General features: G+C 55.8%; 46 protein-coding genes and 1 pseudogene. 21 read left to right on the top strand and 26 right to left on the bottom strand.

The genetic code is table 11. The annotated features are described in order from the left end of the window. Positions 1 to 510: 510 nt before the first annotated feature. From NE637_RS13810 to NE637_RS13795, 4 genes are all read right to left on the bottom strand, one after another. Positions 511 to 2,196, bottom strand: coding sequence for a DUF3987 domain-containing protein (locus tag NE637_RS13810; protein WP_256267764.1), 1,686 nt, complete (start codon positions 2,194 to 2,196; stop codon positions 511 to 513). Between the two features lie 1,152 nt (positions 2,197 to 3,348). Beyond that, entirely contained in the window at positions 3,349 to 4,371 is a 1,023-nt protein-coding gene (locus NE637_RS13805; protein ID WP_256267763.1) for a hypothetical protein, read from the bottom strand. 1 nt (position 4,372) lies between these two features. After that, positions 4,373 to 5,536 carry a tyrosine-type recombinase/integrase gene (locus NE637_RS13800; protein WP_192112129.1) on the bottom strand — a complete coding sequence of 388 codons (1,164 nt, stop codon included), beginning with the start codon at positions 5,534 to 5,536 and terminating at the stop codon, positions 4,373 to 4,375. A gap of 322 nt (positions 5,537 to 5,858) precedes the next feature. Then, complete coding sequence (locus NE637_RS13795) at positions 5,859 to 6,758, bottom strand: alpha/beta fold hydrolase (RefSeq protein ID WP_256267762.1); 900 nt, start codon at positions 6,756 to 6,758, stop codon at positions 5,859 to 5,861. A 179-nt stretch (positions 6,759 to 6,937) separates the two neighbouring features. On the opposite strand from NE637_RS13795, the gene NE637_RS13790 reads away from it, so the two are divergent. Both NE637_RS13790 and NE637_RS15910 read left to right on the top strand, forming a co-directional pair. Beyond that, complete coding sequence (locus tag NE637_RS13790) at positions 6,938 to 7,333, top strand: winged helix-turn-helix transcriptional regulator (RefSeq protein ID WP_192112130.1); 396 nt, start codon at positions 6,938 to 6,940, stop codon at positions 7,331 to 7,333. Between the two features lie 25 nt (positions 7,334 to 7,358). Further along, positions 7,359 to 7,638 (top strand): annotated as a pseudogene (locus NE637_RS15910) (transposase); the annotation flags it as partial. 304 nt (positions 7,639 to 7,942) lie between these two features. Here NE637_RS15910 and NE637_RS13785 read toward each other — a convergent pair. Continuing rightward, positions 7,943 to 9,796, bottom strand: a complete 1,854-nt coding sequence (locus NE637_RS13785; RefSeq protein ID WP_227119344.1) for a DEAD/DEAH box helicase — start codon at positions 9,794 to 9,796, stop codon at positions 7,943 to 7,945. Positions 9,797 to 10,074: 278 nt separating this feature from the next. Between NE637_RS13785 and NE637_RS13780 the strand changes: the two genes are divergently transcribed. Both NE637_RS13780 and NE637_RS13775 read left to right on the top strand, forming a co-directional pair. Beyond that, on the top strand, positions 10,075 to 10,698 hold the full coding sequence (locus tag NE637_RS13780) for an ABC transporter ATP-binding protein (protein WP_227119345.1): 624 nt from the start codon (positions 10,075 to 10,077) through the stop codon (positions 10,696 to 10,698). A gap of 2 nt (positions 10,699 to 10,700) precedes the next feature. Beyond that, on the top strand, positions 10,701 to 11,474 hold the full coding sequence (locus NE637_RS13775) for an ABC transporter permease (protein ID WP_192112134.1): 774 nt from the start codon (positions 10,701 to 10,703) through the stop codon (positions 11,472 to 11,474). A 57-nt stretch (positions 11,475 to 11,531) separates the two neighbouring features. Here NE637_RS13775 and NE637_RS13770 read toward each other — a convergent pair whose 3' ends face one another. Next, positions 11,532 to 12,467 carry a TIGR01777 family oxidoreductase gene (locus tag NE637_RS13770; RefSeq protein ID WP_227119346.1) on the bottom strand — a complete coding sequence of 312 codons (936 nt, stop codon included), beginning with the start codon at positions 12,465 to 12,467 and terminating at the stop codon, positions 11,532 to 11,534. A 72-nt stretch (positions 12,468 to 12,539) separates the two neighbouring features. After that, the gene (locus NE637_RS13765) at positions 12,540 to 13,442 is read right to left on the bottom strand and encodes a LysR family transcriptional regulator (RefSeq protein ID WP_227119347.1); all 903 of its coding nucleotides are present in this window, start codon (positions 13,440 to 13,442) and stop codon (positions 12,540 to 12,542) included. A gap of 137 nt (positions 13,443 to 13,579) precedes the next feature. On the opposite strand from NE637_RS13765, the gene NE637_RS13760 reads away from it, so the two are divergent. Continuing rightward, positions 13,580 to 14,572 (top strand): DMT family transporter, encoded by a 993-nt coding sequence (locus tag NE637_RS13760; RefSeq protein WP_192112137.1) that lies wholly within the window; start codon positions 13,580 to 13,582, stop codon positions 14,570 to 14,572. On the opposite strand, the gene NE637_RS13755 is transcribed toward NE637_RS13760, so the two are convergent. Beyond that, positions 14,500 to 14,961, bottom strand: a complete 462-nt coding sequence (locus tag NE637_RS13755; RefSeq protein WP_227119348.1) for a winged helix-turn-helix transcriptional regulator — start codon at positions 14,959 to 14,961, stop codon at positions 14,500 to 14,502. The genes NE637_RS13760 and NE637_RS13755 overlap by 73 nt on opposite strands. Before the next feature lie 119 nt (positions 14,962 to 15,080). Here NE637_RS13755 and NE637_RS13750 point away from each other — a divergent pair, with 119 nt between their 5' ends. Next, positions 15,081 to 15,746 (top strand): flavodoxin family protein, encoded by a 666-nt coding sequence (locus tag NE637_RS13750; protein ID WP_192112139.1) that lies wholly within the window; start codon positions 15,081 to 15,083, stop codon positions 15,744 to 15,746. Positions 15,747 to 15,830: 84 nt separating this feature from the next. On the opposite strand, the gene NE637_RS13745 is transcribed toward NE637_RS13750, so the two are convergent. The 6 genes from NE637_RS13745 to ggt all read right to left on the bottom strand — a co-directional run bounded on the left by NE637_RS13745 (position 15,831) and on the right by ggt (position 23,438). Continuing rightward, on the bottom strand, positions 15,831 to 16,553 hold the full coding sequence (locus tag NE637_RS13745) for an ABC transporter ATP-binding protein (protein WP_209819340.1): 723 nt from the start codon (positions 16,551 to 16,553) through the stop codon (positions 15,831 to 15,833). After that, the gene (locus tag NE637_RS13740) at positions 16,553 to 17,323 is read right to left on the bottom strand and encodes an ABC transporter ATP-binding protein (protein WP_192112140.1); all 771 of its coding nucleotides are present in this window, start codon (positions 17,321 to 17,323) and stop codon (positions 16,553 to 16,555) included. The genes NE637_RS13745 and NE637_RS13740 overlap by 1 nt, the downstream gene beginning before the upstream one ends. A 78-nt stretch (positions 17,324 to 17,401) precedes the next feature. Continuing rightward, a complete protein-coding gene (locus NE637_RS13735) occupies positions 17,402 to 18,565 on the bottom strand; it encodes a branched-chain amino acid ABC transporter permease (protein WP_192112141.1) in 1,164 nt (387 codons plus the stop codon). Between the two features lie 13 nt (positions 18,566 to 18,578). Continuing rightward, the gene (locus tag NE637_RS13730) at positions 18,579 to 19,493 is read right to left on the bottom strand and encodes a branched-chain amino acid ABC transporter permease (RefSeq protein ID WP_192112142.1); all 915 of its coding nucleotides are present in this window, start codon (positions 19,491 to 19,493) and stop codon (positions 18,579 to 18,581) included. 356 nt (positions 19,494 to 19,849) lie between these two features. Beyond that, entirely contained in the window at positions 19,850 to 21,019 is a 1,170-nt protein-coding gene (locus tag NE637_RS13725) for an ABC transporter substrate-binding protein (RefSeq protein ID WP_192112143.1), read from the bottom strand. 754 nt (positions 21,020 to 21,773) lie between these two features. Beyond that, on the bottom strand, positions 21,774 to 23,438 hold the full coding sequence (ggt, locus tag NE637_RS13720) for a gamma-glutamyltransferase (RefSeq protein WP_256267761.1): 1,665 nt from the start codon (positions 23,436 to 23,438) through the stop codon (positions 21,774 to 21,776). 319 nt (positions 23,439 to 23,757) lie between these two features. Here ggt and NE637_RS13715 point away from each other — a divergent pair, with 319 nt between their 5' ends. After that, a complete protein-coding gene (locus tag NE637_RS13715) occupies positions 23,758 to 24,258 on the top strand; it encodes an AbrB family transcriptional regulator (RefSeq protein ID WP_192112144.1) in 501 nt (166 codons plus the stop codon). 87 nt (positions 24,259 to 24,345) lie between these two features. Here NE637_RS13715 and NE637_RS13710 read toward each other — a convergent pair whose 3' ends face one another. Together NE637_RS13710 and NE637_RS13705 are read right to left on the bottom strand one after the other, a co-directional pair. Next, entirely contained in the window at positions 24,346 to 25,101 is a 756-nt protein-coding gene (locus NE637_RS13710) for a sulfite exporter TauE/SafE family protein (RefSeq protein ID WP_192112145.1), read from the bottom strand. A gap of 140 nt (positions 25,102 to 25,241) precedes the next feature. Then, complete coding sequence (locus NE637_RS13705) at positions 25,242 to 26,225, bottom strand: TDT family transporter (protein WP_227119351.1); 984 nt, start codon at positions 26,223 to 26,225, stop codon at positions 25,242 to 25,244. A 103-nt stretch (positions 26,226 to 26,328) separates the two neighbouring features. Here NE637_RS13705 and NE637_RS13700 point away from each other — a divergent pair, with 103 nt between their 5' ends. Next, the gene (locus NE637_RS13700; protein ID WP_215646765.1) at positions 26,329 to 27,207 is read left to right on the top strand and encodes a LysR substrate-binding domain-containing protein; all 879 of its coding nucleotides are present in this window, start codon (positions 26,329 to 26,331) and stop codon (positions 27,205 to 27,207) included. A gap of 27 nt (positions 27,208 to 27,234) precedes the next feature. On the opposite strand, the gene NE637_RS13695 is transcribed toward NE637_RS13700, so the two are convergent. The 4 genes from NE637_RS13695 to NE637_RS13680 all read right to left on the bottom strand — a co-directional run bounded on the left by NE637_RS13695 (position 27,235) and on the right by NE637_RS13680 (position 32,353). Continuing rightward, positions 27,235 to 28,881 (bottom strand): sel1 repeat family protein, encoded by a 1,647-nt coding sequence (locus tag NE637_RS13695; protein ID WP_227119352.1) that lies wholly within the window; start codon positions 28,879 to 28,881, stop codon positions 27,235 to 27,237. A gap of 11 nt (positions 28,882 to 28,892) precedes the next feature. After that, positions 28,893 to 30,122, bottom strand: a complete 1,230-nt coding sequence (locus NE637_RS13690) for a hypothetical protein (RefSeq protein ID WP_227119353.1) — start codon at positions 30,120 to 30,122, stop codon at positions 28,893 to 28,895. Positions 30,123 to 30,137: 15 nt separating this feature from the next. Continuing rightward, entirely contained in the window at positions 30,138 to 31,751 is a 1,614-nt protein-coding gene (locus NE637_RS13685; RefSeq protein WP_227119354.1) for an MBOAT family O-acyltransferase, read from the bottom strand. Between the two features lie 314 nt (positions 31,752 to 32,065). Next, positions 32,066 to 32,353, bottom strand: a complete 288-nt coding sequence (locus NE637_RS13680) for an integration host factor subunit alpha (RefSeq protein WP_022657574.1) — start codon at positions 32,351 to 32,353, stop codon at positions 32,066 to 32,068. 211 nt (positions 32,354 to 32,564) lie between these two features. Here NE637_RS13680 and NE637_RS13675 point away from each other — a divergent pair, with 211 nt between their 5' ends. Continuing rightward, on the top strand, positions 32,565 to 33,824 hold the full coding sequence (locus tag NE637_RS13675) for a radical SAM protein (protein WP_227119355.1): 1,260 nt from the start codon (positions 32,565 to 32,567) through the stop codon (positions 33,822 to 33,824). Positions 33,825 to 34,203: 379 nt separating this feature from the next. Here the strand turns inward: NE637_RS13675 and NE637_RS13670 are convergent, their stop codons facing one another. Next, positions 34,204 to 34,698 carry a Spy/CpxP family protein refolding chaperone gene (locus NE637_RS13670; RefSeq protein WP_192112151.1) on the bottom strand — a complete coding sequence of 165 codons (495 nt, stop codon included), beginning with the start codon at positions 34,696 to 34,698 and terminating at the stop codon, positions 34,204 to 34,206. A 306-nt stretch (positions 34,699 to 35,004) separates the two neighbouring features. After that, entirely contained in the window at positions 35,005 to 35,466 is a 462-nt protein-coding gene (locus NE637_RS13665) for a periplasmic heavy metal sensor (protein ID WP_022657578.1), read from the bottom strand. Between the two features lie 174 nt (positions 35,467 to 35,640). Between NE637_RS13665 and zraS the strand changes: the two genes are divergently transcribed. From zraS to NE637_RS13650, 3 genes are all read left to right on the top strand, one after another. Next, positions 35,641 to 37,164 carry a two-component system sensor histidine kinase ZraS gene (gene zraS, locus NE637_RS13660; protein WP_227119356.1) on the top strand — a complete coding sequence of 508 codons (1,524 nt, stop codon included), beginning with the start codon at positions 35,641 to 35,643 and terminating at the stop codon, positions 37,162 to 37,164. Between the two features lie 110 nt (positions 37,165 to 37,274). Next, the gene (locus NE637_RS13655) at positions 37,275 to 38,588 is read left to right on the top strand and encodes a sigma-54-dependent transcriptional regulator (RefSeq protein WP_371740863.1); all 1,314 of its coding nucleotides are present in this window, start codon (positions 37,275 to 37,277) and stop codon (positions 38,586 to 38,588) included. A gap of 332 nt (positions 38,589 to 38,920) precedes the next feature. Beyond that, positions 38,921 to 39,394, top strand: coding sequence for a rhodanese-like domain-containing protein (locus NE637_RS13650; protein WP_227119358.1), 474 nt, complete (start codon positions 38,921 to 38,923; stop codon positions 39,392 to 39,394). Positions 39,395 to 39,471: 77 nt separating this feature from the next. On the opposite strand, the gene NE637_RS13645 is transcribed toward NE637_RS13650, so the two are convergent. From NE637_RS13645 to NE637_RS13635, 3 genes are all read right to left on the bottom strand, one after another. After that, positions 39,472 to 40,902, bottom strand: a complete 1,431-nt coding sequence (locus NE637_RS13645) for a helix-turn-helix domain-containing protein (RefSeq protein WP_227119359.1) — start codon at positions 40,900 to 40,902, stop codon at positions 39,472 to 39,474. Positions 40,903 to 41,312: 410 nt separating this feature from the next. Further along, entirely contained in the window at positions 41,313 to 41,654 is a 342-nt protein-coding gene (locus NE637_RS13640) for a hypothetical protein (protein ID WP_192112155.1), read from the bottom strand. A 60-nt stretch (positions 41,655 to 41,714) separates the two neighbouring features. Beyond that, a complete protein-coding gene (locus NE637_RS13635) occupies positions 41,715 to 42,005 on the bottom strand; it encodes an HdeA/HdeB family chaperone (RefSeq protein WP_227118990.1) in 291 nt (96 codons plus the stop codon). Positions 42,006 to 42,531: 526 nt separating this feature from the next. On the opposite strand from NE637_RS13635, the gene NE637_RS13630 reads away from it, so the two are divergent. The 4 genes from NE637_RS13630 to NE637_RS13615 all read left to right on the top strand — a co-directional run bounded on the left by NE637_RS13630 (position 42,532) and on the right by NE637_RS13615 (position 46,932). Continuing rightward, complete coding sequence (locus tag NE637_RS13630; RefSeq protein ID WP_227118988.1) at positions 42,532 to 43,083, top strand: hypothetical protein; 552 nt, start codon at positions 42,532 to 42,534, stop codon at positions 43,081 to 43,083. A gap of 12 nt (positions 43,084 to 43,095) precedes the next feature. Then, positions 43,096 to 43,908: a tetratricopeptide repeat protein gene (locus tag NE637_RS13625; protein ID WP_227118987.1), complete on the top strand. Its 813-nt coding sequence runs from the start codon at positions 43,096 to 43,098 to the stop codon at positions 43,906 to 43,908. 64 nt (positions 43,909 to 43,972) lie between these two features. Next, entirely contained in the window at positions 43,973 to 46,120 is a 2,148-nt protein-coding gene (locus tag NE637_RS13620; protein WP_227118985.1) for a clostripain-related cysteine peptidase, read from the top strand. A gap of 179 nt (positions 46,121 to 46,299) precedes the next feature. Beyond that, complete coding sequence (locus tag NE637_RS13615) at positions 46,300 to 46,932, top strand: HD domain-containing protein (protein WP_227118983.1); 633 nt, start codon at positions 46,300 to 46,302, stop codon at positions 46,930 to 46,932. Positions 46,933 to 47,091: 159 nt separating this feature from the next. On the opposite strand, the gene argB is transcribed toward NE637_RS13615, so the two are convergent. Further along, entirely contained in the window at positions 47,092 to 47,874 is a 783-nt protein-coding gene (argB, locus tag NE637_RS13610; protein WP_192112159.1) for an acetylglutamate kinase, read from the bottom strand. A gap of 271 nt (positions 47,875 to 48,145) precedes the next feature. Here argB and NE637_RS13605 point away from each other — a divergent pair, with 271 nt between their 5' ends. From NE637_RS13605 to NE637_RS13585, 5 genes are all read left to right on the top strand, one after another. Continuing rightward, on the top strand, positions 48,146 to 50,167 hold the full coding sequence (locus NE637_RS13605) for a hybrid sensor histidine kinase/response regulator (RefSeq protein WP_256267760.1): 2,022 nt from the start codon (positions 48,146 to 48,148) through the stop codon (positions 50,165 to 50,167). A gap of 133 nt (positions 50,168 to 50,300) precedes the next feature. Beyond that, positions 50,301 to 51,692 (top strand): glutamate--tRNA ligase, encoded by a 1,392-nt coding sequence (gene gltX, locus NE637_RS13600; RefSeq protein ID WP_215646737.1) that lies wholly within the window; start codon positions 50,301 to 50,303, stop codon positions 51,690 to 51,692. Positions 51,693 to 52,066: 374 nt separating this feature from the next. Further along, positions 52,067 to 53,008 carry a glycosyltransferase family 2 protein gene (locus tag NE637_RS13595; RefSeq protein WP_215646735.1) on the top strand — a complete coding sequence of 314 codons (942 nt, stop codon included), beginning with the start codon at positions 52,067 to 52,069 and terminating at the stop codon, positions 53,006 to 53,008. Positions 53,009 to 53,091: 83 nt separating this feature from the next. Further along, positions 53,092 to 53,703, top strand: a complete 612-nt coding sequence (locus tag NE637_RS13590; protein ID WP_227118979.1) for a hypothetical protein — start codon at positions 53,092 to 53,094, stop codon at positions 53,701 to 53,703. A 137-nt stretch (positions 53,704 to 53,840) separates the two neighbouring features. Next, a partial coding sequence (locus NE637_RS13585; protein WP_256267759.1) for an O-fucosyltransferase family protein occupies positions 53,841 to 54,456 on the top strand: 616 nt, incomplete at its 3' end.

Here is a 54,456-nt window from a genome sequence, read left to right as displayed (position 1 = left end):
GTTGCCATCTTGACCATTGTTGATTGTGTAGCCCCTGTATTTTCTCCCAGTCGTGATGTCTTTTGCCATGACAATCTCCTTTAGCTTGCTTTAACTCTGTCGTTGTTATTACTTCTATGGCTAATGAACATACAAATGGCATTAACATTGTGTTTATAATTTCGTTTACAGGATGCATTTATCACTTGCAGCAAATAGTTCTTTTATGATTATTATTAAGACACTACTAAAACCGGGATAGACAAGTACGCACTACACGGAGTATAAATAAATTTACTTCTGAGACATGCTGACCATTTTCACATAGTATATTTGCGATAAAGTTTATGGTAGTACAAAACGGTTTGACCACTGCAATAAGGTCCCTAATTTTTAACAGGTAATGCTATTATGAAAGGATTCAAATGGAAAAAGATAGACTCAGATATTGAAGGGAAAAATCTCAGACAAAGCCAACACCCCCATCTATTCAAAGCTAATAGATGGGGGTGCAGTGAATTATAATCCCTATCAGGCACTGGTAATGAAATTTTTATGAACAACACACAGGCGCGGCTTGCTTGGGGTAATGAGTTGACGGATGATGTTAAGCTTCTCAAGAGCATCAAGCGCAGGAAAGATATTGTCGTTTTTCATTTTTTCTATCCCTTTTGCAACCTGCGTTGACGTAAAAAAGCTATGCCTATGACGCTTGATCCAGTCTAATATCTTTTGAGCATCGTAGTATGCACTCAACCCATTTGCAGAAAACGCGTATTCTGCATGAAGGCTGATGCTGTATACAATTTTTTTAGCTATAAGCACATCATTCTTGGATACAAAATGGTTATCAGGTTTAGCATGCCCCCAGATATGGAGGATTGTTGCAATCCTCGCGACCAAACCGCGAATCTTTCGGAGATAGGCTCGATAATGAGTTTGCCCTTTTGGTGTTCGGTTTTGTTCCTTTTCAGTTTCCTTTAAAATTATTAATAGCTCTTCTTTTGCTTCAGGAGAAAATTGTATTTCAATCAATTTTCTTGACGGTTCTTGTGTGAAGTTATCTTCAAGTAAATTTTCAATTTTTTCTGAATACGAATTATAATCTGATTTACTTGAATTATCTTCAACTATCTCATCCTGCTTTCCTCCGAAACAAACAGCAAATCTTGGAGAAAGGCCATGCAAGCCCAGCCTATCATTTGAGTACAGTTGTCGAGCAATATCTGGATTTACTACAATCCCTATGTTTAAGAATGGCTGTTGAAGAATTTTTGTTCCATCGCGTTTTGTTTCTGTAATAAACTTTTCATAACCATGAGCTTTCGTGAAAATATCTAATGGTGACCTGGAAGCAAGCACTAAATGTAAAAAAGTGTTACCTTCCGCGCTCGCAAAAGTACTACCCCCACCATTGTCCTGCATGGTCGCGTATAATTTCGGATAAGAAGTGTCCTCGGTAAATACCCTTGGCAGAGCAGAGGCTTCCTCAACTGGACAGCAATCATTTATCATGTTGCGATCATGGCGAACATTATTGGCCAACGTTTTGAGAGCCTCTTTGCAAATAACCAAGTCTTTACCATGATTTTTTTTGGACTGCTTCAGCGCAATTTCTCTTGCAATAACAATGTCTACATTGTTGGATTTTGATAATTTTTCTGCATGCTGAGCTTGTTTTCTATTTTCAAATGATTCATGAGGTCTCATGACTAACTTCAATAGATTGCTCTTCATATTTCCGGACTCTGCGCAAACGATTACATAAAGCGTGATTGCCTCAAGCCATTCATCATTAATTTTTGCAATATATCTTCCTCGTGTAGCAGCTGCTATTGAAAATAAAACAAATAGCAGCACAGAGAGGTAGCTCCATCCTGTGTTATCGGCTATGTACTTTACGCTTCCTCTCAAGCCATCAGGGATATCTTCCAGGTGAATATCTCCAAATGAGTTTGATATTTCAAGATTAGAATAAAAATTTGAATTCAGATCCTCTGACATCTTTTTTATTTCATCGCATAAATCCTTAGCGTCATCTATTCGTCGAACTTGTTCTTTCGCCGTTTCATAATTGATATATGCGCGCATGGATTCTGTTTCATCCCGTATACGTGCAACATATGGATTCTCTCGAAGGTTAATTCTTTTGTTTGCAGGGCTATTCGAAATTTTCTTATTAAAGTTGCCGTCTTCATTATTGTCTAATTTTCTCATGACATTGACCTCTATTTGCTATCAGTCTTCTCCTCACCGGCATGAGGAGAAGACTGATAGAGCGCTACAGATTCTTTAAGACCCCATGCCTATTGTCCGTCCTGCGATTATGGCCTGGCTGCAGATTCAATTCGACTATTAGCCATAAGCCTGCGACTTCACCCCAACTGTACCGAGCAGTTCTCCCAATTTTGCAATAGGGAATGCCTATGCTATGAAGTCGGTGTGCTGCATAAAAAATTTCCTGAAATTTTATTCAGTCAGACCAATTTAGATTGGCCTGCCTGCTGAATTTCCTAATGTTTTTTGCGTTAAGGTAATTTTGAAGCGCCAAGCTGTGACAGGTTAAACTCCAAGATTAATACGTTTGATCCTACCCGACCTAGAAGCCAAAAGCGTATTCAAAACGCGGAAATTAGCTCTGATAGGTCATCTTTTGCAATTGATGACAATTCAGCTCTCTGCATTTCGTTCATTCGCAAACGGCCTTCATTCATCCTTCCATGGTTGCGTTCTCCTCAGCAGCATTGGCTGCTGGGGAAGCACAATAATCATAATTATGTTCGTTTTGTAGCTTGCACCGGCACCACACAGTACAAGACGTTTAGTACTAACTCGCTTTTTTCAAAGCATCTCAGCTTAAAAGCCGTTAGATGTTCAAAGACGGATCAATGAGGTGCTTTGAAAGGAATGCTTCTAAGTCACAGACGCGATAGCGCACAGCGCGGCCTATTTTGATATAGGGAAACCCTATGCGCTTAAACCTGTGAGCACGAAGCGTAGAGAGGCTCAACCCGGTTCGGGCTGAAACTTCTTGCTCTGTCAAGCATTGGCAAGTTGATTCTATGGCAGACATGGCCGACCTCCTTGGTTAAACTGGGAGTTACGGCCATTTTTATACAGGAAGGAAAGGACATAGGGGGATCGCGTAGACACCGACAAGCGGTTAAATCTACTAACAGTAATTTATCCTAATTATAAACAACAATTTCCTTACAGACTGAATGAGGACTCTGGTATTCCGGGCGTAAAAAAGCCTCCCCTGTAATATCTTCGCGACGTAGTGGAGAGGCTTTTATGTGAATCACATAGAACCATATATATGACGGCAAGTTAATACTGTTTCAGATCTCAACCAAAATATTTATACCACTAGGTTGCAGTGTCGACAAATTCATATTCAAAAAAACCTATGGTTCGCCTCTGAAGTTTATTCGCATCTGATATCTTTTTTGTAAGATTCATCCATTCCTCTGCTGTTTGTGTCCCCCTAATTTTTTCAACAGCATATTTAAATTGCTTAGTCCACATGTTACGGCATTCACTATAATATTTACATTGAATACAGTCTGTTGTTGTGCTTTTTTTTAATGGATCGCACTTAATGCTCTTATCACTGCGTGAATGCCGCTCTAGCGCTGATTCAAGATTTTCATTATGCAGAACACAGAAATCATAAATTATAAGTCCAGTAGCCTTATAAAATATATTCTGCAATGTCTGCCTGTAAGACCCACTCTTGGAAAGCCTATGGACTTCTTTTATAACATCAGATCGCTCACAATTTTCATAGTCACTATTTGACTTAAAAAGAGTTGCTTGCCTTGTAAGTTCATTAATAGTTTCCTTTAGAGACATATGAGCATTGACTAGAAACATTATAGAGTTATTACAATCTTTGACAACACACTTTCGCTCTACAATATCTCTGCATTTAAAAACAGCAGGTAGTTCATTATTTGCTCTATAGTTCAACACGACATCTTCCATTTTGTACGGAAAGGGGAGAAAAGACGGCGACACACTAAATCTTGAAGCAATGTCTAAGAGAATGCCAATATTACTAATATTATTAATTACCTGTACTATTTGTTCTCTAAGATGTTTGAATGCAAGATTCATAGTTTCAAAAGACACACCACCAAATTGCATCATTAATATATTTATACCCATTGCTTCACAGCAATAAATAACATCAGAAAGAAAATCCATTTTCATGGGATATGGAACAACACTTTTTTCTTCATAATGCGCTTCTAAAACTTTTCCGACAATATTAATTGTATTTTCTATCTCACCATTATTATAGCAAGACATTTCAAACCTGCGCTTCGCATATTCACAAAAGAAAAAGGACTCTTCCAACGTCGTCTGGTCAAGGACTGAGTTTGGCATATCACTTCTTCTCCCTATCAATATTAAATATTTCATCCGCGACACTGGCTGCCCGCTGCATGGCCTCATCGGCCAAGTGGGCGTATCGCTGGGTCATTTGCGGGCTTGAATGAGTCAGTAACTTTTGCAGTGTGTATAGATCAACTTTCCCACTAGACGCTAGAAAGGACGCATATGCATGCCGCAATCCATGCAAGGGGCGGAAATCATCGGGAAGCCCTGCCTTCTTCTTGACCCGAAGTGCGACACGGCGGAAGTCCTGTCTTTGTCCGCCATCCTTTCCGGGAAAGACATAATTACTGCCGTGCGGTAAGGGCACTAGAATGGATCGAGCAGCCTGTGACATTGGGATGATTTCAGTCTTTCCTTTTTTAGCAGCATCCCCGCGCAGAGTGATGAATCCTCTCTCGAAGTCAATGTCGTCCCAGCGCAAAGACATGAGCGCACTTTTGCGCATGCCCGTGGTAAGGGCCAATCGAATAAAGCTCGCTGCAACTTGATCTGCCTCTTCATCAAGCGCCTGCTTGAGCTTCGTTACTTGATCCAGCGTTAAGGCTTCCGTCTTAACATTATCTACTTCAGGCATTTCAAAATAAAGAGTAGGCTGCTGGGCACATAGCCCCCGCTTGACTGCAAAGTTGATAAGTCTACGAATAAAAGCCAAAACATGCTTTATCGTCTGTGGGGATAGGGGCTTTGCTTCACCGCCTTTTTTGCGCGGCTTGGTGAGTACTGACAGCTGATTACGAAGATCATCAATGTCCTTGGTGGTCAGTTCCTCGGTTGTCTTTTCGTGCAGGTGAGGAAAATATTTGAATAGGCACGCGTCTGTTTTCAGGATGGCTTTACCAGCATTTATTGCAGCATAATGCTCCCAAAGTTTGGCAAGAGTTGCTCGGGATTGTAAAAGTTTTTTTTTCTCTTCTAGGCAACGCCGTTTCTCAGTATTGGACAATTCTTTACCACGCATCCTGTCTATGCGTACTTGATTGGCTTTGGCCTCAGTCATTCCAACAGAGGCCTTCCCCACAGGTTCTTCAATCTGCTTCGCCTCTCTGCCGCCAATTCGATAACGGATGTAATATGTTCTCTCTTTGCCGCTATCGTCATCGCGAAAGTAAACACCTGGATATTTTTTAGATTTTGTGCGTTTTTGTGTTGCCATATAGGATCACCTCAAGTACAGCAAAAAGCAGAGAGCCTCATTTCTTCCCCACACCATTCCCCACACAGATCATAAAAATAGTGAGCAATAGGTGTAAAGTCAAACAACCTTTAACATGTATATCTAGCTGTTTTTAAAAGAATATATCAAAAGATGAAAATCCATATACAATATGGCACTTAGTCTTTTAAGCAGAGAGTCGCAGGTTCGATCCCCGCACGACCCACCATATATTTCAAGGGCTTATGGCTAACCGCCATAAGCCCTTTTTCTTTGAGCCGCTATGCCCCCGTCTTTGAGGTAGAGGCTCCTCTCAGGCCACTCAGAGCGCATCTACCCAGGTGATGATCGCCGCATTCACATCGTCCTTCCGATCCTGCATGATCCAGTGCCCAGCGCCTTCCCACAGGTCGACCTTTGATTTCGGGTGAGAGAACCATGTATGCATTCGCTCGGCTTGCTCTTTATCTCTGCAAAGATGATAAAATGGGGTACGAATGGTTTTGCAAAATTCTTTGCTTTGCTTCCCAAGTCCGACTTGGTTTGGGCCAAAAAATAAGGGGGCAAAGGATTCACGCACAGGATAGATCGGTGTGCCCTGAAGGCGTCTGGTATGCCATCGTTTTAAAGCAGGATCTGTGGCTTTGTCGTAAAATCCGGCTAATAAGGCTGATATTACATCGCTTGGATTGCCGTGTTGCAGGTCATCAACCGTCTTTTGAAATATAGAAGCAAGTTTGTCGGAAAATCCGAGCGAACCATCAACCGAGACGACTCCCTCAATCAGATCCGGCCGTTTGTTCGCTAGGCGTGCGGCGATTTGCCCTCCCATCGAATGCCCCACCAGCACAAATTTTTCACTTGAAAACCTAGTCTCGATGAGCGTTTCGATATCTGCGACATAGTCATCCGGCATGTAATTGCCAGACGGCATTAGCTCGGATCTGCCGTGCCCGCGCAGATCTATGGCAACAACGCGATAACGGCTTTCCAACGCTGGGAGTTGCCAACTCCAATCATGCGAGTCACAACTCCAACCGTGGAGCAGCATCATGTTTTTACCTTTTCCAGTGTCGGTATAAAAAAGCTCGGCGGTTGGTTTACTTGCGGCAAAGGCCTGTATTGGAGTGGTCGCGTCTGTGGCTAACCCCGTAAGTACCATAAGGCCGCGCAGGGGGTTGGCCATAATTGTCGAGGCTGTGGTCAAGCCTAGCAGCTTCATGAGACCTCGCCGGGATAAGGGCGTGTTCTGTACTTTCAATGTAAGCATCCTTTGAGATATTCTCGCCGACATCAACATCGGCGACCATTAATAAAGTGGGCTGTGCTCATTAATATATGCTACGATTATAACGTCAATTACGCACCTTAAGGTGCGTAGATATACAGGAGTATACTGCTATGACACAAAAAGTGGATACTGTTTTTTTTGCGGACTGCGCGGCACGATCATTCTTCGACCAAGTTGCAAACAAGTGGTCTGTGATGATCCTAACTATTCTAGAAGAGAAGCCTACACGGTTTAACGAGCTCATGCGCAGGCTTGAGAGTATTACGCATAAGGCGTTGACGCAGGCTTTGAGACGATTGGAAAGAAATGGATTAATCATGCGCAAGATTATGGCGACATCTCCTGTAGCCGTCGAATATTCAATTACCGAACTTGGCCGAACGCTACAGGTACCTTTAAGGGCGGTCTACAATTGGGCGATAGAACACCTGCCTCAAATCGAAAAGGCACGTGAACACTATGATACTAAAGAGGAACGCCAGACTGCTTCTGGAGAAGTTGAATAAGAAGCTGCTGCGTAGTTTAGAGGTTCATATTCTCATGCTGCTTGCGATACCCCCGGAGATAAGCGTATCGAGTTTTATGGGGTACTTAAAAGGTAAAAATAGTTTGATACTCTATAAGCAATCGGCAATCTTAAATTAAAATATTACAGTCGTGAGTTTTTGTTTCGCGGGTTTTTATATAGATACCGCGGGCAAGGATAGTACAAAAATTCAGGATTGCATAAAAAAGTAACTTGATAGAGATAAGCTCAGCGATCAGTTGAGTCCTCCGTATCCAGGGTAACCCGTTAACGGGCCGTAAGTAACAGAAATGCAAATGTCAGATCGAACATGCACCTGCTAGGGAGCAGATGGTAAGAGAGCCTTATAGGGGCTTACGTCCCCACGGCGCTGGGGGATATGTATTCTTTGGGTTATGCAAAGGATATACTCAACAGCGCAGGGGGGCATCATTCGGGAAAAAGGGAGGGCCGTCCGTGAATTTCCCCGATGTTCTGCGTGTGCAAGTAGACGGCACCTTACCCCAGCCTGGCTGACGCGGCATGTAGATGAAATTAAAACGGCCCGTTGGCTCTATGAGCCAACGGGCCGTTATGCTAGCAACAAAGATTAATCCTTGTCTTCTTCTGCGCCGCGCGGTTTTCTGCCCCATTTATCGGGGTGCGTAAACCGCTTGCCGCCGCCACCGTTACCGCCGCCATCGCGCTGATTGCGGGCAGGGTATCCGGGCCGGGGGCCACGCGGTGCGCGGGGGCCAGGGCCAAAGCTCTTGCGCTGGAACGAGCCGCCGCCAGTATCCAGCTTGGCGGTTACGCGCGTACCGGCAATAAACACGCCCCGGTTAAGAACGGCCAGCACGTCATCGGCAAATTCGCTCTGCACTTCAACAAGGCTGAAATGCTTTTGAATGCTGATTGCGCCGATGCTGCGGCCAGCAATGCCGCATTCGCCAGTGATGGCGCCCACCATTTCGCCGGGCGAAACCTTGTGCGCGTGCCCCACGCTGATGTGCAGGCGGGTCATGGGCGCATCATTACGGCGCGGACGCGCGCCATCGCGGTCGCCCTGACGGAACCCGTCGCGACCGTCACGACCATCGCGGCCAAAACGACGGGGCGCTTCGGCCAGCGGGTCTTCTTCTGGCACGTTGGTGGCATCGCCAAAATCGCGCTGCATCAGCAGCTTGAGCAGGGCTGCGGCCACATCGCGGCTGGTGATCACGTCGTCTGCAAACTGTTCGGACAAAAAGTCTTCAACCATCTGCATGCAGCTTTCCAGCGCACCGGCGGTCAGCGTGGCGCGCACTTCGTCCAGCAACCGCGAGGTGCGGATGTTGGCAACGTCGCGCAGCGAAGGCAGGCGTTCCTGCTGGATGCGGGCCTTGGTATGCCGGATAATGTCGCGCAGCTTGTGCTGCTCGCGCAGGGTCACAAAGGTGAAGGCCTTGCCCACGCGGCCAGCGCGCCCGGTGCGGCCAATGCGGTGCACGTAGCGCTCTGCGTCATGGGGGATATCGTAGTTGACCACGGCATCCACATCGTCCACGTCAATGCCGCGCGCGGCAACGTCCGTGGCAATCAGAATGTCCAGCCCCTCACCGCGAAAACGCTGCATGACCCTGTCGCGCTGCGACTGGGCAAGGTCGCCGTGCAGGCCGTCGCTCTGATAGCCGCGCTGTTGCAGGTGGGCCGTCACTTCGTCCACGCTGCGCTTGGTGGAGCAGAACACCAGGGCCTTGCGGAATCCCTGGGCGTCCAGCACCCGGCACAGCGCGTCCATCTTCTGATGGGGGCGCACTTCGTAATAGACCTGCTCAATGGCGGGCACGGTCAGGGTTTTCTGGGCAATGGCCAGCATTTCCGGCTCACGCAGAAAGCGCTTGCTCAACTGCAAAATAGCCGGGGGCATGGTGGCCGAAAAAAGTACGCGCTGGCATTCAGCGGGCACCCGCTCCAGAATGGCTTCTATATCTTCGCGAAAGCCCATATCGAGCATTTCGTCGGCTTCATCAAGCACAATGGTGGTTGCGCCGCCCAGGCGGAGGGTGCCGCGCTGGAGGTGATCCATAACGCGGCCAGGGGTGCCTACCACCACCTGCACGCCGCGTTCAAGAGCGCGGAGCTGGCGTTCAATGGCCTGACCGCCGTATATGGGCAAAATGGCGACGCCGCGCATGCGGGCGGCCAGTTTGCTGAGTTCTTCGGCAACCTGAATGGCAAGCTCGCGCGTGGGGCAAAGCACCAGCGACTGCACCGCCCTTGTGGGGGTGAGCTTTTCCAGAATGGGCATGCCAAAGGCGGCTGTTTTGCCGGTGCCGGTCTGGGCCTGACCTACCGCGTCGCGGCCAGTCAGCAGAAAGGGTACGGCGAGCACCTGAATAGGAGAGGGTTCTTCAAAACCCATATCCTTGACGGCCTGCAATAATTCCGGGGACAAATGAAAATCTTCGAACGATGGGGACATGCTGTTCCTGTACATAAAAAATTACTTGGTAGCGTACCATAGCCTCATACACGCCAATGCACAATGCCCCATCAGCCCCAGATTGCGGCAGACGGCGGCCTGACTGAAAAAAACCGCCCAGAAGCCGCCCCCCGCAAGGGATGAAGATTCTGGCGCAGATGTAAAAAAATTCTGCTACGCGGCACAAAGCGTTTAGAGGCTGTTGACCTTGCCGCGCTCCTCTGTAGGATGGCCTACGCCGGAATAGTCCTGCATCACGTCAGCCATCAGGAGAAACCATGTCCTGTATACAGACACGCGGTCTTGCCTACGGCCAGATATCCTATAGAGATCTGGACATCGAAGAGGGCAAGGCCACCTTTATCAGCGGCCCCAGCGGCTGCGGCAAAAGCACGCTACTGCGGCTGTTCAACAAAACTCTGGCCCCTACGGCAGGCACGGTGCTGTATCAGGGGCAGGACATGGCCCAAACGGACAGCATTGCCCTGCGGCGAGAGGTTTTGCTGGCAGGGCAGTCCGTGTTTCTCTTTGAAGGCACCGTGGGCGAAAACTTTGACGCCTTTTGCGAAGCCAGAGAATCCGCCACCCTTGCGGCGGAAGACAAGCAGAAATTCCTGCGCCTGTGCTGCGCCAATTTCCCGCTGGATGCGCCTTGCGTGCATCTTTCCGGCGGCGAACGCCAGCGCGTGTTTCTGGCCATCTGCCTTTCATTCCTGCCCAAGGTGCTGATGCTCGACGAACCCACCTCGGCTCTGGATCAGGAAACGGCAGAGCGCTTTATGGCTCAGGTGCTGGCTTTTTGCCGCGAGCGCGGCATGACCGTGGTAGCCGTGAGCCATGATCCCGCCCTGACCGGGCGGCATGCGGAAAACATCATCAGCCTGCGGGCAGAGGCGGAATAACCATGAACGGCGTTGCCCAGATTCAGTTAGGCTCGTTTTTGCTCGTCTATGTGCTCTTGTTGGTGGTGCTGGCGGTTATGAAAAAATGCCGCATCAACCAGACCAAACTACTGGTGCTGGCAAGCGCACGCATGACCTTGCAGCTCATTGCCGCAGGCTACGCGCTGACATTTCTTTTCGAGCATCCGCACCCACTGCTCACCATGGGCTATCTGCTCATACTGGTGTTTTTTACCATTTATCTGGTGCTTTCGCGCAACAAAAGGCTCAACCCGCGCTTTCGGGTAATAGTGTCTGTTTCCATTGCCAGTTGCGGGCTGGGCATCATCATATTTTTCGTGACCTGTATTGTGGGGCAGAGCGTGTTTGATCCGCAATACCTCATCCCCATCAGCGGCATGCTCATGGGCAATGCGCTCACGGGCGTTTCGCTGGGCCTCAAGTCATTCTGGAACGGCCTTGAGGGGCAGCGGGCGCGCGTGGAGGCGCTGCTGAACATCGGGGCCACGCCGGAAAAGGTGCTCTTTCCCTTTGTGTGCCAGGCGCTGGAAACCGCCCTCGTGCCCACGCTCAACTCCATGCTGGGCATGGGCATAGTGGTGCTGCCCGGCATGATGACAGGCCAGATACTTTCCGGCACCGCTCCCACCACTGCCATCCTGTACCAGATAACCATCATGGTGGCTATTTGCGCCTGCGTGTGCCTGTGCTGTTTCTGCTCGCTCTATTTCGGCTACAGAACGCTCTGGAACGCGCAAAAACAGGTGGCTTTCTAGGCGCAGGTTGCCAGTGGGACTGTCCGAGCGCTGTTTACGGATAATGCGTTAGCGGCGTTAGAGAAGCACACTCCGCAGGGCTGATTCAAGATCCGGCTGGTGAAAGGCATAGCCAGCAGCCTGCAACCGCGCTGGAACAGGATTCTGCCCTGCGAGCAACAGTTCATCGGCCATCTGCCCCAGCATCAGGCGCAGTATCGCTGCGGGCACAGGCAGCCACGAGGGCTTGCCGCAGGCCTTGCCAAGGGCGCGGGTAAATTCGCTCATGCTGGGGGTGCGCGGCGCGCAGATGTTGAACGTGCCCGCAAGGTCGGGTCTTTGCAGCAGCAGGGCGGCTGCTCCGGTCACGTCTTCAAGGTGCGTCCAGCAGAATGGCTGTTTGCCTGAACCCAGCGGCCCGCCCATAAACATGCGGAAAGGGGGCAGCATGCGCTCCAGAAATCCGCCGGGGGTTCCATCCGCCTTTTTGCCCAGCACCGGGGCAAAGCGCAGCACGCAACGGCGGATGCCCATCGCTTCAACGGGCACGGTGCTCTGTTCCCACAGGCGGCAGGTTTCGGCCAGAAATCCCGTGCCGGAGGGCGCACCTTCATCGCAGGGCGGCGCGCTGTTTTGCCACAGGCCGTAGTATCCGCTGGCCGAAGCCTGCAAGAGGGTTGCAGGCGCTTGCTGGGATTGTTCCTTGCGCAGGCGCAGGGCAACGCACAAGGCTTGCCCGGTTTCTACCCGGCTGTTCACAATGGCCTGCTTGCGTTCCGGCGTCCAGCGGCCTCCGCCGATATTCTCGCCCTGAAGGTTGATGATGGCGTCGATGCCGTCCAGCAATCCGGCCAGGGCAGCCCCATCCCAGCCGTTCCAGACCACGCGCCGTGGCCCGTTGCCGTCCTTGCCCGCCCTGCGTGAAACCACGCTTACGGTGAGGCCCTGGCGCATGAGCGCCGTTGCCATGTATCGCCCCACAAAGCCTGTGCCGCCCAGAATGAGAACATGCATGGTGAACCCCCTCTGTTGTGCGAAGCCGTGCGTTTGATGCAGTCTATACCGTTTGCCGGAGAACAGGCAATTTTATCGTTTTGCCGGCCTTGCGGTTGATTGCGCGGGATGCGGAAAAACCTCCTGCGCCATGCGGATGAACTCCCGCGCTGCGGGCGACATGCGGCGAGCGTCCGGCGTTGCCAGGGCTACCTGCCGCCGGGCCGCAGGACGGAGGGGCTTTTTGACGTAGCCCTGTGCTTTATCTGGCGGCAGGGCGGATTCTGCCACAATGCTCACGGCCTCGCCCCGAGCCACGGCGGCAATGGTGCTCACAAGCTGCAACGAGCGCCAACGTATATTGGGTTGCAGTCGCAACGCGCGGAACAGGCCACCGATAATGTCTTCAGATCCGGCTCTGGTCATGGCAAAGGGGCTGGCGCAAAGTTCCTCCAGGGTGACGGCGTTTTTCTTCGTCAGCGGGTGCGCCAGAGGCAGCAGGGCCACCAGCTGGTCTTCCATGAGGGGAAAGGTGTCAAACCGTTCATCCGGCAAGGTCACAAAACCAATGTCCACACGGTGGTCTGTGAGCCATTGGGCCACCTCGCCGTCCGGGCCTTCATCCACGTGGACTTCAATGCCGGGGTATACCGCGCGGTATTTTTCAAGCACCGGGGGCAGCAGGCGCAGCGAGGCCGTAGGGCCAAAGGAGCCAATGCGCAACGTGCCGCGCTTCATGCCGTGCGCGTCCGAGGCCTCCTGCCGCATGGATTCCGCCAGCCCAAGCATGGCCTGCGCCTGCCGCAACAGGCGAGCGCCCACATCTGTAAGCTCCAGATTCTTGCCGCGCCGCAGCAGGGCCACGCCAAATTCCTGCTCAAGCGCTTCAATGGCGTGGGATACGCCCGATTGCGAAATCCCCAGTTGCAGGGCTGCGGCAGTGAAGCCACGGCGCGCGGCCACGGTGGAGAATATTTCAAGCTGGGTCAGCGTCATTGCGATTCCATGAGTTATTGCTCATTTCTCTATGAATGAACATGTACGTAAATGTATGCGCTTCAGCTAGCGGGTGCAATGGGTGCGGCCTGTGCAATGCCTTTGGCCGCAGAATTTCAGTAAAGTCAGGGATTGAAATGAGTGTTGCAAAAGAACGCGCTGGGGACGCCGCCGTGTACGTCCGGTTGGCACTTGTGGCCGTGGCCTGGGGGGGAACCTTCATTGCGGGCAGAAGCCTGGCTGGCGTTGCGCCCATGTTTTCGGCGAGCTTGCGGTTTTTGCTGGCCTCGGCGGCGCTGAGTCTGTTTCTTGTGGTTTCCGGCAAGGGCTTTCGCCGTGTGACGGTGGGGCAGGCTCTGGTGGTGAGCCTGCTGGGGTTTTGCGGCATCTTTTCTTACAGCTTTTTCTTTTTCAGCGGCTTGCAGCACATCAGCGCCTCGCGCGCGGCGCTGATTGTGGCGCTGAACCCGGCGGTCATGGCCCTTATCGCCTACCTTTTTTACCGTGAACGCGTGAGCGCTCTGAAAATGCTTGGCATTGCCCTGTGTTTCGGCGGTGTGGCCCTGGTGGTCGGAGGCGGCGATCCCCAGCGGGCAGGGGCTGGCGGCAGCGGCTGGCTGGGCGAGGCGCTTATAGGCGGCTGCGTGCTGAGCTGGAGCGCCTACAGCGTGTTTTGCAAATCTGTGGTGCGGCAGCTTGGGCCGTTGCACACGGTTACGTATTCCATCTATGCCGGAACCCTCATGCTGGCGGTCTATACCGCCTGCACGGGCGCGCTAGATTTTGCCGCCGTGGCGCGGTTCAGCAGCGGCGAAATGCTCAGCCTGCTCTATCTGGGCATAGTTGGCTCCGCCGTGGCCTATATCTGGTATTATGACGGCATCCAGAAAATTGGCGTAGCGCGCGCTGGCGTATTTATTGCGCTCAATCCCCTGGCGGCGGTGCTGTTTGGCGCGGCCCTGCTGGGTGAACAGATGACACTGGCGACCCTGCTCGGCGGCGCGCTTATAATCACCGGCATTGTTGTGGAAAACTTCCGTAGCGGGGCCGGATGCGCTCAGGCCGCCGAACCGCCCTTGGAAGTATCCGCCGAACCGTCCACCAAACTATCCGGGCAGGCGCGGGGCTGACAGCCGCAATCTTCTGCTTCTAGTTTTTTCGCATTTTTTTCAAAATCCAGATGCTCCCGGCCCCAGGTGTACAGCGCCTCCAGCGCCGGGAGTAGTGTTTTGCCGCGCTCTGTGAGCGAATATTCAACCTTTGGCGGAATTTCGTTGTACTGCCTGCGGTGGACAAGGCCAAAATCTTCCAGCTCGCGCAGGCATTTGGTGAGCATCATGTTGGTGACGCCCCGCACGCTGCGTTTCAGTTCGTTGTAGCGCATGGTGTCTTTTTCGGCCAGGTGCCACAGAACGGGCAGCTTCCACTTGCCGCCAATGCACTTGAAAACGTGCAGGATGGGGCATTCAGTTTTGTCATCATACAGGCCGCTGGCGGCGCGTGAAGGAGATTTTGCCATGGTATGCTCGCTAAAAGTAGGGAAGAAAAAAATGCGTACTTGCGAAAATAGTTTTAGAGCAGGTATACATGGTGGTCAAGAAGTTCCTTGCCATCAACTAATTCCCACAGGAGGATATAATGAAAATTTACGCCATAAACGGTGGCCCGAGAAAAAAGTTCAATACCGCCAAGCTGCTTCAGTCTGCTCTGGACGGTGCTGCCGCCGCACCCTGTAGCGAAACAGTCGAAACCGAGATGATTCACCTGTATGGTCTCAACTACAAGGGTTGCGTGAGCTGTTTTTCGTGCAAAAGGGTGGGCGGCAAGAGCTATGGGCATTGCGCAGTCAAGGATGATCTGGCCCCGGTGCTGGAAAAGCTCTCGCAGGCGGACGGGCTTATCTTTGGCAGCCCCATCTATTTTGGCAATGTCACGGGCATGATGCGCAGCTTTCTGGAACGCCTGATGTTTCCCTTTTTTGTGTATGACAAAGACTACAGTTCGCTTGCTCCCAAGCGCATGCCCACGGCCTTTATCTACCCCATGAACGTGAGCAGCGAAGAAATGGAGCAATACGGTTACCTTCAGAACCTCAAGGGCATGGAAACCTTTGTGGGTCGCCTTTTTGGCGAACCGCAGGTGCAGCATGTGCACAATACCTACCAGTTTGACGACTATAGCAAGTACAAATGCGAACGGTTCTCCGAGCCGGAAAAAGCCGCTTATCGCGATGCGCATTTTCCGCAAGACCTGGAACAGGCCCGCCGCATAGGCGCGGCAATGGTTGCCGCTGCTGCCAGATAGCTTCCGTACTGCCTACGGTAAAACACAAAGCCCCCGTTGAAAAACGGGGGCTTTGTCATTGCTGATAGTTACGCCAGAGCAGGCTTATGCGCCCAGATAGGCTGCCTTGATTTCCGGCGTGTCTGCCAGATGGGCGGCGGAACCTTCTGCCACAATGCTGCCTGTGTCGAGCACGTAGCCGCGATCCGCCACCTGGAGCGCCAAACGGGCGTTCTGCTCCACAACCACAACGGTCAGACCCTCGCTGTTGAGTTGCTTGAAGGTACGGAACATGTCGTACATGAGCAGGGGCGAAAGCCCCATGGAGGGTTCGTCCAGCAGCAATACCGAGCAGTTGGTCATGAGCGCGCGGCCCACGGCCAGCATTTGCTGTTCGCCGCCAGAGAGTGTGTCGCTGCGCTGGTGCATGCGTTCTTTAAGGCGCGGAAAAAGTTCAAAAACCTTGTCCACATCCCGCTGGATATTGTTGTCCTTGCGTGTCCAGGTAGCCAGCTTGAGGTTTTCGTTCACCGTAAGGTTGCCGAAAATGTGGCGTCCCTCGGGCACAAGATCCATCTTGAGGCGGGCCACCACATGGTGCGGCTCTGTCTTCAGGATGGATTCGCCGTTAAAGCGGATGTCGCCACTGATGACCGTGGGCGATTCCGGCGGCGTGAGGCGCATGACTGCCTTGAGCGTGGTGGACTTGCCAGCGCCGTTGGCCCCGATGAGGGTGACTATTTCGCCCTTGTTCACGTGAAATGAAATGCCGTGAAGGGCTTCAATCTTGCCATAGCCGGCGTAGAGATTTTCAACTTCCAGTAGCATCACACGTTCTCGTCGCCCAAGTAGGCCTTGATGACATCGGGGTTGGACTGAATTTCCTGCGGCGTGCCCTTGGCAATGGTCTTGCCGAATTCCACCACGGTAATGTGCTGACACAGCGACATGACAACCTTCATCTGGTGCTCGATCATCCAGATGGCGATTTTGAATTCGTCAAATATCCAGCGGATGTGCTTGATGAGGCCGTCCACGTCCGAGGAGTTCAGGCCAGCGGCGGGTTCATCAAGCAGCAGCAGCTTGGGGTCTGTGGAAAGGGCACGGGCCAGCTCCACACGGCGTTGCAGGCCGTAGGGCAGGTTTTTGGGAAATTCATTGGCCACATCGGCCAGTTCCATGATTTCAAGAATCTTTGAGGCCTTTTGCCGCACGCGTTTTTCTTCACGGCTGTAGCGCTCATTGCAGAGCCACGCGTCAAGCAGCCCGTATCCCAGCCTGTGGTATTGCGACACGCAGATATTGTCGAGCACCGTCATGTCGTTCCACAGGCGGATGTTCTGAAAGGTGCGGGCCATGCCCATGGCCGTAACCTGATGTGGCTCAAGGCGGGTATCGTATGTATGGCCGTTAAAGACAATCTGCCCTTCGGTGGCATGATAAAAGCCCGAGGCCAGGTTGAATACCGTTGTCTTGCCCGCGCCGTTGGGGCCGATGAGGCCCACAAGGGAGTGGTCTTCCACGGCGATGGAAAAATCCGTTAACGCAATCAGCCCGCCGAAGCGTTGCGTGACTTCTTTCATTTCAAGCAGTGCCAAGGTCAGCCCCCACTCGTTCTGGTTGTATCTGCATCAATGGCGCTTTCAGGACGCGCCGCCCTGGGGCCGGCAATTGCTTTAGTCGCGCTTGCCGAAGCTTACCAGCCGTTTCAGTTTGGGGAACACATCGGTCAGCTCCCTGTTGCCCAAGAGGCCCTCGGGCCTGAACTGCATAAGCAGAATGAGAATCAGCGGGATGATGACCCACTTCCATTCCTGGCTGATGTTGAACGAATTGGGCACAAAGGGCAGCATGTGGGCCAAATCGCTCATGGCAGGCAGGGCGAAGCGCAAAAGCTCGATCAGCAGGGTAAACATCACTGCTGCCAGCACCGAGCCGGAAAGCGAACCCATGCCGCCCAGATACACCATGACCATGGCCTCGGTGGACTTCATGATGCCAAAGCTGTTGGCGTAAATGGAGCTGAACATGTGCGCGTAAAGCGCGCCCGCCACACCGGCAATGCCCGCTGAAACCATAAAGGCCACGAGCTTCACCTTCTTGGTGTTGACGCTCATGATCTCTGCGGCAACTTCGTTCTGGCACACCGCAGGTATGCCCTTGCCCAGGGTGCTGTTTACCAGACGGTACAACATCATGGTGGTGATCATCACGCCAAGCAGCATCCAGATCATCATCCAGGGTATGTCGGCCACGCTCTCCATGGCGCGCACCACGCCGCGCATGCCCGTAAGGCCGCGAGGGCCGCCCACAAAATCGATATTGATGATAAGCGAAATGATGATGTAGTTGGCGGCAATGGTGATGATTGCCAGATAGTCGTCGCGGGTTTTGAACGAGGGCAGGGCCACCAGCAGGCCAAAGAGGGCCGCCACGCCGCCCGCTGCGGCAAGCACCAGGGGAAAGAGCAGGGGCGCAAGCTCGGGCGGCAGCAGGGGAGCGCCCAGCATCTTGTTCTTGGTGAACAGAATGATGGAAATAAGCCCGCCCACATAGGCCCCCACGCACATAAAGCCCGCGTGACCACAGGAAAATTCGCCCATGTAGCCGTTCACAAGGTTCAGGCTGGTGGCAAAAATAACGTTAAGGCCCATGAACTTGATGACTGAGAGCCAGTAGCCGTCAATCCACGAAAAGTATTCGGCAAAAACAAGCACCAGCCCGCCGATCAGGAACAGAAGACAGTCTATCTTCTTCTGTTTGACAACCCGTTTGATGGCATAGCCGAAGCAGAGCACGCCCAGAATCGCGAGAACCGTTTGTACAAAAAGAGGCAGCATTCAGACACTCCGGCTAGATTTTGGTCGTTTGCGGCATGCCGAAAATGCCCGTGGGCCGCACCCACAGGATGAGCAGCAGGATGGTGAAGGAAAACAGATCCATGTAGGTGGACGGCAAAAAGGCCACCACCATGATTTCTACAAATGCCAGCATAAAGCCGCCCACAAATGCGCCGCGTATGTCGCCAATGCCGCCCACAACCGCCGCGATAAAGGCCTTCCAGCCGATCATGGCGCCCATGTATGGCTCAAGGTTGGGGTAGCACATGGCAAACAGCATGCCGCCAAGCCCGGCAATACCCGAGCCAAGCACAAAGGTGACCACAATGACGCTGTCGAGCGGTATGCCCATGAGCGGCAGGGCAAAGCGATCCCAGGAAACCGCACGCATGGCCATGCCCACCTTGGTGCGCGTGACAATGGTCTGCAAGAACAGGAACACCAGCACCGCAGCCACAATAACCCATACTTTCAGGTTGGTGATGACCAGCGGCCCGATGGAATATACGGCCTTGTCGATAAGCTCTGGCAGCTTGCGCTTGGTGGCGCCGAGCAGGGCAAGGTTGCCGTTTTCAAGAATAAGGCCGCACATCAGTGCGGTAATGACCACATAGAGCCTGTGCGCGCCCTTGCGGCGCAGGGGCCGGTAGGCAATGCGCTCAAGCGTAACGCCCACCAGAGCCGTGAGGCCCATGGTCAGCACAATGGTCAGCCACAGGGTCATTGGCTTTGAAAGGCCAAGCCCGTCGGAAGAAACCAGATACGTGGCCACAAAAAAGGAAATGTAGGCCCCAACCATAAAAATGTCGCCGTGGGCGAAGTTGATGAGGCGCAGCACCCCGTAAACCAGGGTGTAGCCCAGGGCGATGAGGGCGTAAAAGCTGCCCCATTGCAAGGCGTTGAGGGTCTGTTGCAGCAGAAAGTCCATAGGCTACCCAAAAATGCTGACGGTTACAGTGTGCGAATCCTGTGGCGCTGTTTTTTTCAATTTCTGAGCGGCAGTGCGCGTTTGCGGCCCCTGAACCGCCCGTTCAGGCGAAAACCCTTTTGCCCCAAGGGTAATTTGCGGGTGGCTTACGCCAGCAACGCAAGGCAAGCCTTACCTCTGCATGCTTTTAAGCCAAAAAGCGCAAAAATATTCCTTCTTCGTACCGGGACTCAGCCAAAGGCAAAAAATATCGATCTGATCTGTGGCGCAGTTTTTATCCGCAGCGGATGTTTTGCCGCCGCGCGGCCCCCTGTGGGTTGGGCCGCGCGGCAGTGCCAATTACCTGCTGATGTCTGCTATTTGGGGCAGACAGATTCCACAAAGGCGAACGCGCCGGTTTCCGTCACGCGCACAATAACCGCACACTTGATGGGGTCGCGGTTTTCGTCAAACTTCATGCTGCCGGTGATGCCGTCAAAGTTGGCCATGCCAGCCATGTTGTCGCGGATGATCTTGCGTTCTTTCTTGAGGTCGGGGTCAATCTTGCCGGCCTTCTGGATGGCCTGAAGCACGATGTTGATGGAGTCCCAGGTCAGAGCGGCAACGTCGTCAGGCACATAGCCGTACTTGGCCTTGTACTTGTCGATGAATTCCTTGGTTTTGCCAGTCGCGCCCTCGGCGGTGTAGTGGGTGGAGAAAAACTGGTCCACACAGTCCTTGCCGCAGAGGTTGAAGAGCTCGGCGGAACCCCAGGCATCGGAACCCATGAAGGGGCCCTTGTAGCCGAGGTCGCGGGCCTGAGGCACAATAAGGGCCGCAAAGCTGTAGTTTTCAGGCACAAAAATGAAATCGGGCTTTGCCGCGATGATCTTGGTCAGCTGGGCAGAGAAATCCTGGTCTTTGGGGCCGTGCGATTCCATGGCCACCACAGAACCCTTGCCGTGCGTCTTTTCAAAGGCTTCCTTGAAGTTGTCGGCAAGGCCCTTGGAATAGTCGTTGGATACTTCAAACAGAACAGCGGCTTTTTTGGCGTTGAACTTCTTGGTGGTGAAGTCCACGGCCACAGGAGCCTGGAAGGGGTCAAGGAAGGCTCCGCGGAAGACCCAGGGGCGGTCCTTGGTGGCGTCGGGATTGGTGGACCAGGGGGTGATCATGGGCACCTGCTCGTCATTGGCAACAGCGCCCGCAGGCACGGCCTGACGCGAAGACTGGGGGCCAACGATGGCCATGACCTTGTCGCGCTCAATGAGCTTCAGGGTCACGTTAACGGCAGACTCGGGTTTGGATTCATTGTCTTCATAAATGAATTCAAGCGGGTACATCTTGTCGCCCACTTTCAGCCCGCCCTTGGCGTTGATCTCTTCCTTCAGCATTTCAGCCGCATACTTGGAACCTTCGCCCACCTTGGGGATTTCACCGGTAAGCGGGATGGGGAACCCGATTTTGATCGGAGCTTCTGCGGCCATGGCCGCTTGCCCCACAAAGAGAGACAGGGCGCAAACTGACGCTACTTTCAGCAAATTCATGAAGGCCTCCCGAGTTTTATGTGCAGTTACAGGGGTGTACCAAAAATACGGTAAGGCTGAACAAAGCAAAAATTATTCCGTTTTGCTAAGTTATTGGAAATGAACATAGTTTGTAAAATTTAGCGGCACAAAAAATACGTTTTGGTAACTTTTTGCGCGTAAGCACTACAAAACAGTGAAAAAATAAAACGATAACCAGAGCATGAACCTTGTCGCATATGTGGTATCGCAAGTCAAATATGATACCGTGTTGGAGGGGGCTGTCAGATTTTTTTGTGGAGCAGTTTTTCAATATTCTGAATTTAAAAGGTTTTTTTGAGTTGCCCGTGTGGTTGCTTTTCAGTCCATCAGGGATTCTGGTTGTGAGCACCAGCTTGGCGGCGAGAAAAGGATCTCGTCTGGATAGATAACTTACTGTTAATATTGTAAAATTGTTTTTAAAGTAAAAAATACTTTTTTGTCGATTTTGCGGAGTTGTTGTGGCTTAATATCCCGAGAGGTCTCCAAAAAAATCTAAAATATAAAATAATTTCAATTCGTTGCCTTATTCTACGGACTGGTAGGCCTTGCCCTCACGCCCTTGCCGGAAACGGAGGAACCCCTGCTAGCAGCACTGCCGCCAGCTACGTTTCCTGCGCCGCTTCCGCGTGGCGTCAGACCAGACAGAGCAGCCCGACAGGCCTAAAAAACCTGCGGTATATAAGCACGATTCAGCGCTAAAAGCCACAGAAAAAGATTACCTGCATTGCCTGGGTCAATAACCAGCAGCCAGCCCGTCACTGCGCGGATCAGTTGCTCCAAACAACACCCCGGTATCCTGATCACAAAGAATGGCCCCGGCATGGCCCATCAGATCGCTAAAGTCTGCAATGCGTTCAACCGAGTGCCCCTGTTTGGTCAGGGCTTCGGCCAATTGCGGGCTGAAGCGGCCTTCGAGCCGGAGGTTGTTTACCGGCAGGCCCCAGCTTCGGCCATACAGCCAGCGCGGCGCGGCCACAGCATCGTGCGGGCTCAGGCCAAAATCTACCATTCGGGTGACTATAGCCGCCTGGGTTTGAGGTTGGCCCTCGCCGCCCATGGTGCCGTAAACGAGCCATGGCTTGCCGTCCTTGCGCAGCATGGGCGGGTTGAGCGTATGCATGGTGCGCTTGCGCGGTTCAAGTCTGTTAATATGGGCGGGATCAAGCGAAAAAAAGCTGCCCCGGTTTTGCAGCAGGATGCCCGTATCGCCAGCCACAAGGCCAGCGCCAAAGTCGTGAAAAATGCTCTGGATGGCAGAAACAGCGTTGCCTTGAGCGTCCACCACGCCAAACCAGCAGGTATCGCCCTTGGGTTCCAATGGGGCGGTGGGGTTGAGGGCGCGGGCAGGGTCAATGCGGCTGGCAAGCTCGCGCCCATGCTTCGGAGAAAGCAGATAATCTACAGGAATGTCGGCAAAGTCCGGGTCGGTCACATAAGCATCGCGATCGGCAAAGGCCAGCTTGGTGGCTTCGACTATGGCATGCAGGTATGCGGCGCTGCCCTCGCCCATGCCTTGGATATCCAGATGCTCAAGGATGTTGAGTATGGAGAGCGAAGCCAGACCCTGGGTATTGGGCGGCAGGTTGCAGCACTCAAGGCCCCGGTAGCGCACACGCAGGGGCGTGACGGTTTCTGCCTGATGTGCGGCGAAATCCCGCGCAGTGAGCAGACCGCCGTTGTCCGAGAGCCAGCGGGTCAGGCGGTCGGCCAGTTCGCCTTCGTAAAATACGCGCGCGCCCTCGCTGGCGATGAGGCCAAGAGTAGCGGCAAGGTCGGGCAGGCGCAGCACAGCCCCTGTTTGCGGGGGTGCGCCGGTGGGCAAAAAAGTATGGGCAAAGCCGGGAAGCCGCTGCAATTGCCGATAACCCGTGGGATCAGGCTTGCAGTCCTCATGCAGCCAGTGGGCCAGAGAGGGCGTTACGGCAAAACCTTCTGCCGCGAGGCTGATGGCCTCTTGCAGCAGGTCGCCAAGAGCAAGAGGGCTGCCCCATGACCGGCTGAGTGCATGGGCGGCATCCCAACCAGAAACCACACCGGGCACAGTGCAGGCAGCCAGCGGCCCGCGCAGGGGAATGGACGAAAGGCCCTTTTGCGCAAAAAAATCCCGCGTGACATTTTCGCCAGAGCGGCCACAGGCGTTGATGCCGTGCAGCGCGCCTGTCGCTGCCTCGTGCGCCAGCCAGAAGTTGTCGCCGCCGATGCTGCACATCTGCGGGTACACAACGGCCAGCACTGCCGCTACTGCAACGGCGGCGTCGAGGGCGGTGCCCCCCTTGCGCAGAATATCCACGCCTGCCTGGGTGGCAAGATAGTGAGGAGATGTAACCATTCCCCGCGTGGTCATGGGGTCAAAACGCTGGGATTCCGTTTCCGCATAGGGGCTGGATGCAAAATTCATGATGCTTCCTGTGTGGGGTGGCTAGGTGTCACATGGATGCCGCCAGCAGGGTGCAAATCCTTGAAGCCCCCATGGCATGCAGTGGGATAATCCGTGGCCTTGCAGCAGACTAGCGGCGGGGGCGCGGCACGTCAAACCGATGCTGCATCCCTGCCAAAAGATGAAAATCAGGCGCAAGATTTTGCCCAAAACCTGTCGGGGTATGCCGTGCAAGCCTCATTGAGGGGGGGCAAAAAAGGGCGTAAGCAGGTCTGACGCCGCGCAGGTGCGGCTACAGATCAGCAGGCAGCCGCGCTCTGCGCGGCGCGAAGGACACGATATGGGGACAACAATAATGCTGTTTGCCGTGGGGCTTGCAGGAAGCTTTGTTTTTGACCGTTTTCATCTGCCCGGCGGGGCCATGACCGGGGCCATGATCGCCGTGGTGATTTTCAAAAGCTGCGGTTCCATTACCTCGCCCGACATGGCGCACTGGGTGCGCTTTATTGTTTACGGGTGCGTGGGTGTGCTTGTGGGCAACATGTATAATCCCGGTATGCTCGATGCCGTGCGCGACACCTGGCCCATGATGCTGCTTTCAACGGGCATCATTTTGATGGCGGGGCTTTTGTGCACCTGGATTGCCGTGCGCTGGGGCGGGCTTTCTGTGGGCGGAGCGTATCTGGCGACCAGCCCTGGGGGATTCAACGCTGTGGTGGCGCTTTCCGGCGGCACAGGGGCAGAAGCCCCCATGGTGATGGTCTATCATCTGGTGCGTATCTATGCCATTGTGCTGCTCTCGCCAATTGTTGCCAAGATGCTGTCTTATTTAGTGAAGTAATAGGTCAATGACCGGCATCTGCCCTGCGCATGGGGGGCGCTGACCGCCACAGACATTGAGCCTCCGTCGGATTCCGCCGGGGGCTTTTTAGCGGGCGAGCAGCAGAATCAGACCGCCCAGCCCCGGCAGCGCCACCATGCAGCCTTTGAGCAGCAATTGCGGAGCCATGCGGGTAAACTTTGCACCCACATACGCGCCGATGACCTGACCAGCCAGAACCTGCAGGAACAGCACAAGATCCAGATGCCCGGCGGCGAGAAACCCCAGGCTGCCAAAGGCTGCGATGGGCAGAATGACCAGCATGGTTGTGCCTACAGTCTGATAGAGCGGCACATTGAAGATAATCAGCAGGGTCATCTGGATAAAGGGCGTTGCCCCCACGCCGCAAGCCCCGGAAACCAGACCGTTGAATACGCCCACCATGCCTGTCAGCAGCCAGAACTTCACGCCGCGGGTGCTGGTGAAACGAAAGCTGAACAGCGGATTGGCAGGGTGAAAGACCCGCAGATAAATGAGGAAGGCGGAGAGCATAAGCACCACGCCAGTCAGCGGTTTGAGCGTGGCGGAGGCAAGCCCGGACGAAATATGCGCGCCGCAGAAGGCCCCGGCGGCGCCAAACGCGCCCAGCAGCAAGCCCAGCCTGCGGTTGACGTTGCCCTCGCGAAAGTGGCTGATGGAGCCTGAGAGGGACGTAAAAGCCATGGCCGCGAGCGAGGTGCCAAGGGCGACCTGCATGGGGATGTCAAAGCCCACGCTGAGCATGGTGATCATAACCCCAGCGCCGCCAGCGCCCACAAAGCCCAGCAATATCCCCAACAAAAGCATGGCGGCAAAAACAAGCATAGATCACCTGCTGCACGGGCCGCCTCCACGGGCGGCGTAAAGTTGAGCAATTACATGCAGCGGCAGAAATCGCCGCGCAGTTCTGGCAGGCTAGCTCTACCGTGTGTGGGGCGCAAGGGTATTTTTCCCCGCCCGGCGGGTCAGGCGTGCGCCGCCCTTTGCGCGCGCAGCAGCGTATCCCACGCCCGAACGTAAAAGATCAGGTAGCGCCAGCACACATAGGCCACAACCAGGGTGGCGACAATCATTTCCAGCACTGCCAGCACCTTGAGTTGCAGGGCGTACTCCAGCGTTGCCGGGTACGCGGCCAGCAGTTCGGAAACCTTGTACAGCGCTGTTGCACCCACCGCCATGGGGAAGGTGTAGGCCGCAAAGCCGGGGCTGAAGGGCAAACGCAGCAGTTTGAAAAAGGCAACATAGATGATGCTGGTCATCAGCACCGCCACCCCGAGCAAAAGGCTGCACAGGAGCAGGGAGGGGGTTGGCTCAAGGCTCAGATAGGCTACCAGCGAGAGGCTGGCCGGAGCGGCAAGCACCGCGATGGTGGGCTTGGATGCGTCTTCGATTTCCCTGGAAAATATGAGGCGATACAACATGACAGGCAGCAGGGTCGCGTAATTGACCATGCCAAAAACCATCAGACCATAGGCAAGCTGGTAGTAGGCCGGGCCGGGAACCGTCATGGCCGCCACGCTGATGCCAACAAAGGGTACAAACCAGCTCGGCAGCATGTGGTGAAGGCTGAACTGCCGTGCCCGGAAGGCTACAAAGGCCAGCAACAGGCAGAGATGCAGGACCACGGCAAACAGCCAGAGCCACTGGGCCGCCCGCGCATCCAGAATGCTCAGACTCTTGGATTGCAGCATCAGGGCCATTGAGGTGGTGGGCAAAATGCTGCCAAGCACGGGATGGCGCAGTTCTTCGAGCAGCAGCCTTGGGTTCAGGGCAAATTTGCCCGCCAGCAGCAGAATCAGCGTCATGGATGTCAGCGCGCCAAAAACCTGTGCGAAATTGTGGAGGGGCAGGCTTTTTTCAAGCCCGATGCCCAGGCTGGCAATGCCAAGGGCCAGCCCCGCAAGGGGCGTGGGAACAGCGCGAAAGAAATTGCGAACACTCTGCAACATGGAACTATCCTTGGTTGTGGTCTGCTTGCATGTTTGCCATGGATCAGGCATTAAGAAAATCGAAATGAATTTAACATAATGTATAAAAAAGTTAAACGATGATATGACACTCAAGCAATTGCAGGTTTTTCTGGCTGTGGCGCGGTTTCAGAACCTCACACAGGCCGCAGAGGCTCTGTTTCTGACCAAGGGCGCGGTTTCCCAGGCCTTGCAGGAACTGGAGCGGCACCTCGGCGTGCGCCTGTTTGACCGGGTACACCCGCATTTGCGGCTGAATCATGAGGGTGCGCGCCTGTGGCCGCTGGCGGATGAAATGCTGCAAAGGGCCGAGGCCATCGAGCGGACGTTTCAGGCTGGCGGGGCCTGCTTTTTGAGCATTGGGGCCAGCAAGACCATTGGCAACTATCTGCTGCCGCAATTGATGCACGATTTTGAAAAGGATCACGGCTGGCTGCCCAAGGCGCAGATAGCCAACACCAACCGCCTGCTTGAACTGGTGGAAGGCTATGTTCTGGATGTGGTGCTGCTGGAGGGCGAACAGCATCGGACCGACATGGTGGCAGAGGAATGGCTAAAGGATGAAATGGCGGTGGTGGCGTGCAAGAGGCATGCTCTGGCGGACGGCAAGGCCCACGCGCCGGAAGAGCTGGCAGGCCAGCGCTGGATTCTGAGGGAGCCGGATTCCGGCACGAGGGCCTTTTTTGCGCACACCCTAGGCTCGCTCATTGCGCCCTATACCGTGGCCCTGAGCCTCAGCTCCACCGAGGCGGTGCTGGGCATGGTGGAGCATGGGTTGGGCATCACCTTTGCTTCACGGCTCATGGCCGAGCTGCCAGGCTTCAGCAGCCGTTTTTCAATAATCCGGCTGACGCAGACGTTTTCACGCACATTTTCTCTTTGCTGGCACGAGTCGAAATACCATTCTGCGGGCATGGATACGTTTATCCGCTTTTGCCGGGCGTGGTCGCCGCTCAACAGATAGCGCTACGCAAAGAGCCCCTTATGTGGGCTACCGCTGGCGCGTCAGGTGGTACACGCGGGGAACCATGTACATGAGGCTCAACTGCCCGCGCGTAGGCTCATAGCGCGTGGCAACCACCACAGAACCCAGATTCCAGAGGTGGGCGTCATCGCCTTCCCCGGCCGAGGCCTTGCCAAAACGGTCAGTGACCATCTTGAGGATCATGCCCTCCACCGTATTGTTCGGCGCGGTGTAATCCAGCTCAAGAAATCCCAGAGGGCCGGGTTTTCCGGGGCCGTAACAGATCGCCATCTGGCGCGCGCCGGGGGCAACCTTGGCGGCATCGTACAGGTCGCAGATATAGGCGTCATCCTCGCGGATAACGGTTGCTCCGTACTGTCGCAGGGCTTCACGCATGGAATTTCTGTCGGTATTGTCGAGCCGCTGGCCAAACAGAACGGCCTCGGGGCGCGAAGGTTCGGCGCGGGCCATATCTTCCAGTTCTTTCATGGCGTTGGCATCGCCGTTCATGGCCGCCGCATAAAGCAGCAGCACCGCCCGCGAGGGGTTCTTGGTCACGCCCTGCCCGATGCGGTAAAAATGCCCAAGGCGGAACAGAGCCTCGGTTTGCTGCTGCGCGGCTGCGCGGCTGTACCATGCCGCCGCCGCAGTGAAATCCTGCTGTACCCCGCGCCCCAGCTCATAGAGCATGCCCAGATTATACTGAGCCTCAGGCTGGCCCTGCCGCGCCGCCAGATCAAACCAGCGCGCGGCTTCCGCGGGGTTGGGTTCTATGCCGCGTCCCTGTTCCAGCATGCGCCCGTAGTTGCTCATGCCCGAGGGGTGCCCGGTCTTGGCTGATTCTGCAAACCAGTGCAGGGCGCGGCCCAGGTCAGGCTCCACCCCCTGCCCGAGGTCATAAAGCACGCCAAGGTTGTTCATGGCCTGCCCATCGCCCGCTTCGGCCTGTTTGCTCCAGATGCTTTCCGCGGTGGCATAATCGCCCTTGGCGTAGGCTGTTGCGGCTTCTTCCGCCTGCGTGGGCGGCGAAGTCCTTTGCGGAACAGGCACTGGTGCCTTGGTGGGGGTGCTTTCCACTGCAGGCGCGTTTTTTTCCTGCTCGGCGGCCGATTCCTTCTTGCCCTTTTTTGATTTTTTATCTCTGCGGTTTTTTGAGCCCTTTTCCTTCACTGGAGCTTCTGGCTTTTTGGGCGCTTCAAGGGCAGGGCTTGCGGGCTGGGCAGGAGCGGCGGGGGCAGATGCGCCCTGTGCCGCAGGAGCCTGCGGTTGCTGGGCCTGAGCAGGGGCGGGCGCTCCCGGTGCGTTCAGGGGGTTGACCTGCTGCGGCGTGGGCACGGATGGCGCTGCGACGTTTGGGGTCTGCACCGTGGGTGTTTGCACGGTAGGCACCTGAACAGTAGGCGTCTGTACTGGCGCTGCTGGCATTGGCTGCGAAAGCGTGGGCGAAGTTCCGCCCCCGAAGGGTTGCCCACCCATGCCGTTGGGGCTGGGCGCATTGCTCCCACCAATTGGAGCGTTGGGCGCGCCAGTACCCTGAACAAAAACGGAGTCTGACGCGGCAAAAGCCGCGCCGCCCGGCAGCGCCAGGGACACGCACAGGCTGTACACGAATACGGCCCGGATGGCTGAAATAAGATGGGCGCGGCTGTAAACCGCGCCCCATCGAAGAAACATGCTGGTGTTCCTTACGGTTTACGTTTGGGGCAGTTAAAATTCATAAAGTCCACTTCCGGGCGGCTCGTCAGGCGCTCATCGGGCACCAGGGCATAGCCGCGCCAGTCGCGCAAGGTGGCATTGATTCTATCCATATTCACGTAAGCCAGCAAGGCGGGCCAGCGGTCGGCCATATCGCGCAGCATGCGCGCATAGGTGACTTCCCCGCCGTGAAAGCCGTCAAAAAACTCGCAGTCGCCGGAAGCAAAGGTGCGCGGGTCGGTAAATTCCATAACGTCAATGCCACGGGCAAGCAGGGCGTCGCGCAGTTTGAAGAGGTGCGGATAATCGGCCTCCCGTTCGCGCATGGCGTCAAGCACACGGACAGAAAGGGGCGAAATGAAAACAAAGGTGGCAATGCCTCTGGCCTTGAGCCGGCAGTAAATTTCTGCAAAGGCGTCCAGATGGGCGCTGCTGATGCCGCCGGGGTCGCGGCTGTCAGCCAGCGGCTTGGCGTGGAAAAAGGCCTTGGTGCCGTAGCGTACCTGCTTGAGGGTGTCCTCGAACTGGTAGTCAAAGGGCCGCTTTTGCCCGGTGCTTTCACCTGTATAATACCAGGAGCCGTCAGAGCCAAAGCCGTCGTTGTACTGCTGGGCCATAATGCCGTAACGGGCGTTGCGGAATCCGCCCATGGACTGCGGCAACATGGGGGCGATAAAGTCCCTGAACGAAATCTTGCCTTCAAGCAGCCATGTCCAGGGTTTCTTGAGGCTGTCGAATCCGTAGTTGTACGACCCGCTGGTGGGCGGTTCTTCCTTGAATGGGTCGGCATTCCACTGCGGCATGAACCACCAGAAGTCCAGCCCGATGATGATGGCATCCGGCTTGTGAATGCGCAGCATGGCGTCGATGGTGGAGCGCAGCACGGGCAGATTGCCCGCCGTGCCGCCCACATTGAGGAAGGGCTTGCGGAAGTATGCGCCGCGGAACTGCATGACGCGCGAGGAACCCACGGCGGCGATTTCGGGCTTCACCTTGGCATAGAGTTGCAGTTTGTAGTCCACAAAATCCTGGGAAACGCCGGAACCAAACACGGCAAAATTCCCCTTGGACTGTTCTGCGACGGCCCGTTCCACGGCCACGTCGCCGCTGCTGTGCAGCCACCACGCGGTATAGGGAACGGCCAGCAGGCATCCCGCCAGGACAAGGCCCAGCAGCACGAGAAAATAACGCTTCAAAAAGGCGGTATCTGTGTTGTTCATGGCGTTCACGCGTGGTTAAAATTGGAAGTACAGGAAGGTCGCCTTGCGCGAAACCAGAATCAGGGTGAGGAAGGCCATGACGGCCAGCCCCGTAGCCCAGGCGGCTGTGGGCCGCCAGCTCAGGCGCGGGCGGCTGCCATCGCGTCTGCCGTGCAGAATCTCGTGGCTGTTGGGCAGCGCCCAGACCACCAGAAAACTCACCAGCAGCAGGGCAAAGGGAACCCATCCCTGAATGTAGTTGTTGGGCAGCCAGCGGGCCACCAGGGCGGCAAAGCCCGTAAGCCCGTCGGTTGTTGCGCTCAGGCCCGCCGCTTCACGCGTAAACGGCCCTGTGAACATGGCTTTGAACATGCGGCCTGCGCCTTCAATTGTCAGCGCGCGGAACACAACCCAGCACAGGTTGATGCAGAAAAATGTAAACAGGATGGAGCAGATGCGCAGAGGCGCAAGGGCCAGCACGCGCTCCAGCGTCTTGCCCTTGATGCAGGCGCGGAAAAAGTGGTTGATGCCCAGCATGGAACCGTGCAGCGCGCCCCAGACAATAAAGGTCCAGCCAGCGCCGTGCCACGCGCCGCCGATCAGCATGGTCAGAAACAGGTTGCGGTACTGCATGAGCCGCCCTTTGCGGTTGCCGCCAAGGGGGATGTACAGAAAATCGCGCAGCCACGAACTGAGCGTGATGTGCCAGCGCCGCCAGAAGTCCACAATGCCTGTGGATTTGTAGGGCGAGTCAAAGTTTTCAGGCAGCCTGAGGCCCAGCATGAGGGCAAGGCCAATGGCCATGTCCGTGTAGCCCGAAAAGTCGAAATACAGCTGGAAGGTATAGCACAGAGAACCCAGCCACGCCTCGGCCCCGCTGAGCGGAAAGGCCTTTTCCGCCGCATTGAATACAGAGTCGGCGTACAGGGCAATGCTGTCGGCCAGCAGAACTTTTTTGACCATGCCGATGGTGAAAAGCGTGAAACCCTGAGCCAGATTCTCCGCAGTGGCTGGCGCAAGGGTGTCAAACTGCGGGCCTATCTGCTCATAGCGCACGATTGGCCCGGAAATAACATAGGGAAAGCAGGCGGAGAACAACGCATGCCGCGTAAAGCCCTGCGGCGTGACCTGCCCGCGGTATACGCTGACAAGCCAGGCGATCTGGATGAAGGTATAAAAAGAAATACCCAGGGGCAGCCCGGGCGGGGTGAAATGCCACTGCGCATGCAGCAGCGCCCCAAGATTTTGGGCCAGAAAGGCGGAGTACTTGAACCACAGCAGGGGCAGCAGGTTGAGCACCAGGGCAAGAACCAGCAGGCCCTTGCGGCTCAGGTGGAACCGGCAGCCAGCCTGTTTGCGCGAACCGCACAGGCAGGCCTTTTCGTCATCGCCTTCCGCGTTTTCAGCGGGGGCGGCATCCTGTTTCTGCTCTGGCTCCGGCGCTGCCAGGGCAAGGGCAAAGGCATAGTTCATGCCCAGAATCACAGCCAGCAGAATCAGGAAGGGCAAACCCCACAAACCGTAAAATACTACGGAAAAAGCCAGCAGCACCAGAGCAAGACCCGTGGGGCCGTAGCCCTGGGTCAGCCGCCAGCACACCAGCAGCAGGGGTAGAAAGGCGAAAAGGAATGTGTACGAGTTGAAAAGCATGTGCGACTCCCGTTGGACGGCGTGGACATGCCCGCCGCGCTGGCGTCAGCCTGAATTCTTCCGAGTTTGCGGTGTGGGATGCTTCGTACTCTGCGACTGAGCCGCTGAAATACGGGCATCCTGCTTTGATCCCCAGTGCTGCCTTGCGTTCCGCACAGCAGGGCAAGGCGGTTGCTCAAGCCCGGCATGCATGTCTGCCGTGCCGGGCTGTGCATTTATTGTAGGCCAAATGGCAAAGAAAAAGCGCGCACGACAAGAAACGCGTCACACGCGCCCCCACCGGCATGCCAAGGCTGCCGAGGCTCCGAGCTTGCCTAGGGGTTCAGCTCTGCGCGAAGCTTGCGCGAGAGGCGGAACACCATAACCTTGCGCGGCGGCAGGGTGATGGTTTCATCTGTCTTGGGGTTGCGGCCCTTGCGGGAGGCCTTGTCATAACACTCAAACTTGCCGAAGCCGCTGATAAGCAGGGCCCGGTCTTTTTTGATGGCGACCTTCATGATCTCCAGCAGTTTTTCTACCACGTTCTTGACATCTACGCGGTTTTTGTCCGTTTCTTCGTAGATGGCCTCCACGATGTCCGCTTTGGTCAGTGTTTTTTTCATAGTGCTCTCCGGCGCAGTGCGCTGGTATGGCTGAGTGGAACCCAGTGTTCCTAATGCCCCGCAGCAATGTTTGTCAGCTTCACACAAACGGAACTTTTGTGTAAAATACACGCAAGTTACAGACAGAGCAAGGTTTTTTTAAAAAAATCGCCTGCATGTCATTTTCCGTCCAATGCGCTCTACATACCGTTTCACAGTCAGCGAGCCCCCTATGCCCCCCAAAAAAAAGTTTTTGTCCATGACCCTTATGGACATTCCTTCGCCCTTTTATAGACAAGCTCATTCCGTGGATGCCTGCTGTGAATCTGTGCCCGCCGCACTGCATGACCAGGGAGCTAATATGAATATGGCTCAGAATATTGCGCAGACCTCATCGCAGACTGGAGGCAAAGAGCGCCCGGTGCCGCTGAATTTTGCATGGCTGCAGCGCGGTGCGGAACCTCGGCAGGCCGTTGTGCCGGTTTTTTTACCATTCAGGGGCTGCCCTGTGCGCTGTGTTTTTTGCGCGCAGGACGTGCAGACTGGCGTTGGCGACTGCCAAAATCCGGATTGTGCGGAAGGCTCGCGCGCCGCAAGTGTGGAGGGTCTGCTGCTCGCCGCACGGGAGAGTTTGCGCCTGCGCCATGAAAGCGGGCAGCCTGCGGCGGAGCTGGCATTTTACGGCGGCACTTTCACCGCATTGCCGGAGGAGGATATGGCCGCCTGCCTCAATCTGGCCTGCGAAGCGCAGGAAAAAGGCTGGATACGTTCCTTCCGCTGTTCAACCCGCCCGGACAGGGTGGATGCCCCAATACTGGAGCGGTTGCGCGCCGCAGGCTGCGGTGTGGTGGAACTGGGCGTGCAGAGCTTTGCCGATAGTGCGCTTGCCGCCTCCCGCCGGGGCTATACCGGCGGCACTGCCCAGGCGGCCTGCGTTCTTGTGCGGGCTGCTGGCCTCAAGCTGGTGGTGCAGCTCCTGCCCGGCATGCCGGGGCATAGCCCGCAGTTTTTTATGGACGATGTGCCAGCGGCCCTGGCTGTGGGCGCGCAGATGCTGCGGTTTTATCCCTGCCTTGTGCTTGAAGGAACGGGCCTTGCCGCCATGTGGCGCGATGGGAGCTACAAACCCTGGCCGCTGGAGGATACACTTGAAAGCCTTGCCCACGGATGGCTCGTGGCAGCACGGGCCAACGTGCCCGTGATCCGTATGGGCCTTGCCCCGGAGCCGGGGCTGGAGAGTGCCGTGCTTGCCGGGCCGGTGGACAGGGAACTTGGCGGCAGGGTCAAGGGGCGTGCCTTGCTGCTGGCGGTAAGGGAACTGCTTGGCGAGAATGCGGCAACACCAGCCGCGCAGTTTGATTTGCAGCTGCCCCGGTCAGCCCAGGGTTTCTTTTGGGGCGCAAAGGGAGAACTGCGCGCCAGATGGGCGGCGCTGGGGCTGCGCACGGTATCTTTTGACGATAACACCTCGCCGCAGCTTGTTTTTATCTAGGTCTGGTTGGAAGCGAAATGTTTTGCAGGGAGACGCCTTTTGTAAAAAGGTTTTTCCCCACGCTCAGTTACTAAAATTCAAGCGCGGCCAGAGTGACGTCGCGCAGGGCAAAACGCACAGAACCCGCTTTGCGGCGGGTTCTGTGCGTTTGTTGTCAGCTCTGGAAAAGGAGGCGGCCGCCGGGGGGGAACCGGCGGCCGAGAAGGGAGGGAGGGTGTTGATGGTTATAAGGTTCTGTTCAAAGGAGGAGGTTCTTGGAGGCTCCGTGATGCCCCCCTTGGGGGTAGGGGACAGGACGAAAATTTGTTCTCAGTGATCCTGTATATGTCAACCGCCTTGGGCGGACGAGTTGGGAGCGGCAATTTCGGTTGATTAGTGGTTACTGGGCCGCGCCGTGCTGATGTTTCGCCGCAGCGGGGGCGTCCTTTTTGGGCATGGGGGCAACGGCAGGCTTGCCCACTTCCTTTTCAAGACGCTGAGTCATGGTTTCGTGCATCTGGCCGAGCTGCTTTCTGAGTTGCAGCAATTCGGTGGCAGTGGCGCGCACAGCCGCAATATCGGGGTTGGAGGCATTTTGCAGGGCGCGCAGCTCCTGTCGCTTGATGAACATCTGGTCCTTTACGGGTTCCATCTGTTTGACGAACTCGGCCACAATGGCATCATACTTCTGCTGTTGTTCGGGGGTATACGCCCCACGTCCCATCATGCCGTGTCCTTGCATTCCGGGGCAGGGCATTTCACCCATGCAGCCGCCCATTTCCCGCATGCCTTCTGGCATATCGCCTGCGGGGCCAGGTTGGCTGTAGGCGGTTATGGCGCCACCCATCAGGGTTGCTGCAAGTATGGCTGCGATGGCGATGTTTTTGGATTTCATGGAAGGCTACCTCGTAGTCTTTTTTCTCGTATATGGTTTCGTTGTTCCTGCAACGTTTGATTGCTATATAGCAATGCGTGTGCCAACTATATTTTATTTAATAAAACTAGAATGTTAATGTGTTATCTCCCGCGGCCGTTGCGCCTGCGGGCAGAGAAGCGTATGTTTTTTATACATTCGGGCATTGTCTCTGTATAAAATTTGTACATCTGCATAATTTTCTTACAGGGGCTGTCGGGCAAAGTTGAATAAAAAACGCGCCCGCCTTGAGGGCGGACGCGTGTTGCTGCGAGCAGATTGTCGCGGTTATTTGCTGGCGGAAGTGGACAGACCGGGATATTCCATGCTGCACCCGCGCGTTTGCGGGCTGCCAAGCGGAACGCCTACCTCAGTACCCATTCGCTGGTCTGCTCGTTGCAGAAGGGCGCGCAGTTCATCTCGCAATTGCTGTAATTCATGCCCCAGACGGGGCAGCGTTTCCGGCGAGGTGGTCTGGTTGTAGCTCAGGTGGGCAAGCTCGTTTTTTTTCAGCATGATGCTTTTGCGCAGTTCGTTCACCTTGGGGGAGTATTCGTCAATGACGGCCTGGGCTTTGGCCCGCTGCGCGGGCGAAAGCTGTTGCAGCCATGTCCGCATATCTGCGGCGTGGTTGGCTGCGGGGCTTCCCGGCGAAGGTGTATATTCCGCATAGTCGGTCTGATCCGCCGCCGTTGGCTGGGGGAGGCACAGACTGGCCAGAACACAAAGGGAAAGAAGGGGTTTCATCATAAAAGACCTTCTGAAGAATAAACTCGTCCCGCTCTCATACCAATCACTGAGCGGGGTGGCAAGATTCCCGGCTTTGTGGGCACGAGGAATGAATAATTTATTGCAAAAAGCGTGCAAATTTTTTTACTCGTGGTGCGCCTCTGGCGGTGCCGCGCGCAATACAGAGTGTGCCGTATGAATATGGAAAACAGCACGGCTGAAAAAAACGGGCAGGAAGCTGCGCAACAGGGCGCAGCCGCAGCAAACCCCACAAGTCCCGTAAGTTCCACAGATAAGTCGCGGACAGCGCAGGCCGCCGCTGTTGGCGCGCATACGCCGCTCGGCCTGCTGCTGGGCGGGGCCGCCGTTGTGCTGGCCCTCATGGTAACGCTGTTGACCCTTATTTCCATTGACCGCAGCGAGGCCGCTATGGCCCGCCTGCTGGCGGAAAAGGGTTCATCGCTGATCATCGCCTTTGAGAGCATCCTGCGTTCGGGCATGCGCAGCGAGGCTGGCGTCCGCCTTCAGGTGCTGCTGGAAGAAATGGGCGAAAGCCCCGGCATTGTTTTTGTGGCCGTGACCATGCCTGACGGCACCATTGTGGCGCACAGCAACCCTGCCCGGCTTGGTGAAATTTTGCAGGTGGGTTCGCACGAAGCCGATGAGGCCACCATGCGCGACCTTGCCCCCGACATGTTGCCCCACTGGGGCATCATGCGCATGGAGGGGCGGCGCGTGTTTGCCGTGTACAGGCAATTTTCGCCGGGTATACGCGATCTGCCAAGGGGCTTTCCGCTGCCGGTGATTTTTCTCGGCCTTGATCTTTCGCCCTTTGAAATAACGCGCAGCCAGAACCGGGACTACGTTGCCATGCTGGCCGCAGTGACCCTGCTGGTGGGCCTGGCCTGTCTGGTTGCCCTGTACTATGCCGAGCGGGCGCGGGAGTCGCGCCAGCGGCAGCGCATGGCCGAGGGCAAGGTGCGCAGGCTTGAAGAAGAAGTGCGCCGCAAGGAAAAGCTGGCCGCTGTGGGCAATCTGGCCGCAGGGGTTGCGCACGAGATCCGCAATCCTCTCAGCTCCATCAAGGGCTACGCCACCTACTTCGGCCAGCGCTTTCCCGAAGGAAGCGAAGACCGCGAGGCCGCCAATGTGATGGTGCACGAGGTTGACCGGCTCAATCGCGTAATTATGGATCTTATAGGACTTTCACGTCCCAGCGATGTGAGCCCGCACCCGACTGATCTCAAGCTTGTGGTGGATCACGTGACGCGCCTTATCCATCAGGATGCGGACAAACGCGATGTCAAGATTGTCTGCCGTTCGCCCCGGCGGGTGCCGCTGGCCCTGGCCGACCCCGAACGCATGGGGCAGGCCCTGTTGAACCTCTGCCTCAACGCTCTGGACGCCATGCCCGAGGGCGGGCAGCTCACGCTTGCCATTGTGGAGCGCAAAGGGCGCGTGTGCCTTATGGTGCGCGATAACGGCACAGGTATTGAGGCCAGCCAGTTGCCGCATATTTTTGACCCCTACTATACCACCAAGGGGCAAGGCACGGGGCTGGGGCTTGCCATGGTGCACAAGATTGTGGAAGCCCACGACGGCGAAATCAGCGTTACCTCGCGCCCAGCGCAAACTGCGCGCCGCGGGGAAACCACGTTCCGCATCTGGCTGCCCCGCGCGGCGGAAGGCGCGGTGGCGCAGGACAATCGTAAAAAATAACCTGCGCGGCTGCGGCGCGGCCCGGGATTTCAGGTTTTTGCCAAGCATAAAGAGAGGATACGGTGAGCAACTGCATACTGGTTGTAGACGATGACGAAGCCCACCGCGGCATGCTGCGCACCATGCTGCGCTCCTGGGGATATGCTGTGGAAGAAGCCACGGACGGCGACGAGGCCGTTCCTCTGGTTCGCGAAAAATCCTTTGACGCCGTGTTGACTGACGTGCGCATGGCGCGCATGGACGGCATCCACGCGCTCAAAAACATTCTTGAATATAACCCAGCACTGCCCGTGGTGCTCATGACGGCCTATTCATCAGTGGAAACTGCCGTGGAGGCCCTGCGCCTCGGCGCATACGACTATCTGGTCAAGCCGCTGGATTTTGAAGCTCTCAGGCATACGCTTGAAAAAGCCATTGAGCATTCGCGTCTCAGTGTGGAAAACCGCGAGCTGCGCCGTCAGCTCAGCGATGCCGCCGCGCGCCCCGGCATCCTTGGCCGTAGCGCCTCCATCCGCGCCATGCAGGAAATTATCGCCACTGTTGCCCCTACCGAGGCCACTGTGCTCATTTCCGGCGAATCCGGCACTGGCAAGGAACTGGTGGCCCGCGCCCTGCACTGCGCCAGTGCAAGAGCCGATAAACCGCTGGTAACGGTGAACTGCGCGGCACTGGCCGAAAACCTGCTGGAATCTGAGCTGTTCGGGCACGAAAAGGGCTCGTTCACCGGCGCGGATCGCCGCCGCGAGGGGCGCTTTGCCCAGGCCAACGGCGGCACGCTTTTTCTGGACGAAATCGGCGAGATGCCCCTTACCCTTCAGTCAAAGCTGTTGCGCGCCTTGCAGCAGGGCGAGGTGCAACGCGTGGGGGCCGATGCCGCCATAACCGTGGATGTGCGCATACTGGCGGCCACCAACCGCGACCTGCGCGAAGAAGTGGCCCAAAAGCGTTTTCGCGAGGATCTGTATTTCCGCCTCAACGTCATCTGTATTGAAGTGCCGCCCCTGCGTGACCGCGCCGAGGATATTCCCGTGCTCGCCGCGCATTTTCTGGAGCGCTTTGCCAGCCGCAACCGCAAAAGCGTGCGCGGATTTTCGCCGCAGGCGCTGGCCTGCATGCTGCGCTACAACTGGCCCGGCAATGTGCGCGAACTGGAAAACGCCGTGGAACGCGCCGTGATTCTCTGCAACGGCGACCTCATCACCGAGCGCGAATTGCCCTCTGTGGTCACTGGCCCCGCCCTGCCCGACGAACGCCAGCCCGAGGTGGACGCCTCCCTGGCAGGTCTGCCCCTTGATGCCGTGGAACGCCGCGCCATTGAGGAAACCCTGCGCCAGACAGGCGACAACAAGAGCGAGGCGGCCCGGCAGTTGGGAATTACGAGGGCTACCCTGCATAACAAGCTCCGTAAGTACGGCCTTGAGTGATCGGGGTCTTTTGCGCGCTGACGGCGTTCCGCTGCGGAGGCGACATGGGTCATGACCGAACGTCCACTCCCTCTGTTTCCCCTGCGGGCCTTGTCAGCGCACAAAATTCCTCCGATCACTAGACGAATGTGGGTTCTGAATTCTTTTGCGCGTGGGCAAGGAAGAAGTGTATAACACCCCTCCGAGCATCAGTTGCGGATGGCGGGCGGGCTTTGCACCCTGACGGCGTGCCCCTCTGAGGTCGTTTTTGGGTGATTGGCCTGAAAAATCAATGGACATGGCGAGTTGCACTGATGAATGCCGCGCGGTAAGGCGTTGGAGAGAGGTTTTCAATGAGAACAGCAGGAGACGGCATTGCCTTGTATCATGGTGCTGATGGAACAAGGCGGCTACTGAAAATTATTGCAGCTCTGCTTGTTATTGCATGTGCGGAAACATGTATTTATTGGAAATTTTCAGCGCCAACGAGCAACAGCGCGGGTGAGTCAATGGCCTTGTCGCCAGAAGCGGCTCGTGAATATGTTTTAAAGACGGAAAAATTGATTATTATCGACGTGCGCAGTCAAAAAGAATTTGCAGATGGGCATCTTCCAAACGCCGTTAACATGCCACTATATGCTTTTCAGCATTTGGTAAAAAATATTCCGCAGGATTCTGCTGTGCTGTTGCACTGTCAGTATGGCTACAGGGCGCTTCAGGCATACAAGCTGTTCAGGCGGTTGCGCCCAGACATCAACAATGTCCGTTATGCAGCGGGGCAGTTGCATTTTTCATTTTTGCAGAAAGAAGGTCAGTCGGGCCAGTAAGGACAAGCCCGCCTGTCGTCGCGACAGCACGCTACAGAAATAAGGCCCGCTGCCCTGACTGCCTGAGAACCTGAAGGCTAAAAACTCTCAAGCCGCGCCTCTGCTTCTTTTTCCATATTTTCTTCATTGAAAAAGAGTACCAGCAGAGCGTTCCTGTTTCGCGTTTCCGTCTTGCGCAATATTTGCCGGATGTGGGTTTTGAGCGTGTTTTCAGAAATATGCAGCCGACCGCAAATGGCAGACGTATCGCACCCCTCCAGAATCAGACACAAAACATCCCGTTCGCGCAAAGAAATACCGTATGTCAGGGCAAAATCAGCGATGCTGTCTGCCCGGCAGCGTTCGCTTTTGTGTGATTCCTGCGGGGTGAAGGCTTTGTGTTCTGTTTTGTCTTCGCCGTCCGCTGTGGGCGTTTTTGATACCCCGGAAAGCGTCAGGGCGTACTGGATGCGGGAGCTGACATAGCTGAAGGCCGTAGTGAGAAAAAGGCACCAGAATGCAACCGGCACTGTACCGGGAAAGTGCTCCACAAAGCGGTATACGCACAAAAAAGCCATAAGCATTGCAAGGTAAGGAATGGCAGAAATCAGGCCGCGCCGGGGAGAGTGCCTGCCGATCTGAGCGAAAACCAGCAGAAAGTACAATTGCGCAATGCCACGGCACGCAAGATCAATCACATAAATGATCCAGTAGATGACTGTTCCCTCTGTGATGATCACAAGGGTCGGGGATAAAATTACCCCGCCAATGCAGAAGAGTAACAGGCGCATGTCCGTGCCGTACTTGTCAATCAGCACGCCAACAATGGGATAGGCCAGCCACGTATACAGGTGCACCTGGGCGGGGATGGGAAAGGCCTGGCTGTGAACTCTGTAAAATGTGATGTCAATAAAGGCGTTTAGCAGAAAAAATATAAAGGCGATGGCAGTCAGGTATCTGAGTGAAATTACTGTCAGTTTGTCTGACTTGCGCACAACTTCCAAGCCTTCTGCTGGCGGTTGCTCTTTAAACAGGCAAGTGGCCGCCATGCCGCCGCTCACGAACTGAAGGCACAGCATAAGCCATTGCAGCGATTCATCTGAAAGGGGAAAGATGTATAAAAACAGCCAGAAAAAATCCCCAACAGCAAAGGCAACGCCCAGATGAAAACCGGGTGATGAACTGCGCGCAAAGAAATTTTTGAGCAACGGGGGCAGAACCGCCCCGCCCCAGAAACAGGCTCCGTAAGAGTAAATGGCATTGTTCTGGAATATGCTGCCCGCCCACAGCAGTGCGCCCATCATGGTCAAGGCCACAGCGCACGGGGCGCCAAAGCGTTTGGGGAGCCATGTGGAAAACAGCAGCCCACCCAGAATTATGCCGCCGCAAAATCCGGCAACCGCGTTTTGCAGGGAAAAAGATACAATGCCAAGTCCCCGGCCTTCCAGAAAAATTACAAACTGGGCTGCCAGCAGGCTGGCAATGCCTATGCCGGAAATGACTGGCAATCCCTTTTTGCCTGATTCCATTGGTTCTCCGAAATGTCAGCGTGGCTTGTCATCAGATAGTCAGTTGCAATTGCACTACCCCCTAAAAGAACACCACATTTATTATGGGTCAATAGCAAATTCGTATACGTGTTATTCGATATTGATTGCATCATTCCATCTGGCCCTCGCGGAAAGTTGCCCGAAAGCTTTTTTCAGCGTGAGGCCGCAGTAAACTTCGGCGAAGTGCTGCAACAGAACTATATGGATTGACAGGAAAACAGAGCAAAGGAAGGTACCCGAACAAGCGTTCGGGTACCTTCCTCTTCAAGCCATGCGACATCTGTGGCCCGCTCAAGCTGACAGGGGCTTTTGTCACCGGCTGTGCATGCCTCGGGATCAGCTAGTCCTGCAAAAATTGCTGGAATGCTGGCACGTAAGCGACATCACATTTATTCAAGTTCCGCAGATCCATCGCCGCGCAGGGTAATTTTCTTAACGCCGCTCAGGTCGAGGTTTTGCCAGTTCACCTGACCTCCGTCGCTGTCCACGGCGATCAGTTCCCACCCCTTGGGGCTGCCGCTGATGTTGATCTTCAGGCCTTCGCCATTGGCAAGCGTGTCATTGCCCAAAAGATCCTGAGCGTTGCCGCCTGCATTGGAGTCAACAAGGCCAAGACGCTGGATGGTAAATCCTGTGCCATTGGCGACAACGATTTCCTGTGCAAGGGCTGCTCCAGCGCTGAAACCAAAGAGCATCAGCGCTGCGGCAAAAGAAAGGATGAAGCGTTTCATATAATTATCTCCATGTGGTCCATGGTGTGGTGGCGTGCCGTGTGCTGAAGTCGGCAGTGGTTATTCGGGTACGGCTTCGATGGCGTCCATAATGGTTTTGGCAGGGTTTTTTGCGCAGTAGGTGCCCAGGTGGGTGCCCAGCTTTTCCATCCACTGATCACTGATGGAGGTATTGCCGCTTTTGCCGCTCATGTAACCGTCAATCCACATCACCATCATGCTTATGTTCTGCTTGTCAGCCAGAAAGTCCTTGCAGGTGATTTTTGCCACATCCTGTTCTGCTGCATGTGCCGCAAAGGGAGCAGTGCCCAACATAAAAACAGTCAGTGCAGCCAACATATACTTTTTCATTACTTCCTCCGTCTTCGATTGATATTTAACCATGACCCCAATTATCCGAAGATATTCGTGCGGTGCTGGGGAATGTCAGCGCCTGGACGCAAAGCCTATTCCAGTGCAGGGCGCAGCGAACCCCTGATGGCCTCAACAACCCGATCAGGCCTACACTTTGGGCAGAGCTCTGCACATCACCTTAATGTTCGATTTTGCCGATTGCTGTTCACCCCTGGGGGTGAATAATGGCGTGGTGCATAAAAAAATTAATTATATTTAAGAGAGTTAACGATTCACAGCCGCAGCGTGGATGCTGCGATAATCCTCTGCTTTGCGCTCGAGCGCCTGCCCGGCAGAGCTTTTTCCGGGCAGCGCATTCGACTGCCGTGATGGCTGAACGGACACATCACCCACATGGGTGACAAATTTTTTTGCACAAAGGTCTCTTCGGGTGATACCGTTTTGCGACCAATTGGAGGAAAAAGCTGCTGGAATTCTGCGTCAATGCCGCACGCATTGAAAATCTAGTTATGGAGAACAGTCGATGAAAGATTCCAGCACTCACGTCAGTGGCATGATCTGGGCGGGCTATGTTCTGCTGCTTATTTTTTCTTTTTCACTTTATTGGAGTCTGTTGTTGTGGGCTGGCCTTGGCGCTTTGGCCCTTGGCTATTACCAGCGCCGACAGGCCCGCAAGGGAGCCATGCAGGCAGAATGCGCTCATGCCCGGTGGCAGGTGAATACCGTGTGGCTTGCCTTGGTGCTTGCTCTTGTGGGGATTGGCGGCATCGTCGGGGTGGCTGGATGGATGGGCAATGATCCCGTAGTAATGGCAAAGCTTGATGAACTATCCACCGGGGATCAGCCCCCTTTGGAAATGCTGCGTCAGTTCTGGGCGATTCCGGGCAGCAAGGCTCTGGTTGCCTTTATGTGCGGCTCCACACTCCTGTACCTTGTCTGGACTCTCAAGCGCACGCTGCAGGGGTTTTTGTCCATATGGAAGGGGACAGCGCCTGCCGCGCTTGGCCCTTTGCACTGGGCGGCGCTGTTGTTGGCCGTGCTGATTCAGGTGGGCATTCCGCTGGTGCTTTTGTAAGCGGTGACACTTATGCGCGGCACTGTGGTTTGCCTTGCTGTTATTTCTGGTTTTCTGGGGACGGCTGGCCCCTCGGCCTGTTTGTGCGCGGCCTCGGTGCCTGCCAGGGATAGCGTATCGTTCGCATCCATGGATCCAATGCGGAATGCCCCTGGCTGGGGAGCGGGGCAGGCCGCCAACTCTCCAGTATGCTCCGCCAAATCGTGCAACAGCATGGAGCAGATTTATGAGCAGGCGCAGCACGGCGATGCCGAGTCCCAGCTCTGGCTTGCCCGGCAGTATGAAAGAGGTTCGCGCGGCCTGTGCAAGGATGACCCTCTGGCTGTGATCTGGTTTAAAAAAGCGGCAGAAGCAGGCCGGGCAGAAGCCCAGTTTGCCTTGGGGATGCGCTGCTTTTTTGGCCTTGGCGTAGCGCAGAATCTTGAACAGGCGGTGTTGCTGTTGCACAAGGCCGCGCAACAGGGGCATGCCGAAGCCCAATACAGGCTTGCAGGCTGTCTTGAGGATGGCTTGGGGGTAAACGCAGACAAGGCCGCAGCCGTGTATTGGTACAGTATGTCTGCCGCACTTGGTTACCCCCAGGCGCAAAACATGCTCGGCATTCTTTGCAGCAAGGGCATAGGCATGCCGCGCGATGCGCATGCCGCCGCCAACTGGTTTCTGCGGGCGGCGGTACAGGGCTATGCAACCGCCCAGTATAACCTTGCGCGCAGCTATGAGACAGGGGACGGCCTGGACAATGACAGGGAAAAAGCCCTTTACTGGTACGGTAAGGCCGCCCGGCAGGGCGATGCTGACGCGCAGGCCCGTCTTGATGCCTTTTGACTGCTTCGAAAGCCTTTGTTTTCTGGCAGTGTGACCCTGTAACTTTGTTTTCAGCACGATCCTTATGCCGAAAAACAGTATCCGCTACTTCCAATGCGCAGTCTGCGTTTTGCCAATGTTGCTGCTCTTTGCCTGCCCCTATGGAGCCCGTGCTGAAGAAACGTGGGCTGTGTACTGGTATCTCTGCGGCAGCAATCTTGAGTCAGAAGACGGCGCGGCCTCTGCCGATCTGGCAGAGCTGCTCAAGGCTCGCCTGCCGGATAATGTAAAGGTGGTCATTCAGACCGGGGGAGCCAGCAAATGGCACAGGCCGGGCATCAGCCCCAAAAATATCGGCCGCTACCTTTACCATAAAGGAAAACTTGAGCCGGTGGCAAAGCTGCCGCAGGCAAGCATGGGGGATGAAAAAACGCTGACCTCCTTTCTTGCCTTTTGCAAAGAAAATTACAGCGCAGATCATCAGGTTTTCATTTTTTGGGATCACGGCGGCGGCAGCATCGGCGGCGTAGCCAATGACGAGAATTATGCATTTGACGCCCTGTCCCTCAAGGAAATCAATAATTCCTTCAAGCAGGTGTATACGGCCTCTGTTGCCCGCCCGCCATTTGAAATCATCGGCTTTGACGCCTGCCTGATGGCTACGCTGGACACAGCCAGCGCTGTAAGCGGGTTTGCCCGGTACATGGTGGCCTCGCAAGAGGTGGAGCCAGCCAATGGCTGGCAGTACACGGAATGGATGAACGCTCTTGGGGCAAATACCTCCATAAGCGCGGAAGCGTTGGGCAAGGCTATCTGCAATACCTATCTTGACGGCTGCAAAGAGGCGGAGACAGCAGGAAACGCCACTCTTTCGCTTGTTGACCTTGCCAGGATCCCTTTTGTTAATCTTGCCTACAACGCGCTCGGCCTTGAAGCTGTTTCCCTCGCCATGGATGACGACAGCTTTTACGCCGCCTACGGCAGGCAGGCCAAGGCCTCTGAAAATTATGTGAACTCGCGTTCGGAAGGCTACACCAATATGGTGGACCTTGGTTCCCTTGTGCGGCGGCTGAAAACGGCCTTGCCCGAGTTTGCTCCGTATTTTCTGGATGCTCTGGGCGAAGCGGTGGTCTATACGGTTCACGGCCCCTACCGGTCGCCTTCCGGTCTGTCCTGCTACTATCCGTTTGACGGCGGCAAGGCTGGTTTTTCCAGCATGATGCGGGCGGGCAACATCACCACTTTTTTGATTCTGAGCGGGCTTCAACTGGGTTTTCTGGATACGGACAGCGCCGTAAAACACCTTGAACGCATCTCTGCTGATATCTCTGCCGCCCTTGAACGGGAAGAAAACATCCCGGAAGGAACACCGGCCCCTGTCGCACCATTGCCTTTGCCCGCGCCCCAGGCGCAGGGGAGTGCCCAATCCTTGTGGGCGCCCTTGCAATCGGGATTGTCAGCCATCCTTGGCGGGCAGAGTGTTGACGGTCAATCCCCAGGCAGTGTTGCGGCTTTGCTGGGGCAGGCCGCCAGCGCCGTTGTTGCATCGGTGGTTCCCCTGGGGCCGCTGGATATCACCGCGCTTGAGGATTTTGAGGTAACAGTCGGCGATGGCGGCGAGGCGCTGCTCAATCTTGGCCCCGAGCGCGTCAAATTTCTGGATAGCGTACAGTTCTACCTTGCTTACTACAGCATTGAAGACAACCTGATCATGCTGCTGGGCAAGGATGCAGATATGGAAGCTGACTGGGCTGAAGGTGTGTTCAAGGATAATTTTCAGGGAAAGTGGGCAGCCCTGGACGACCATCTGGTGTTCCTTGAGATCACGCATCAGGATGACGGGGTAAACCACTATGTTGTGCCCATCAAACTGAACGGAGTGCGCTGCAACCTCATTGTCGTCTATGATTTTGGGGAAAAGGAATACAAAATCCTCGGGGCTCGTCGTGTGCAAGAAGGCGAAATGACCGACAAGGCGCTTATCAGGCTTAAGGCTGGCGACAAGGTGACCACAATCCTTCTCGCCATGCACATGGATGACGAAGACGGAGAGTTTCAGGAGGTGGAGGTGGATACCTTTACCCTTGGCAAAAAAGTTGTTTTTTCAGATACAGACATGGGCGACGGGCAGTTTATGTTCATGTTTGAAATGACAGATGTGCAGAACAATGCCGCCACATCGCAAATCGTCACCATTGAAGTGAAGGATGGCATGGCCGTTTACAGCAACTGACACGGTCAGCCGCAATGGGCAGTTTTGCAATCTTTCCATGCTGATAAATTTGCCCCAGCGCCAAGCTGCAAGGGGGGTCTTGAGGGTGCTGGCCTTGGGTCGCCGGAGCCGTTTTTCGTCTATTCCCCATCTGCGCCGCCAACCTTGCCACAGGCCGTCGGGATCGGTATTGAACAGGCATGAGTGAATCCAAGAGCAACAACGGTGATTTCCCGGCTATGGACGTGAGCACGGATCGGCTTGACCGGCTTGCGGATTTTTTTAACGAAGTCGGCATGCTGCGGCACACGCCCCGCACTGGTTACGCCTTTCTGGGCACCGGGCAGGAGAACGTGGCCGAGCATTCCTACCGGGTGAGCGTCATGGGCTATGTGCTGGCCCGCATGTGCGACATGGATCCGGCGCGGGTGACGTATCTTTGCCTGTTCCATGATTTGCATGAGGCCCGCACGGGCGATCTGAACTACGTGAACCACCGCTATGCGCAGTGCCAGGCCCGCAAGGCGCTGGAAGACTGCGTGGACGGAACCGGGCTGGAGGATGACGTGCTGCCCCTCTGGGACGAGCTGGCGGAAGAAGCCAGCCGTGAGGCCATTCTGGCGCACGATGCCGACCAGCTTGATCTTATCTGCAACCTCAAGGCCGAACTGGACAAGGGCAATGCCTTTGCCGCCCAGTGGCTGGAAAGCGCGGTAAAGCGTCTGCGCAGCCCTGCGGCGCAGCAGGTGGCAGAGGCTGTGCTGCGTGCGGATCACAACCGCTGGTGGTATGGGCAGGTTGAGCGGGAATGGTGGGTGCGGCGAGGTCGCTAAAAAACTGATTTTCAGGAGTATGAAAGGCCCGAAACCGGGCGGCGCAGTGCCGCGTTATCCGGTCTCGGGCCTTTCTTGATACTTTGCCGGAGAGGAGCAGGGAGGCCTCTTAACTGGCGGCCTGCCTTTTCTCCGCAATACATCCTGCGGTTACATCACCTAGTTGGCGACCACCGTCCCAAGCGGGGCATCGTCAAGCAGGTAGCGGCGCAGGCTTGAAGGCGAACGCCCGTCAAGAATGAGAGCGCGCTGGCAGCCCGCATCCAGAGCGTTGAGGCAGGCTTCCACCTTGGGGATCATACCCCCGGTGATGACTCCGGTCTCGCGCAGCTTCTGGATTTCCTTGCGGTTCAGGCTGGAAATAATTCTTCCGTCAGCATCCAGCACGCCGGGCACATCGGAGATCAGCACAAAATATTCCGCGCCGATGGCCCCTGCCAGCGCGCCTGCGGCGGTGTCGGCATTGATGTTCAGGGCTTCGCCGTCCGGGCCGGAGGCCACAGGGGCCACCACGGGCACAAAACCTCCTCCCAGCAGGCAGCGGGGCAGGGCTGGATCCACAGCTTCCACTGTACCCACCAGGCCGAGCGCGGGATTCTTCACCCTTGCGCGCAACAGCCCGCCGTCGCGGCCTGAAATGCCCGCAGCGCGCACGCCCTGACTTGTAAATTCGTTGACCACGGCCTTGTTCACCTGCCCGCAGAGCACCATTTCAACAGCTTCCATGGTGGCGGCATCGGTAACGCGCAGGCCGTCCACAAAGTGGCTCTCAATATTCAGGCGCTTGAGCAGGGCAGAAATCTGCGGGCCGCCGCCGTGCACCACCACAAGGCCCATGCCCTGTTCGGTAAGCTGCGCAAGGTCTGCGGCAAAGGCCGAACTGAGTTCGGGCTTGTCCATGGCGTGTCCGCCGTATTTGATAACGACTGTAGCGTTTTTCATCTGTTTGATCCTTTGGCCGTCTGGGCCGGAAAGGCTGCTCCGCCTCGTTCGCGCACAGGCGCAGGCGCGGGCCTTTCATCAGTATTGCGTACTTGGTTTACAGTTGGAAGCACTAGCACCCTGTGCGCCGCCCTGCAAGAGTCGCGTGTGACAAGTGCGTGGCGATGCAAATAATTTTTGATTTGTGCCATGCGCAAATTAGTTGGCCTCTGGGCAGCGCCAACCCTCCCCGGCATTGTCTTGGAGTAGCAAAACAGCTATGGATGGTACAATGGAAAACGGGGGAATTATGGCCGCAAAAAACGCTGCAAAAGACGCGTCCCGAAACGAGGACTGGAACAGCGAAGCCTTGGCTGCGGCCAATGTGGGGCTGTGGGTCATTGATATCGACAGAAACACCGGCCATATATCCATGCTTGCCAATCCGGTGACCCTGCGCCTGCTTGGTGCAAGCGAAGAAATGACCCCCGCCCAATGCTTCAACTTCTGGGTGGACAGGGTTGATGCCCGCTCCCGTCCCCATCTTTGGGCCATCCATGACGAATTTATTGCAGACACCGCCATGCACGAGGTGCGCTACCAGTACAACCACCCCACGTGGGGGCTGGTGCCTGTGCGCTGCGGCGGGCGGCGCATCAGCGCCGATCATGATGATGTTGTGCGGGTTGTCGGCTATCATCAGGATATGACGGAGCTGCACGAGGCGCATCAGAGCCTGCGCGAGGGGCTTGTGCGGCTTTCGCTGGCCTGTCGCCTGGGCTGGCTTGGAGTTTTTGAGATAGCGCGTCTCGAAAATTCCGGTCTGGATATTACTGGCAACGATGTTTTTTATGAGCAGTTTGGCATCAATACGGCCTCGAACACGGCGGACAGACTTGAGATCATGGGTTCGCGCATTGTAAGCGAGGATCAGCCCAAGTGGCGCAAACTGTGCAACCCCGCAGGGTGGACGGCTGGCGGGCAGGAGCATCTGGATTTGCGGGTTGCCCACCCGCGCAAGGGCTTGCGCTGGTATGCCCTGGCCTATGAGATTGTGAGCGGGCCGGGAGTGCTGCGCATTGCCGGTTATGTCAGCGATGTGACGGAGGCGCGCCAGCACGAACGCATCCTGCGCGAGGCCAAGGAGGCCGCTGAAGCCGCCAATGCCGCCAAGAGCATTTTTCTGGCCAACATGAGCCACGAGATACGCACCCCCATGAACGGCATCATGGGCATGGCGCATCTGGTGCTCAACACTCCTCTGAATCCCCAGCAGCGGGATTATGTGGAAAAAATCCATGCAACCTGCGAATCCTTGCTGGATATCATCAACGATCTGCTGGATTTTTCAAAAATTGAGGCCAACCATCTGGAGCTTGAAAATCTGCCTTTTGAGCCGCGCAAGGAACTTGAGTCGGTCATGTCTCTGCTGCGGCCCAAGGTTGGGCACAAGCTCAAGGATTTCAACCTTGAGAGCCGCATGGATCCTCGCGTGCCGGAAGTGCTTTCCGGTGATGCCCTGCGCTTGCGGCAGATTCTCCTGAATCTGGGAGGCAACGCCCTGAAGTTTTCCGAGCGCGGCACGGTGCGTCTGGCCGTGGAGCTGCTGGAGCAAAGTGACGGCAAGGCGCGGCTGGCCTTTATTGTGAGCGATGAAGGCATTGGCATGTCGTCCGATGAACTGGCCCGCGCTTTTACGCCTTTTTCGCAGGCGGATACGTCCATCACCCGCAGATTTGGCGGCACTGGGCTTGGTCTCTCCTTATGCCGCCGCCTGATAGCCCTCATGGGCGGGAGCATTTCCGTGCAGAGCGAGCCGGGTCAGGGGAGCGTTTTCCGTGTGGAGCTGCCCTTTGCCATTTGCAGCCAAGACTGCGCGCAGGAACAGGCAGAAGAAAGCAGCGGGGAGGAAGCCGTATCGCTTCAGGGCCTGCGGATACTTTTGGCCGAAGACGGCGATATTAACCGCGAGATCATGGAAGTTCTGCTGGAAGACATGGGCATAACCTGCATTTCTGCCGTCAACGGGCAGGAGGCCGTGGAAATCTGGAACCAGCGGAGCGCGGAGATTGATATTGTCCTCATGGATGTGCAGATGCCGGTTATGGACGGCTATTCCGCCACGCGCGCCATCAGGGCCAGCAGCCTGCCGGGGGCCAAAACCGTGCCCATTATCGCCATGACGGCCTATGCCATGCGGGGCGATGCGGAACGCAGCATGCAGGAAGGCATGGACGCGCACCTGACCAAGCCCGTTAACCTTGCCGATCTGCGGCGCACACTCAAACAGTTCAGCCGAGGCCCGGCAGAGTAGAAATGTCTGATGCTCTGCGGGCGGCAGCTGGCTTGCCGAAAGGGGCAAAGCCTCCTGCACTTGCGCAGCGGCTCTTGACACTCAGCCGCCCATGCGCGACCTTCCCCCCAACGCCAGTTTCAAGGAAAGCAACATGACTCAAGTGGTAACCCGATTTGCACCCAGCCCGACAGGGCATCTGCACATAGGCGGCGCACGTACCGCCATTTTTTGCTGGCTTCTGGCCCGCCACTCCGGCGGACGTTTTCACCTGCGCATTGAAGACACTGATTTGCTGCGCTCCAAGCAGGAATATACCGATTCCATCCTGGCCTCCATGCGCTGGCTTGGGCTGGACTGGGACGGCGAACTGACCTACCAGACCCAGCGGGCCGATGTGTACAACCGCTATGTGGACAAGCTGCTGGAAACAGGCCACGCCTACTGGTGCTCCTGCACGCCGGAAGAAGTGGAAGCCATGCGCGAAGAAGCCCGCCAGAACGGCCTCAAGCCGCGCTATAACGGGCGCTGCCGCGAACGGAATCTCGGCCCCGGCGAGGGCCATTGCGTGCGCCTCAAGGCGCCTGTGGCGGGCAAGGTGGTTTTTGACGATCTGGTGAAGGGCAAGATAGCCGTGGATGTCACCGAGCTGGACGACATGGTTATCCGCCGCGCTGACGGCATGCCCACCTACAATATGGCCGTGGTGGTGGACGACTACGAAATGGGCATCACCCATGTTGTTCGCGGCGACGACCACGTTTCCAACACGCCGCGCCAGATTCTTATTTATGAAGCTCTGGGCCTGCCCGTGCCCCGTTTTGGGCATGTGCCCATGATTCTTGGCCCGGATCGGCAAAAGCTCTCCAAGCGCCACGGCGCGCGGGCGGTCATTGAGTATCAGCAGGACGGCCTGCTGCCGCAGGCTCTGGTGAACTACCTGGTGCGGCTTGGCTGGTCGCACGGCAATCAGGAGCTGTTCACCAAGGAAGAACTGATCGAATATTTTGACGGCACCAACCTGAACCCTGCCGCCGCGGCCTTTGACCCGGCCAAGCTGGAATGGTGCAATGCCCATTTTATGCGCGAGCTGCCCCTGCCCGAACTGGCGGCGCTGGTTGCCCCCTTTGTGGAAGAGGCCGGGCTTGGCGCATTGCCGCAGGAAAAGCTTGAGCCACTGTGCGTCATGTTCCGCGAGCGGGCCAACAACCTCAAGGCGTTGGGCGAGGCCTTCCGTCCGCTGGTGGTGCCTGCCGCAGAACTCAGCTATGTGGAGAAGGATACGGCCAAGCATTTTACCGATGCGGGCAAGGCACATTTGCAGGCCCTCTCGGCTGTTTTTGCCGCTTGCGAGCCTTTTACCGCTGAAGCCCTTGAGGCCGCGCTCAACGCCTATGTGGCCGACAACGGGCTGAAGTTCAAGGAAGTGGCCCCGCCCCTGCGCACGGCCCTCATGGGCTTTATGGGCGGTTCGCACCTCAATGAAATCATGGCCTTTCTGGGCAAGCAGGAAACCCTTGCCCGGCTGCAACGGGCTATGGGCTAACAGGCGTTTTATAGTCAAAACCTCGCGCAACGGGCAGTTTTGCCACAAGTGCCCGGGTTGATTTGAGCGGCGAGGGTATCCGGTTTTTTATTGCCGGGTACCCTCGTGCAGCAGAATGGGCGTATGTTACCCTCAGGATGGGCCTTCCGCATTGCCCCCATGCGCTGCGCGCCTGAGCCAGGTTGCCTGAAGCGGACGCTTCTTCTGAAACGGCAAGCTTGCCCATCCGCGCTGGTATCGAGATTGCATGCAAGGGAAGGTGGAAAAGAGTGCCTTTGCGGCCTTGCGTCTTTTCAGGGGGGGGGATAATGCCGGATCTACAGGGCGAGGATGTTGCGGGCGCGCCATGCCCGAGCCATAGCAGCAGACCGCTGGTGTCTTTTTTTGCTGCAGGCCGCAATGTGCAGGAGTATGTGGAGCAGGCCATGCGCTCCATGCTCGACCAGACGGTTGACGATTTTGAATTGCTCATGCTGGATGATGGCTCCACCGACAAAACCTACGACGTCATGATGGGCGTGCAGGACCCGCGCGTGCAGGTTTTGCGCAATATGGAGGGGCAGGGCATCGCGCGCAGCCTCAACCGGCTTATGTCCCAGTGCCGGGGGCGGTACTGGGCGCATATGGATGCGGACGACATCTGCGCTCCACAGCGCCTGGAAAAGCAGCTTCAGATCATGCAGGCAAACCCCGATATTGGTATCTGTGGGTGCCATTTTGTGGCGTTTTTGCCATCCGGTGAGGGCGGGCTTATCAGGCTGCCTCTTGATTCAGAAAGCATCAAGGCCAACTTGCTTTTCAAAGCGCCGATGGCGCATCCTTTTGTGACCTTTGACGGGGATCTTTTTTCCCGCCTCGGCATACAGTACTCTGAAAAAATGGTCTGCGCTCTGGATTACGAGCTTTACCTCAGGATATTTCTGCGTCATCCGCAGATGGCTTTTGCCAATGTGGATGATGTGCTCGGGTTTTATCGCAGGCATAACGCCCAGATTTCCACGGCGCGCAGCACAGAGCAGGCGCAGTATGCCTTCAGGGCGCAGATGCAGGTGTTCCAGACACTGGGCGTTGCGCCTGGTAACCGCCTGATGAGGCATCACCGCCATCTGTATGGCGGCGCCCCCGTTGAAACCGCTGAAGATATGTCTGGGCTTGTGGATTGGGCTGTCACCCTGCGCATGGCCAACGCAACCAGAAAACTTTTTTCGCCTGATCTGTTCAATGCACTGTTGTATGGTCGGCTTGAGGCCGCCATGCAGCGCAGTCCGCATCTGGCGCAGCCCCACCTGTGGCGGCTGCAAAAGTGGGATCATTAGCAATGACGGGGGCTGCACCGATGGAACTCACGGGTCAGAACAGGGCATGGCGCCTGCCGCAACCGTGCGCAGTGAGGTATTAGATGGATACCACTCTTCCTACCCAGGAAAGCTTGCAGCCCCAGATGAGCGAAGCCGAAGTGGCCCTCATGGACAAATATACGCCGGATGGCTGCATTCTCGAATTCGGGGCTGGCGGAAGCTCGGCCTTTTTTGCAAAAAAAGGCGTACGGCAGCTGATCAGCGTTGAATCTGACCGGGAGTGGATAAACCGCATGCTGCTGGGCAACAGCACCCTGCGGGAATGGGCCAAGGCGCGGCGCTGGTGTCCCTTTCATGTAGAGATAGGGACAACGGGCGAATGGGGGTTTCCCCTGTCGCATGAGCCTGTCGTGGCGTGGCTTAACTACCATCAGGCCATATGGGATGCCGTTGACGCCTCAAAGCTGGATTTTGTGCTTGTGGACGGACGGTTCCGGGTTGCCTGCGCCTTGCAGCTGCTGCTGCGCACCAGGGAGAAAACGCCGCTGATCATGGTGCACGATTTTACGCCCCGTGAGTATTACCATGTGCTGCTTGAGTATTTTGACGTGGTTGAAGAGGCCGATACCGCCGTCATTCTGGAGCGCAAGACGCCAGTATCCTTTGCAGAAGTGGCTCTATGCGTGCAGCGGCATCAGTTTGACAACCGGTAGGCCTGCGCAGAACTGCTTTTGGGCTGGCACCGTTTGGGAAAGGCGACCTGTCGGTATGGCAGGGCTGATAGCTCTTTTTTTGACCGCATCCTTGCTCATGCCCGCAACTCACGGTGATTGCGCATAAAGGAGCCGCAATGTCTTTTTCGATCGATGTAGCCGCTATCCAGCGTATGGCACTTGTAAAGGTGGACGGTGGCCTGGGCAGTCAGATGTGGCAATACGCCCTTTCGTTGGCTGTGGGGAAAGGCAGTTCCTTTACGGTAAAACATGATTTGTCCTGGTTTCGCCATTACGCCAAAGATATACGCGGGGTCGAAAACAGGTTTTTTATCCTAAACAGCGTTTTTACCAATATCAATCTGCGCTTGCCTTCTGAAAACGAACGCCTGTTCTTTCATATAGCTCTCAATCGGTATCCCGACAGCATTTGCAATTTTGATCCTGACATACTTGCCCTGAAGCAGCCCACCTACCTCGGCGGCTATTATGTCAATGCACAGTATGTAACCAGCGCGGAAAAAGAAATTCGCGAGGCCTATGTCTTTGCGCCAGCGGTGGAAGAGAGCAACCTGGACATGCTGCAAGCCATACATGCCGCGCCAATGTCGGTAGCCGTGCACGTACGGCGCGGCGACTACATCGGCTCGATGCATGAGGTTCTTACCCCACGGTATTTTGAACGCGCCTTCAAAATTTGGCGGATTCAACTTGCAAGTGCAACACCCTCAAAGTTGAATGAAAAGGCAAGGT

This window comes from Desulfovibrio desulfuricans (assembly GCF_024460775.1).
Lineage (GTDB): Bacteria > Desulfobacterota > Desulfovibrionia > Desulfovibrionales > Desulfovibrionaceae > Desulfovibrio > Desulfovibrio desulfuricans_E.
This window is presented reverse-complemented; position numbering and strand designations above follow the sequence as displayed.

Coding starts and splice junctions, on each gene's coding strand:
- NE637_RS13810 (WP_256267764.1), bottom strand. CDS start 2,196: ATGAGAAAATTAGACAATAATGAAGACGGCAACTTTAATAAGAAAATT.
- NE637_RS13805 (WP_256267763.1), bottom strand. CDS start 4,371: ATGCCAAACTCAGTCCTTGACCAGACGACGTTGGAAGAGTCCTTTTTC.
- NE637_RS13800 (WP_192112129.1), bottom strand. CDS start 5,536: ATGGCAACACAAAAACGCACAAAATCTAAAAAATATCCAGGTGTTTAC.
- NE637_RS13795 (WP_256267762.1), bottom strand. CDS start 6,758: ATGAAGCTGCTAGGCTTGACCACAGCCTCGACAATTATGGCCAACCCC.
- NE637_RS13790 (WP_192112130.1), top strand. CDS start 6,938: ATGACACAAAAAGTGGATACTGTTTTTTTTGCGGACTGCGCGGCACGA.
- NE637_RS13785 (WP_227119344.1), bottom strand. CDS start 9,796: ATGTCCCCATCGTTCGAAGATTTTCATTTGTCCCCGGAATTATTGCAG.
- NE637_RS13780 (WP_227119345.1), top strand. CDS start 10,075: ATGTCCTGTATACAGACACGCGGTCTTGCCTACGGCCAGATATCCTAT.
- NE637_RS13775 (WP_192112134.1), top strand. CDS start 10,701: ATGAACGGCGTTGCCCAGATTCAGTTAGGCTCGTTTTTGCTCGTCTAT.
- NE637_RS13770 (WP_227119346.1), bottom strand. CDS start 12,467: ATGCATGTTCTCATTCTGGGCGGCACAGGCTTTGTGGGGCGATACATG.
- NE637_RS13765 (WP_227119347.1), bottom strand. CDS start 13,442: ATGACGCTGACCCAGCTTGAAATATTCTCCACCGTGGCCGCGCGCCGT.
- NE637_RS13760 (WP_192112137.1), top strand. CDS start 13,580: ATGAGTGTTGCAAAAGAACGCGCTGGGGACGCCGCCGTGTACGTCCGG.
- NE637_RS13755 (WP_227119348.1), bottom strand. CDS start 14,961: ATGGCAAAATCTCCTTCACGCGCCGCCAGCGGCCTGTATGATGACAAA.
- NE637_RS13750 (WP_192112139.1), top strand. CDS start 15,081: ATGAAAATTTACGCCATAAACGGTGGCCCGAGAAAAAAGTTCAATACC.
- NE637_RS13745 (WP_209819340.1), bottom strand. CDS start 16,553: ATGCTACTGGAAGTTGAAAATCTCTACGCCGGCTATGGCAAGATTGAA.
- NE637_RS13735 (WP_192112141.1), bottom strand. CDS start 18,565: ATGCTGCCTCTTTTTGTACAAACGGTTCTCGCGATTCTGGGCGTGCTC.
- NE637_RS13730 (WP_192112142.1), bottom strand. CDS start 19,493: ATGGACTTTCTGCTGCAACAGACCCTCAACGCCTTGCAATGGGGCAGC.
- NE637_RS13725 (WP_192112143.1), bottom strand. CDS start 21,019: ATGAATTTGCTGAAAGTAGCGTCAGTTTGCGCCCTGTCTCTCTTTGTG.
- ggt (WP_256267761.1), bottom strand. CDS start 23,438: ATGAATTTTGCATCCAGCCCCTATGCGGAAACGGAATCCCAGCGTTTT.
- NE637_RS13715 (WP_192112144.1), top strand. CDS start 23,758: ATGGGGACAACAATAATGCTGTTTGCCGTGGGGCTTGCAGGAAGCTTT.
- NE637_RS13710 (WP_192112145.1), bottom strand. CDS start 25,101: ATGCTTGTTTTTGCCGCCATGCTTTTGTTGGGGATATTGCTGGGCTTT.
- NE637_RS13705 (WP_227119351.1), bottom strand. CDS start 26,225: ATGTTGCAGAGTGTTCGCAATTTCTTTCGCGCTGTTCCCACGCCCCTT.
- NE637_RS13700 (WP_215646765.1), top strand. CDS start 26,329: ATGACACTCAAGCAATTGCAGGTTTTTCTGGCTGTGGCGCGGTTTCAG.
- NE637_RS13695 (WP_227119352.1), bottom strand. CDS start 28,881: ATGTTTCTTCGATGGGGCGCGGTTTACAGCCGCGCCCATCTTATTTCA.
- NE637_RS13690 (WP_227119353.1), bottom strand. CDS start 30,122: ATGAACAACACAGATACCGCCTTTTTGAAGCGTTATTTTCTCGTGCTG.
- NE637_RS13685 (WP_227119354.1), bottom strand. CDS start 31,751: ATGCTTTTCAACTCGTACACATTCCTTTTCGCCTTTCTACCCCTGCTG.
- NE637_RS13680 (WP_022657574.1), bottom strand. CDS start 32,353: ATGAAAAAAACACTGACCAAAGCGGACATCGTGGAGGCCATCTACGAA.
- NE637_RS13675 (WP_227119355.1), top strand. CDS start 32,565: ATGCCCCCCAAAAAAAAGTTTTTGTCCATGACCCTTATGGACATTCCT.
- NE637_RS13670 (WP_192112151.1), bottom strand. CDS start 34,698: ATGAAATCCAAAAACATCGCCATCGCAGCCATACTTGCAGCAACCCTG.
- NE637_RS13665 (WP_022657578.1), bottom strand. CDS start 35,466: ATGATGAAACCCCTTCTTTCCCTTTGTGTTCTGGCCAGTCTGTGCCTC.
- zraS (WP_227119356.1), top strand. CDS start 35,641: ATGAATATGGAAAACAGCACGGCTGAAAAAAACGGGCAGGAAGCTGCG.
- NE637_RS13655 (WP_371740863.1), top strand. CDS start 37,275: ATGCTGCGCACCATGCTGCGCTCCTGGGGATATGCTGTGGAAGAAGCC.
- NE637_RS13650 (WP_227119358.1), top strand. CDS start 38,921: ATGAGAACAGCAGGAGACGGCATTGCCTTGTATCATGGTGCTGATGGA.
- NE637_RS13645 (WP_227119359.1), bottom strand. CDS start 40,902: ATGGAATCAGGCAAAAAGGGATTGCCAGTCATTTCCGGCATAGGCATT.
- NE637_RS13640 (WP_192112155.1), bottom strand. CDS start 41,654: ATGAAACGCTTCATCCTTTCTTTTGCCGCAGCGCTGATGCTCTTTGGT.
- NE637_RS13635 (WP_227118990.1), bottom strand. CDS start 42,005: ATGAAAAAGTATATGTTGGCTGCACTGACTGTTTTTATGTTGGGCACT.
- NE637_RS13630 (WP_227118988.1), top strand. CDS start 42,532: ATGAAAGATTCCAGCACTCACGTCAGTGGCATGATCTGGGCGGGCTAT.
- NE637_RS13625 (WP_227118987.1), top strand. CDS start 43,096: ATGCGCGGCACTGTGGTTTGCCTTGCTGTTATTTCTGGTTTTCTGGGG.
- NE637_RS13620 (WP_227118985.1), top strand. CDS start 43,973: ATGCCGAAAAACAGTATCCGCTACTTCCAATGCGCAGTCTGCGTTTTG.
- NE637_RS13615 (WP_227118983.1), top strand. CDS start 46,300: ATGAGTGAATCCAAGAGCAACAACGGTGATTTCCCGGCTATGGACGTG.
- argB (WP_192112159.1), bottom strand. CDS start 47,874: ATGAAAAACGCTACAGTCGTTATCAAATACGGCGGACACGCCATGGAC.
- NE637_RS13605 (WP_256267760.1), top strand. CDS start 48,146: ATGGAAAACGGGGGAATTATGGCCGCAAAAAACGCTGCAAAAGACGCG.
- gltX (WP_215646737.1), top strand. CDS start 50,301: ATGACTCAAGTGGTAACCCGATTTGCACCCAGCCCGACAGGGCATCTG.
- NE637_RS13590 (WP_227118979.1), top strand. CDS start 53,092: ATGGATACCACTCTTCCTACCCAGGAAAGCTTGCAGCCCCAGATGAGC.